The 57,671-nt window shown below is 34.9% G+C and carries 61 protein-coding genes, 1 other RNA gene, 3 pseudogenes and 1 riboswitch (1 of these 66 running past the window's edge); of the genes and pseudogenes, 48 read left to right on the top strand and 17 right to left on the bottom strand.

Annotated features, from left to right (window positions below; genetic code table 11):
- Positions 1–205 precede the first annotated feature (205 nt).
- The 4 genes from ACTYA4_RS16880 (at position 206) to ACTYA4_RS16895 (ending at position 1,779) form a co-directional block, all read left to right on the top strand.
- On the top strand, positions 206–487 hold the full coding sequence (locus ACTYA4_RS16880; RefSeq protein ID WP_445505757.1) for a hypothetical protein: 282 nt from the start codon (positions 206–208) through the stop codon (positions 485–487).
- A gap of 1 nt (position 488) precedes the next feature.
- The gene (locus ACTYA4_RS16885; protein WP_445505758.1) at positions 489–722 is read left to right on the top strand and encodes a transposase; all 234 of its coding nucleotides are present in this window, start codon (positions 489–491) and stop codon (positions 720–722) included.
- 55 nt (positions 723–777) lie between these two features.
- The gene (locus tag ACTYA4_RS16890; RefSeq protein ID WP_445505759.1) at positions 778–1,437 is read left to right on the top strand and encodes a glycoside hydrolase family protein; all 660 of its coding nucleotides are present in this window, start codon (positions 778–780) and stop codon (positions 1,435–1,437) included.
- A gap of 75 nt (positions 1,438–1,512) precedes the next feature.
- On the top strand, positions 1,513–1,779 hold the full coding sequence (locus ACTYA4_RS16895) for a hypothetical protein (RefSeq protein WP_445505760.1): 267 nt from the start codon (positions 1,513–1,515) through the stop codon (positions 1,777–1,779).
- A 110-nt stretch (positions 1,780–1,889) separates the two neighbouring features.
- On the opposite strand, the gene ACTYA4_RS16900 is transcribed toward ACTYA4_RS16895, so the two are convergent.
- On the bottom strand, positions 1,890–2,153 hold the full coding sequence (locus ACTYA4_RS16900; protein ID WP_445505761.1) for a hypothetical protein: 264 nt from the start codon (positions 2,151–2,153) through the stop codon (positions 1,890–1,892).
- 365 nt (positions 2,154–2,518) lie between these two features.
- Positions 2,519–2,893, bottom strand: coding sequence for a YhjD family protein (locus tag ACTYA4_RS16905; RefSeq protein ID WP_445505762.1), 375 nt, complete (start codon positions 2,891–2,893; stop codon positions 2,519–2,521).
- 106 nt (positions 2,894–2,999) lie between these two features.
- On the opposite strand from ACTYA4_RS16905, the gene ACTYA4_RS16910 reads away from it, so the two are divergent.
- On the top strand, positions 3,000–3,218 hold the full coding sequence (locus ACTYA4_RS16910; RefSeq protein WP_445505763.1) for a WYL domain-containing protein: 219 nt from the start codon (positions 3,000–3,002) through the stop codon (positions 3,216–3,218).
- Positions 3,219–3,313: 95 nt separating this feature from the next.
- Here ACTYA4_RS16910 and ACTYA4_RS16915 read toward each other — a convergent pair whose 3' ends face one another.
- From ACTYA4_RS16915 to ACTYA4_RS16925, 3 genes are all read right to left on the bottom strand, one after another.
- Complete coding sequence (locus tag ACTYA4_RS16915) at positions 3,314–4,090, bottom strand: VanZ family protein (RefSeq protein ID WP_445505764.1); 777 nt, start codon at positions 4,088–4,090, stop codon at positions 3,314–3,316.
- A 138-nt stretch (positions 4,091–4,228) separates the two neighbouring features.
- Entirely contained in the window at positions 4,229–4,783 is a 555-nt protein-coding gene (lepB, locus tag ACTYA4_RS16920; RefSeq protein WP_445505765.1) for a signal peptidase I, read from the bottom strand.
- A 393-nt stretch (positions 4,784–5,176) separates the two neighbouring features.
- A complete protein-coding gene (locus ACTYA4_RS16925) occupies positions 5,177–6,004 on the bottom strand; it encodes a helix-turn-helix domain-containing protein (RefSeq protein ID WP_445505766.1) in 828 nt (275 codons plus the stop codon).
- 214 nt (positions 6,005–6,218) lie between these two features.
- Here ACTYA4_RS16925 and ACTYA4_RS16930 point away from each other — a divergent pair, with 214 nt between their 5' ends.
- The 8 genes from ACTYA4_RS16930 to ACTYA4_RS16965 are packed head-to-tail and all read left to right on the top strand — an operon-like array spanning position 6,219 to position 9,770.
- Positions 6,219–6,614, top strand: coding sequence for an ATPase, T2SS/T4P/T4SS family (locus ACTYA4_RS16930; protein ID WP_445505767.1), 396 nt, complete (start codon positions 6,219–6,221; stop codon positions 6,612–6,614).
- Positions 6,580–7,632 carry a competence type IV pilus assembly protein ComGB gene (gene comGB, locus ACTYA4_RS16935; RefSeq protein WP_443480128.1) on the top strand — a complete coding sequence of 351 codons (1,053 nt, stop codon included), beginning with the start codon at positions 6,580–6,582 and terminating at the stop codon, positions 7,630–7,632. The genes ACTYA4_RS16930 and comGB overlap by 35 nt, the downstream gene beginning before the upstream one ends.
- A gap of 12 nt (positions 7,633–7,644) precedes the next feature.
- Entirely contained in the window at positions 7,645–7,956 is a 312-nt protein-coding gene (gene comGC / locus ACTYA4_RS16940; protein WP_443480127.1) for a competence type IV pilus major pilin ComGC, read from the top strand.
- Complete coding sequence (gene comGD / locus ACTYA4_RS16945) at positions 7,953–8,393, top strand: competence type IV pilus minor pilin ComGD (RefSeq protein ID WP_443480126.1); 441 nt, start codon at positions 7,953–7,955, stop codon at positions 8,391–8,393. The genes comGC and comGD overlap by 4 nt, the downstream gene beginning before the upstream one ends.
- The gene (gene comGE / locus ACTYA4_RS16950) at positions 8,377–8,697 is read left to right on the top strand and encodes a competence type IV pilus minor pilin ComGE (RefSeq protein ID WP_443480125.1); all 321 of its coding nucleotides are present in this window, start codon (positions 8,377–8,379) and stop codon (positions 8,695–8,697) included. Before comGD ends, comGE begins: the two co-directional genes overlap by 17 nt.
- Positions 8,698–8,707: 10 nt before the next feature.
- Positions 8,708–9,133: a competence type IV pilus minor pilin ComGF gene (comGF, locus tag ACTYA4_RS16955; RefSeq protein ID WP_445505772.1), complete on the top strand. Its 426-nt coding sequence runs from the start codon at positions 8,708–8,710 to the stop codon at positions 9,131–9,133.
- Entirely contained in the window at positions 9,120–9,506 is a 387-nt protein-coding gene (gene comGG / locus ACTYA4_RS16960) for a competence type IV pilus minor pilin ComGG (protein ID WP_443480123.1), read from the top strand. Before comGF ends, comGG begins: the two co-directional genes overlap by 14 nt.
- Before the next feature lie 33 nt (positions 9,507–9,539).
- A complete protein-coding gene (locus ACTYA4_RS16965; RefSeq protein WP_443480122.1) occupies positions 9,540–9,770 on the top strand; it encodes a YqzE family protein in 231 nt (76 codons plus the stop codon).
- 48 nt (positions 9,771–9,818) lie between these two features.
- On the opposite strand, the gene ACTYA4_RS16970 is transcribed toward ACTYA4_RS16965, so the two are convergent.
- From ACTYA4_RS16970 to ACTYA4_RS16985, 4 genes and pseudogenes are all read right to left on the bottom strand, one after another.
- On the bottom strand, positions 9,819–10,613 hold the full coding sequence (locus tag ACTYA4_RS16970; protein ID WP_443480121.1) for a YqhG family protein: 795 nt from the start codon (positions 10,611–10,613) through the stop codon (positions 9,819–9,821).
- Between the two features lie 163 nt (positions 10,614–10,776).
- The gene (locus tag ACTYA4_RS16975) at positions 10,777–11,814 is read right to left on the bottom strand and encodes an RNA-guided endonuclease InsQ/TnpB family protein (protein WP_443480120.1); all 1,038 of its coding nucleotides are present in this window, start codon (positions 11,812–11,814) and stop codon (positions 10,777–10,779) included.
- 4 nt (positions 11,815–11,818) lie between these two features.
- Positions 11,819–11,911: pseudogene (locus tag ACTYA4_RS16980) on the bottom strand (IS607 family transposase); the annotation flags it as partial.
- Between the two features lie 80 nt (positions 11,912–11,991).
- Complete coding sequence (locus ACTYA4_RS16985) at positions 11,992–13,668, bottom strand: DEAD/DEAH box helicase (protein WP_443480119.1); 1,677 nt, start codon at positions 13,666–13,668, stop codon at positions 11,992–11,994.
- Positions 13,669–13,998: 330 nt separating this feature from the next.
- Positions 13,999–14,090, top strand: a riboswitch (glycine riboswitch).
- 214 nt (positions 14,091–14,304) lie between these two features.
- On the opposite strand from ACTYA4_RS16985, the gene gcvT reads away from it, so the two are divergent.
- The 3 genes from gcvT to gcvPB are packed head-to-tail and all read left to right on the top strand — an operon-like array spanning position 14,305 to position 18,231.
- Positions 14,305–15,411 (top strand): glycine cleavage system aminomethyltransferase GcvT, encoded by a 1,107-nt coding sequence (gene gcvT, locus ACTYA4_RS16990; protein ID WP_443480118.1) that lies wholly within the window; start codon positions 14,305–14,307, stop codon positions 15,409–15,411.
- Between the two features lie 20 nt (positions 15,412–15,431).
- Entirely contained in the window at positions 15,432–16,778 is a 1,347-nt protein-coding gene (gcvPA, locus tag ACTYA4_RS16995; protein ID WP_445505768.1) for an aminomethyl-transferring glycine dehydrogenase subunit GcvPA, read from the top strand.
- Complete coding sequence (gene gcvPB, locus ACTYA4_RS17000) at positions 16,771–18,231, top strand: aminomethyl-transferring glycine dehydrogenase subunit GcvPB (protein WP_443480116.1); 1,461 nt, start codon at positions 16,771–16,773, stop codon at positions 18,229–18,231. Before gcvPA ends, gcvPB begins: the two co-directional genes overlap by 8 nt.
- Positions 18,232–18,326: 95 nt before the next feature.
- Here the strand turns inward: gcvPB and ACTYA4_RS17005 are convergent, their stop codons facing one another.
- Positions 18,327–18,707, bottom strand: coding sequence for a rhodanese-like domain-containing protein (locus tag ACTYA4_RS17005; RefSeq protein ID WP_443480115.1), 381 nt, complete (start codon positions 18,705–18,707; stop codon positions 18,327–18,329).
- A gap of 183 nt (positions 18,708–18,890) precedes the next feature.
- Here ACTYA4_RS17005 and lipM point away from each other — a divergent pair, with 183 nt between their 5' ends.
- The 4 genes and pseudogenes from lipM to splB all read left to right on the top strand — a co-directional run bounded on the left by lipM (position 18,891) and on the right by splB (position 24,322).
- A complete protein-coding gene (gene lipM / locus ACTYA4_RS17010) occupies positions 18,891–19,727 on the top strand; it encodes an octanoyltransferase LipM (protein WP_443480114.1) in 837 nt (278 codons plus the stop codon).
- A 466-nt stretch (positions 19,728–20,193) separates the two neighbouring features.
- A pseudogene (locus ACTYA4_RS17015) lies at positions 20,194–21,009 on the top strand (ribonucleotide reductase barrel domain-containing protein); the annotation flags it as partial.
- 342 nt (positions 21,010–21,351) lie between these two features.
- Positions 21,352–23,091: pseudogene (locus tag ACTYA4_RS17020) on the top strand (vitamin B12-dependent ribonucleotide reductase); the annotation flags it as partial.
- 205 nt (positions 23,092–23,296) lie between these two features.
- On the top strand, positions 23,297–24,322 hold the full coding sequence (splB, locus tag ACTYA4_RS17025) for a spore photoproduct lyase (RefSeq protein WP_443480113.1): 1,026 nt from the start codon (positions 23,297–23,299) through the stop codon (positions 24,320–24,322).
- A gap of 58 nt (positions 24,323–24,380) precedes the next feature.
- Here the strand turns inward: splB and ymaG are convergent, their stop codons facing one another.
- A complete protein-coding gene (ymaG, locus tag ACTYA4_RS17030; protein ID WP_443480112.1) occupies positions 24,381–24,632 on the bottom strand; it encodes an inner spore coat protein YmaG in 252 nt (83 codons plus the stop codon).
- 315 nt (positions 24,633–24,947) lie between these two features.
- Here ymaG and ACTYA4_RS17035 point away from each other — a divergent pair, with 315 nt between their 5' ends.
- Complete coding sequence (locus ACTYA4_RS17035) at positions 24,948–25,826, top strand: patatin-like phospholipase family protein (RefSeq protein ID WP_443480111.1); 879 nt, start codon at positions 24,948–24,950, stop codon at positions 25,824–25,826.
- Between the two features lie 210 nt (positions 25,827–26,036).
- Here the strand turns inward: ACTYA4_RS17035 and ACTYA4_RS17040 are convergent, their stop codons facing one another.
- Entirely contained in the window at positions 26,037–26,417 is a 381-nt protein-coding gene (locus ACTYA4_RS17040) for an SA1362 family protein (protein WP_443480110.1), read from the bottom strand.
- Positions 26,418–26,540: 123 nt separating this feature from the next.
- Positions 26,541–27,500, bottom strand: coding sequence for a DUF1385 domain-containing protein (locus ACTYA4_RS17045; RefSeq protein WP_443480109.1), 960 nt, complete (start codon positions 27,498–27,500; stop codon positions 26,541–26,543).
- Positions 27,501–27,841: 341 nt separating this feature from the next.
- Here ACTYA4_RS17045 and ACTYA4_RS17050 point away from each other — a divergent pair, with 341 nt between their 5' ends.
- The 4 genes from ACTYA4_RS17050 to ssrS all read left to right on the top strand — a co-directional run bounded on the left by ACTYA4_RS17050 (position 27,842) and on the right by ssrS (position 30,393).
- Entirely contained in the window at positions 27,842–28,381 is a 540-nt protein-coding gene (locus ACTYA4_RS17050) for a YqhR family membrane protein (protein WP_443480108.1), read from the top strand.
- Between the two features lie 108 nt (positions 28,382–28,489).
- Positions 28,490–29,551 (top strand): aminopeptidase P family protein, encoded by a 1,062-nt coding sequence (locus ACTYA4_RS17055; RefSeq protein ID WP_445505769.1) that lies wholly within the window; start codon positions 28,490–28,492, stop codon positions 29,549–29,551.
- 21 nt (positions 29,552–29,572) lie between these two features.
- Positions 29,573–30,130 carry an elongation factor P gene (efp, locus tag ACTYA4_RS17060; RefSeq protein WP_443480106.1) on the top strand — a complete coding sequence of 186 codons (558 nt, stop codon included), beginning with the start codon at positions 29,573–29,575 and terminating at the stop codon, positions 30,128–30,130.
- A 74-nt stretch (positions 30,131–30,204) separates the two neighbouring features.
- Positions 30,205–30,393, top strand: a non-coding RNA gene (ssrS, locus tag ACTYA4_RS17065) — 6S RNA.
- 522 nt (positions 30,394–30,915) lie between these two features.
- Here the strand turns inward: ssrS and ACTYA4_RS17070 are convergent.
- Together ACTYA4_RS17070 and ACTYA4_RS17075 are read right to left on the bottom strand one after the other, a co-directional pair.
- A complete protein-coding gene (locus ACTYA4_RS17070; RefSeq protein ID WP_443480105.1) occupies positions 30,916–31,365 on the bottom strand; it encodes a M23 family metallopeptidase in 450 nt (149 codons plus the stop codon).
- A 182-nt stretch (positions 31,366–31,547) separates the two neighbouring features.
- Positions 31,548–32,915: an alkaline phosphatase gene (locus ACTYA4_RS17075; protein ID WP_443480104.1), complete on the bottom strand. Its 1,368-nt coding sequence runs from the start codon at positions 32,913–32,915 to the stop codon at positions 31,548–31,550.
- A 259-nt stretch (positions 32,916–33,174) separates the two neighbouring features.
- Here ACTYA4_RS17075 and spoIIIAA point away from each other — a divergent pair, with 259 nt between their 5' ends.
- From spoIIIAA to spoIVB, 21 genes are all read left to right on the top strand, one after another.
- Positions 33,175–34,107: a stage III sporulation protein AA gene (gene spoIIIAA, locus ACTYA4_RS17080; protein WP_443480103.1), complete on the top strand. Its 933-nt coding sequence runs from the start codon at positions 33,175–33,177 to the stop codon at positions 34,105–34,107.
- Positions 34,101–34,616 carry a stage III sporulation protein SpoIIIAB gene (gene spoIIIAB, locus ACTYA4_RS17085; RefSeq protein WP_443480102.1) on the top strand — a complete coding sequence of 172 codons (516 nt, stop codon included), beginning with the start codon at positions 34,101–34,103 and terminating at the stop codon, positions 34,614–34,616. The genes spoIIIAA and spoIIIAB overlap by 7 nt, the downstream gene beginning before the upstream one ends.
- 18 nt (positions 34,617–34,634) lie before the next feature.
- The gene (gene spoIIIAC, locus ACTYA4_RS17090) at positions 34,635–34,841 is read left to right on the top strand and encodes a stage III sporulation protein AC (RefSeq protein WP_443480172.1); all 207 of its coding nucleotides are present in this window, start codon (positions 34,635–34,637) and stop codon (positions 34,839–34,841) included.
- A 14-nt stretch (positions 34,842–34,855) separates the two neighbouring features.
- Positions 34,856–35,245, top strand: a complete 390-nt coding sequence (spoIIIAD, locus tag ACTYA4_RS17095; RefSeq protein ID WP_443480171.1) for a stage III sporulation protein AD — start codon at positions 34,856–34,858, stop codon at positions 35,243–35,245.
- Between the two features lie 201 nt (positions 35,246–35,446).
- Positions 35,447–36,655 (top strand): stage III sporulation protein AE, encoded by a 1,209-nt coding sequence (spoIIIAE, locus tag ACTYA4_RS17100; protein WP_443480101.1) that lies wholly within the window; start codon positions 35,447–35,449, stop codon positions 36,653–36,655.
- A 16-nt stretch (positions 36,656–36,671) separates the two neighbouring features.
- Entirely contained in the window at positions 36,672–37,304 is a 633-nt protein-coding gene (gene spoIIIAF / locus ACTYA4_RS17105) for a stage III sporulation protein AF (RefSeq protein WP_443480100.1), read from the top strand.
- Positions 37,297–37,953, top strand: a complete 657-nt coding sequence (spoIIIAG, locus tag ACTYA4_RS17110; protein ID WP_443480099.1) for a stage III sporulation protein AG — start codon at positions 37,297–37,299, stop codon at positions 37,951–37,953. The genes spoIIIAF and spoIIIAG overlap by 8 nt, the downstream gene beginning before the upstream one ends.
- Before the next feature lie 15 nt (positions 37,954–37,968).
- A complete protein-coding gene (locus ACTYA4_RS17115; RefSeq protein WP_443480098.1) occupies positions 37,969–38,550 on the top strand; it encodes a SpoIIIAH-like family protein in 582 nt (193 codons plus the stop codon).
- A 617-nt stretch (positions 38,551–39,167) separates the two neighbouring features.
- Positions 39,168–39,638 (top strand): acetyl-CoA carboxylase biotin carboxyl carrier protein, encoded by a 471-nt coding sequence (gene accB / locus ACTYA4_RS17120; protein ID WP_443480097.1) that lies wholly within the window; start codon positions 39,168–39,170, stop codon positions 39,636–39,638.
- A gap of 18 nt (positions 39,639–39,656) precedes the next feature.
- On the top strand, positions 39,657–41,015 hold the full coding sequence (gene accC, locus ACTYA4_RS17125) for an acetyl-CoA carboxylase biotin carboxylase subunit (protein WP_443480096.1): 1,359 nt from the start codon (positions 39,657–39,659) through the stop codon (positions 41,013–41,015).
- Positions 41,016–41,030: 15 nt separating this feature from the next.
- Complete coding sequence (locus ACTYA4_RS17130; protein WP_443480170.1) at positions 41,031–41,441, top strand: Asp23/Gls24 family envelope stress response protein; 411 nt, start codon at positions 41,031–41,033, stop codon at positions 41,439–41,441.
- A 419-nt stretch (positions 41,442–41,860) separates the two neighbouring features.
- Positions 41,861–42,250: a transcription antitermination factor NusB gene (gene nusB, locus ACTYA4_RS17135; RefSeq protein WP_443480095.1), complete on the top strand. Its 390-nt coding sequence runs from the start codon at positions 41,861–41,863 to the stop codon at positions 42,248–42,250.
- Positions 42,251–42,330: 80 nt separating this feature from the next.
- A complete protein-coding gene (xseA, locus tag ACTYA4_RS17140) occupies positions 42,331–43,674 on the top strand; it encodes an exodeoxyribonuclease VII large subunit (RefSeq protein WP_443480094.1) in 1,344 nt (447 codons plus the stop codon).
- Between the two features lie 6 nt (positions 43,675–43,680).
- A complete protein-coding gene (gene xseB, locus ACTYA4_RS17145) occupies positions 43,681–43,914 on the top strand; it encodes an exodeoxyribonuclease VII small subunit (protein WP_443480093.1) in 234 nt (77 codons plus the stop codon).
- A 4-nt stretch (positions 43,915–43,918) separates the two neighbouring features.
- On the top strand, positions 43,919–44,812 hold the full coding sequence (locus tag ACTYA4_RS17150; RefSeq protein WP_443480092.1) for a polyprenyl synthetase family protein: 894 nt from the start codon (positions 43,919–43,921) through the stop codon (positions 44,810–44,812).
- A 159-nt stretch (positions 44,813–44,971) separates the two neighbouring features.
- On the top strand, positions 44,972–46,138 hold the full coding sequence (locus ACTYA4_RS17155) for an RNA-guided endonuclease InsQ/TnpB family protein (RefSeq protein ID WP_445505770.1): 1,167 nt from the start codon (positions 44,972–44,974) through the stop codon (positions 46,136–46,138).
- Between the two features lie 773 nt (positions 46,139–46,911).
- Positions 46,912–48,804: a 1-deoxy-D-xylulose-5-phosphate synthase gene (dxs, locus tag ACTYA4_RS17160; RefSeq protein ID WP_443480169.1), complete on the top strand. Its 1,893-nt coding sequence runs from the start codon at positions 46,912–46,914 to the stop codon at positions 48,802–48,804.
- 7 nt (positions 48,805–48,811) lie between these two features.
- A complete protein-coding gene (locus ACTYA4_RS17165; RefSeq protein ID WP_443480090.1) occupies positions 48,812–49,651 on the top strand; it encodes a TlyA family RNA methyltransferase in 840 nt (279 codons plus the stop codon).
- Positions 49,652–50,088: 437 nt separating this feature from the next.
- Entirely contained in the window at positions 50,089–50,538 is a 450-nt protein-coding gene (gene ahrC / locus ACTYA4_RS17170) for a transcriptional regulator AhrC/ArgR (protein WP_443480089.1), read from the top strand.
- A gap of 15 nt (positions 50,539–50,553) precedes the next feature.
- Positions 50,554–52,242: a DNA repair protein RecN gene (gene recN, locus ACTYA4_RS17175; RefSeq protein WP_443480088.1), complete on the top strand. Its 1,689-nt coding sequence runs from the start codon at positions 50,554–50,556 to the stop codon at positions 52,240–52,242.
- Between the two features lie 293 nt (positions 52,243–52,535).
- Positions 52,536–53,828, top strand: coding sequence for a SpoIVB peptidase (gene spoIVB, locus ACTYA4_RS17180; RefSeq protein WP_443480087.1), 1,293 nt, complete (start codon positions 52,536–52,538; stop codon positions 53,826–53,828).
- 231 nt (positions 53,829–54,059) lie between these two features.
- Here the strand turns inward: spoIVB and ACTYA4_RS17185 are convergent, their stop codons facing one another.
- Positions 54,060–54,971, bottom strand: coding sequence for a 1,4-dihydroxy-2-naphthoate polyprenyltransferase (locus ACTYA4_RS17185; protein ID WP_443480086.1), 912 nt, complete (start codon positions 54,969–54,971; stop codon positions 54,060–54,062).
- A 653-nt stretch (positions 54,972–55,624) separates the two neighbouring features.
- Here ACTYA4_RS17185 and spo0A point away from each other — a divergent pair.
- The gene (gene spo0A, locus ACTYA4_RS17190) at positions 55,625–56,416 is read left to right on the top strand and encodes a sporulation transcription factor Spo0A (protein WP_443480085.1); all 792 of its coding nucleotides are present in this window, start codon (positions 55,625–55,627) and stop codon (positions 56,414–56,416) included.
- A gap of 847 nt (positions 56,417–57,263) precedes the next feature.
- The gene (locus ACTYA4_RS17195) at positions 57,264–57,464 is read left to right on the top strand and encodes a cold-shock protein (RefSeq protein ID WP_443480084.1); all 201 of its coding nucleotides are present in this window, start codon (positions 57,264–57,266) and stop codon (positions 57,462–57,464) included.
- A gap of 158 nt (positions 57,465–57,622) precedes the next feature.
- Here ACTYA4_RS17195 and ACTYA4_RS17200 read toward each other — a convergent pair whose 3' ends face one another.
- A protein-coding gene (locus ACTYA4_RS17200) for a YycC family protein (protein ID WP_443480083.1) crosses the window boundary here: on the bottom strand, positions 57,623–57,671 show its final stretch. Its footprint extends 92 nt past the window's final position; 49 of the gene's 141 nt are visible here — the last part of the coding sequence; its start codon lies beyond the right edge, outside the window — the gene reads right to left on this strand; it ends in the stop codon at positions 57,623–57,625.

Consider the following 57,671-nt stretch of genomic DNA (forward strand, 5'->3'; position numbering starts at 1 on the left):
AAAAGAGTTTTTAAAATATGTAGAAGAGGCATTACCATATATAGAAAAAAAGGTAAAGAACTCGACATTATAATATGGGATCAATGTAATGGTATAACTAAATATTAATCAACGAGTCTAGGATTCTTCCCCAGTGGAGAGTCCTTTTTTAGTTCCTTTAAGGAGGTGAGTCCAGTGCATAGACAAAGAAAAGGGGGACGAGAAGATGAGCATAGAGTTTGGCGTGCTGATTGCAGTTGGAGGCTTTGTTATTAGTTATTTAGCTTATCAACTCAACCGAACGAAAGAAGTTAAATCAGATACACAACAAGACGCTCAAATTAAAGCACAGCTTGATTATATCGGTAAAGGTGTGGATGACATTAGGATTGATTTACGGGCAAACGAACGGCAAATGAAAGAGTTTGGCGAGCGTGTAACACGTGTGGAGGAAAGTAGTAAGTCTGCCCACAGAAGATTGGACAAAATGGAAAAGGAGAATGATTAAAATGGAACAATTATCAGTAGCAGTATTTATCGCAGTGATTGTAGGAGTAGTAGAATTGTTTAAAAAAAGCTTAGGATTACCAGTTAGATTTGCCCCATTAGTGTCTGTATTGTTAGGGGTATTAGTTGGTATTTTTTATCTTGGAGTGGAACTAAAAACTGGTATCGTGTATGGGTTGATTATTGGATTATCTTCTTGCGGATTATACAGCGGAGTTAAATCAACAACAAAGTAAGAGTGGCCATAACGGCTGCTCTTTTTCTATATAAAAATAAAAGGGAGAGATCCAAATGAAAACGTCAAAAAACGGAATTGACCTTATTAAGAAGTTTGAAGGCTGCAGATTGATTGCGTATAAACCTGTTCCAACTGAAAAGCATTATACAATCGGATACGGTCATTATGGACCAGACGTTAGACTTGGACAAGTTATTACTCAAGCGCAGGCTGAAAAGTTGCTGAAGGATGATTTAAAGAAGTATGAGGACGGCGTACTATCAGCAATCAAAGTTAGCTTAAATCAAAACCAATTCGACGCACTGGTCTCTTTTGCGTATAACTTAGGGGTAGGAGCTCTTAAATCATCTGATTTAGCAAAATATATTAATAAAAAAGATTTAGTCGGAGCAGGAAAAGAATTTGCTAAATGGATCCATGCCGGCGGCAATGTTCTTAGTGGACTTGTAAAAAGACGTGCTGCAGAAGCGGAACTGTTTTTCAAACCAGTACCTAAACCTAAGCCGCAGCAAAAGCCGAAACCTAAACCGAAACCAAAATCAAAACCAGCTCCAAAGCCAGCAGCTAAAAAATATTACACTGTTAAAAAAGGTGAAATATTAAGCAACATTGCTAAGAAGGAAAAGACGACTATTGCTGTCATTAAAAAGTTAAATCCAAATATCAAAGACATCAATAAAATCTATCCAAACCAAGAAATTCGAATAAAATAAATAGGATGGATATAATAGTATACTAGATATATATTCAATATTTTTTGGATAAAAAGCAAAAAAAAGGAGAATTGAATGAAGTTATTAAATTCAAACAAAAAGTTAATTATTGCTAGTATAATATTGGTATTAATTTTTTCGTTTATTAAGATGGGAATAAGAAGGGAAGACAATTACTTCTTTTTTGGTCTTCCTGCTCAATGGTTAGGGTACTTTGGTGGTGGTCAATTTAGCTTTGAAGGATTTGGATTATTATTTAACGTTCTGTTTTTTTATTTAATTTTGAGGCTGTTAAATAAATTGATCATAAACATTAAAAATAACAATAACAACAAGCAGTAATAGCATCATACTACAAAAAATCCGCATAAAATAACTCGGATGGGTATAAAATAGTTTTACAGCATGATATAGCTAAAAAAGCCCTTCTCTAATTAAGAGAGGGGTATATTTTATTTATTGAACTTTTGCTCTATATACTTAAGACCAGTCGTAAGAAATTTTTCTTTAGATAATTCCCCATCATATATAGCATGTAAATTTTCTGTGAACTCATCCCATTCACTCATTACTTCTGTTAGTATGTCATAGGTAAAATCACCAATGTCTAATGTTACTCCTAAATCTGTTAATTCTTTTTGTTTGTCGCTATATTCTTTTTCTTGCTCAATTGCTTTTAGAATCATGGCTTCAAGGGCTTTTCTTTCCCAACTCATAACATGTTCCTCCTCGATAAATTATAATTCTTTTTTACTAATAACTTTAATGGAAATAAGTGAATTTATCCATTTTAGTAAAAAGAAAAGTTTGTACATTTTGTGAACTAACAGGAATTTCAGACTATATCAAAGAATCCTCCTTATAGTAAGAAAGGAGGGTAAAACATGAATATAGTCAAATTAAAGAAAAGATTAGATTACTATAACGGTTTGATACGATGTCCAGTTTGCGAGAAGTATCTGAGTCTGAACGACGATATAAAAATGAACATCATAGCCACGTTAACACATATTAATTGCCCAGATCCAATAAGAATAAAAGACACTGGAAAGTATAAAGAAATTTTAGCGAAATACCCGGATTATTTTCCGGGCGAGGAATAATTATGTAGAAAATAATCCCTTAACAACTTCTCAGTCTTATTCCGCAAATTAGCATTAAAGTACCGATGCACTTCATGATAGCCGCGATAATAAAAATTATATTGAGTAAATACACCATCGTTTTCGCCTTTCACGACTTTCATATTGACCATTCGCATTTTGTCACGGATTATTTTCAAGTCTTTCTGGACTTTGAGCATAGTATGTTCGATAAGATCCAGATAGACTTGTTTTAGCTTAAAACCAGTAGTCTGCTCTGTAACCTTTCGGTCATACTCCAATACAGATAAAAGCAACGGCAAATAAATAGCCTGTTCAATTATTTTTCTATGTTCATCCGGAATCCTAGTCATAACGTCACCTTTTTTAGATAAAGTATATACGAACAATTGTTCTGTTTCAATCTTGTTTTAGAACGAATGTTCGTATATAATGTATGCAAAAGGGAGGTAGTTATGCATGAATCAACAACTAGAAAAAGCGTTAAGAGACAATAGACCAATTGAAATCATTTATGAAAATAAGAATGTGTTTACAAAGCGAGTCATCCTAGTAAAAGAAATTAATGAAACATACATTAAAGCTTTCTGTTTAACAAAAAGACAGCCACGGATCTTTAAGATAGATTCAATCTTGGCTGCCTCCTTTGTAGAACGAGGGGAATTATTGTATGCATAAGAAATAACTAGTATACGAAAAGATGTACTATTCGTAGATGAATTAAGGACTTTTAAACTTTATAAAATTGATTTAATCTTTCTAAAACGTATTTATTAAATTTCATCTAAAAATATTTTTTGTGTTTTTTTAAATCCATTTATACCAACTTTAAATATCCAGAAAACTAGTACACCTATAATAGCGCCTATAGTATTTAAAATAATATCATCTACATCTACGCCACGACCTTCTGCATATTGAAGACCAGATGTAATATATGAATTTATTAGTTGAAATAGTTCAATTCCTATAGAAAAAATAAATATCAAAAATATTGTCTTTGTTTTGGACTTAGAAATTCTTAAAGATAATATAAAAAAGGATAAAGGAACTATCATTAATATATTACCTATAATTTGTATAATAGGAGTTACTCTTTGTCTAGATAAATTTAAAGTGAATGATTGATTATATAAATCTTTAATGTTATCGATAGTTAAACCTTTAAGAATTGTATGAAAAGGAATCAAATTAATACGATCAAACATTATATGGTGATGTCCTATATATTTCATTATTACAAAGTGTATAAGACCTACATGTGCAACTAATGCTTGTAATAAAAAAAGATAAAGAACAAATAAAATATACAAAATAATTTGGTGTATTTTTAAAATGTTGGTTTTTTTTGTTAAAAAAATAGCGAAAATTAAAACAATTGTTAAATTAATTAAACATTCAATTATTAGTATTAAAGTATATTCTGATTTTAGAGATGTAAATAAATGATAGACTAAATAACTAATAGAAATTGCAACTAATATACAAATTTTAATAGTGTTTAATGTATTTTTTTTTATTGAAAATCTCTCCTTCCTCCTGTATAACAAAAATCGACGAAATAAATATTTTTATTGTATAGTAAATTATATCTAAATTATATAGAAAGCCCAACTCGTTTGAGAAGGACTTTCTTTTTTTGTGTGCTTTCCTTGAAAAATAACGTGTGAAATTTTATTGCGGAAAAATTATTTTATTAGTTGCAAATCTTTTATTGGCCAAAAAACAACATTCGTACTACCTACTACTTTTTTTAAGGGTATTACTCCAATACGGCGACTATCTTTACTATCTCGTCGGTTATCTCCCATTACAAATATAGTATCTTTAGGTACTCTTTCAAAACCCCAAAGTTCTTTTAATGTAAAATTTTCTGTAAGCAATATATTTTTACCAAATTGTTCTTTTATCGCTTTTTTATTTTCATCTAAATATTTTTCTTCATATGCTTTTCCATTGATATATAACACATCATTCTTATATTCAATTTTATCTCCAGGTAAACCTATTACTCTTTTTACATAATCTTCATCTTCAGTAGCATGAAAAACAATAATATCAAATCTTTTTGGTTTTCCTATTTTAGATACAATCATTCGATTTTCATTTTTTAAAGTAGGATCCATAGATTCCCCATCAACTACAATAGGAGCAAATATAAAAGAACGAACCCCGACAGTTATTAAAACTGCTATAATAATAGCTTTTCCCCATTCAAATACTTCATTTTTCTTTTTTGTCATTATTTTCATCCTTTAAAAATTATAGTATTGCTCTTTAAAGTGGTTTAATTCGATTGTCGAATCTTTAAGTAACGCTCCCTTATCCTAACCAATTATTCGTATAAGCAACTATTCCAAGTATAGCGCCAATTGCAGCTCCGAAAAATATTCTCCATTTGTTTTTTTTGTATCGCTCATAAAAAATCCCTCCTGCATAATTTGTAAATATTGTACCTTAATTGGAAAAATCGTACAATGTTTTATCGAAAACTGTTAATGTGATAGCTGTCAGTGCAGCTATAAAAATAAATAACAATTTTTTAAATTGTTTCCCCATAAAATCTTTTCAGTTTTCACCAATTATTTTACATATACTAATAAATATTTATTATACGTTTGGCAAAACTAGACAAATTATTCCATGAAGTCTAAATCGAAATATAACTTGTCCATAAGATTGTTCACGATACCGTTAAAATAACCAAATATATTCTTAATTCCCTTATTAAATTTAATCTTCATCACAAGTTCTTTTACTGATTGTAAAGCAATTTTAAGCTCTTGATCTGCATTAAATGCTCTAGTATTATTCTCAAAATTAACAACTTTGTTGTTTTGCTTAACGACCTTCCACAACTCATTAATTGTTTCAGCATCGTTATAAAAATAACTGGTCAATTTAGAAAATTGTTCTGGAACCCAATGAGCTACAAAATTAGCTTTAGTGATATTATCCACAGATTTTTCAACATTAGGTGTTAAGGTAACAGTATTACGTTTATTATTAATATTTTGTTTTAAAGAAATAGAATTAGTTTTAATGGTCGGACACTTTTCGGACTCTTTAGCAGCAGTCTTGTCGGACACTTCTTCCTCAACAGGATTAATGATAATAGTATTAGCTGTTTGCAGCATGTCTTTTTTACGCTTCATTGCAATTTGCTTAATCATACCTAGATCAACTAACTTCTTCATTAAACGCTGCACTGTTTTATATGATACTTCTAACTTTTCAGCAATGGTGTTTTTATTCATGTAGCTTACACCTATTTGCTTACAGCTGTGACGCTTTAAAACTTCCAGTAATGCAATAAGTCTAGCTTGTACATCTGCACGTTTAATAGACATACGGATAGTGTCACGGTATGCACGCACAGTTTTATTCATATCTTCGATATCTGTAAATGTAGAAAGATTGTGGAAGGAGTCCACACTTGCTATAACATCTATTCTTTTTTTCATAATTTTGTCTCCCTTGGAAACAAAAAAGCAACAGAATGCCAAATGTAAGCAAACTGTTGCTAGGATCTCTTACGTACTGTAAAATAAAGTACATAAGAGTACAGCAAGTGTTTGCCTATCGAGAGTAGGCGGACGGTATAAGGGTGTTGGTAGCACCACTTATACACGCTGTGCTTTTTTGTTTTTATGTAAATAATTAGAGTTGTAATATAATGTGTCTATCATATTAACAGGACATCTTGTCATCACAACGATGCATACACGAGATGCAAAAGGGGCGGTTCATCGTTTACTGGAATTTGGTGTGAATAAGCTGGAAATAGAACAAACATTGATTGCAGTAACAGCACAAAGATTAGTAGAACTAGTTTGTCCATATTGCAGCGGCGATTGTTCTACCTATTGTTTTAGCTTAAAAGACCGGGTGAAAAGGGCAAGTGTTTTTGAGATTATAACAGGAAAAACGATTCTCCCCATTCTCCATAATAATGTTTACAAGGAAACAAGCAAGTACAAAACATTAGCTCAAAATATTAATAAAGGAATAGCTTTAGGTTTTATTAAAGAAGATGAATATGAACGTTGGGTATATGATGAAGAAACAAAATAAATGGTCACTTACAGAGCAAGCATTGTTATTAAAAAGTATTGGGGAGCTATTAGAAAGAGGTTATTCACTAGCAGAAGCAGCACATTCTACTCTTTATTATTTGTCCGATCAAAAGCAGGAAGATATACGGGCATGCATTGGTGCCTTACAAGGAGGTGAATCGTTTTATGAAAACTTAAAAAAAATGCAATTTAATGAACAGTTGATCAGCTATGTATTTTTTGCTGAGAAACATGGCGGCTTTGCAGCAGCCTTTCAAGATGGCAGCAAAATGATATTAACTAGACAAGAAACGGTTGCAAAATTGAAAAAACTCCTCTACTATCCACTTTTTTTAATTAGTTTTACATGCATCCTATTCTTTTTTGTACAACAGATTCTACTCCCAAAATTCACAAGTCTTTTTGTATCCATGGATTTAAAGAAAAATATATTTATGGTTTTTGTTATTGGGGCTGGAAAAGTAATCCCCATTATTTCCATGCTGCTTGTCATATGTATCCTCCTATTGATTCTTTATTATCATCTTTATTTTAAAAAACAAGATATGATTACAAGATGTACTATGTTTGTTCAACTGCCTCTGATTGGTAGATACTTCTCTCTTTATTATACCCACATCATTACACTTCAATTAAGTTATTTAGTGTCAAGCGGATTTTCGATTTATGAAAGTCTACAATTTTTCCAACAAAATAAACAGCAGCGTTTATATGCTGAGGTAGGATTAATAGTCATGGAACATTTGCGAAAGGGAGAACGATTAGAACAAGCTTTTAGCGTCATTCCTTTTTTTGAAAAAGAATTACGGAGAATACTGCAGCATGGGCAAGAAAATGGAAGATTAGATCAAGAACTTCACTATTTTAGCAGTTTTTGTATAAATACGTTTCAGGAAGGAGCGAACAAAACAATAAAAATAATTCAGCCAAGTTTGTATGCATTGGTTGGTTTGCTCATTATTAGTTTGTATTTAGCTGTATTATTACCGATGTTTCAGTTGTTAGACGGTTTTTGAAAGGAGAAAAGAATGAAAAATGAAAAAGGGTTTACGTTAATTGAAATGATGATAGTTCTTCTCGTTATTTCGATATTGCTTCTTATTACGATTCCAAATGTTACAAAACATAATTCTAAAATTAATAAAACAGGTTGTGATGCATTTGTAAAAATGGCTCAAGCAGAAGTCCAGTCCTATTATATGGATAATCAAAAATATCCAACAGATATGGAAGCTCTTGCAGATGCTGGTTATGTCCAAGAAGGTCAAACAACCTGTCCAAATGGAAAGGCAGTTGTCATTAGTAGTAGTGGCGAGGTGTCGGTTGCAAGTACACCATGATAAATAATCAAAAAGGCTTTACATTAATTGAAATGTTGGTTTCACTTTCCGTTTTTATGATTCTCCTTTCCATATCATTTCTACTATTTAGACCGCAGCATGTTATGGTTAAAGAAAAGTTGTTTTTTTCAACTTTACAGTCGGATTTGTATTACGCCCAAAGCTATGCTTTATCTCATCAAATGAAGATGTATGTGTATTTTTATCCTAAACATAAGCGGTATTATATTAGTGGGGATATGCAGACTGGCTACATTGTTGATCGTTATTATGATGAAAGTATAAAAATCAATCAAGATTTAACCCCAATTTCTTTCTCCATCGTTCGAAATGGCAATGTGTCGGAATTTGCCACTTATTACATTTCTATAGAAGATAAAAATTACAAATTTACTGTTCAAATAGGACAAGGAAGATTTTATGTTGCAAAATTGTAAAGGTTTTTCCTTACTAGAAATGTTTTTAGCTTTAACTATTTGGTCTCTTTTAACCCTTTTCTTTATTCCTGCTTATACCCATTTGTTAAAACAGTATCAGCAATTAGATCAGGAGTTAACATCTACTCAACTTTTATACGAATATTTGATGCAGTTTCGTGTAGAAGAAAAAGAAAAAAAGGGAATGGAAGTAGAAAAGAATGGGACACGATATTCTATAAAGTGGATAAGGGAGGAGGAAGTATGTTTATATTATGAGAATGTTTTCCAGAAAAAACAGCAAATTTGTGAAAATGTTCAATGATAAGGGATTTATGTTATTGGACATGCTGTTTTCGTTATTCCTTTTTTTGTTAATCATTGCCTTCCTCCCTCCCATTTTACACATAATTATAGAAAAACAAATGGTCGCTGTTCAATTAAAAGAGATGGAATGGCAAGTTTTTGTCGGTCAATTAAAAAAAGAAGTGAGAATGTCTGAATCCATTCATGTCGAAAACAATAAGCTGTTGTTATATGTGGACGGGGAGAATATTATGTATGAATTATATTTAACGAAAATAAGAAGGAGAGTTAATGCAACTGGACATGAAGTAACTTTACAAGGTGTAGCTTCTGTACAATTTTCTGAAATTCACAATGGTGTAAAAGTGGAAGTGAAAAATGTTTATAACCAGCAAAAAGAAGTAAATATTTTGTCGTATGTACAGCTTGAAGGGAGTAATAATGATTCGAAATGAAAAAGGGGTTATTTATCCAATTACTTTTTGTATTTTTATCTTATTTATTCTCTTCTTTCTAGTAATGATTCAGCTTTATGTCAATAAAAAACACATTTTTCAAGAAACGAAAGCTATGTACAGGCAAGAATATTATTTCATGAGTACGGTAAAAGACTTAGAAAAAAAGCTGTCAAATGGAGAAGAAATTCCAGAAACGGGTCAATACAATTACTTCAATACAACGATTGATTACACGATAACCAAGGATTCTCCTACAGTTGAAAAAGTAGAATATTCCCTTCTTGCACCTCCAAATTACCGACTTTGGGCGTTGAGTTATTATGATAAAGAAAAGAAAAAAATGACCAAATGGGTCGAGGTAAATAAATAGCATCTTCATTTACTTGAATAAATAGGAGAGGAGTTGGTCATCCTATTAATAAAAAGCTGTGGTGATAAGATGAACACGAATGATTATGTAAAATATTTAACGCAAACATTTGTGCAATATATGGATCAGCCTAAAGATCAGCGAAAAAAATTAAAAGCGGAACGTAAAGGTAACAAAGAACCCTTTATGCTGCGTTGGTTTGGCATATTGCCTTATGTAATTGCTGCAAGTGTCAAAAATAGAAGAACTAAAATAAAAAGATAACATAAAAAGGCTGCTTGTAGGGATGATAACTCCGAACAAGCAGCCTTTTTATATAGCTTCTGAAGCTATATAAAAAAAGCCGCCGTTAATAATCGAAATATTTATTTTTGGTTCGTATTGTTCCTTTAATGCCAACTTTTCATTCTGTAAGCTTTCTGATGGTTCCTCTATATCTTCATAAAAATGTTCTAATAATTGTAAATCCTTTGTCCATCGTTGTTTCGCTTCTTCTGCCCAAGTATGATCTTCTTGCGTTAATGATTGTTGAATTGTATTTTCAATTCTTATCATCCCGCTCTTTGGCATAATTAATGGCGATAAGGTAAAAGCATAATCGGGGATTTTCGCAGATAAAGATAGTTTTTGCATTTTTGTTTGAAAATCATCGACTATTTGTCCATTTATTAACTGAAGACCGATAGAACGATACACATCCTTTTTGCGATCGCATTGATAAGATATTTTCATATTGATATTTAACCAAGGTTTTAATGCCGTATGCTGCTGGGTTTGTCCTACTACATTTTCGTATAAACGAATATACCGAGATAGTTTTTTTGCACAAGCAAATAATTGATGAAGCCGTGGTGAACCGAAATGAATTAATTCGCCCTTTATCTCGTTGGGGGCAATGTTCGGATCCGTTATTAATGTCAACTTTGCTGGATTTGGGGTGCCGCCAGTTTTTTCGAGATAATGCCAATAAAATGGGCGGTTCATCAGCTCTTTATCCAAATCAATTGTTAATTGCACAATCAAATAGCCTTTATTATTTTCGATTATCTCGCAATCCGTTGCTTGGAAAAATTTTTCAAGAAATTGATGAATTTCCTGCTGCTTCATATGGTTCATCCGTTGTCAAAACCTCATAAAAATCTATAAAGCTTGTTTATTTCCCTGTTCTTCGTGTCCGATTTTGCCGAAGCTACTTTCGTTTGATATGACACTCCGAGGGCGTAAATTCGGATACAACGAATCCTACATATTAGCAATAACGTTTAAGGTGTTAATTTGCTAATTGATAATGTGATAAGTTGATAGAAGCGTTCAAATCTCTATCTATTACAAGACCACAATCACATTGATATATTCGGTCAGATAGCTTTAGATTCTTTTTAACCGTTCCACAACATGAACACATTTTAGAAGATGGATACCATTTATCAGCCTCCACAAATTCAATCCCATGCTTCTTATACTGGATTTGCTGTTTGAATTCGTATAATCCTTGTTTGGCAATCGCTTCTGATAAATGCTTATTCTTCATCATTCCTTTGATGTTTAAGCTTTCCATTACAATTCGATATGGTTTGGTTTTCACAATATCGTTTGTCGTTTGATGAAGATAATTGGTTCTGATATTCGATAATCTTCTATATAGGTTCCGCACTTTCCTTTCGATTTTTATAATGTTGCTGGTTTTGACGAAACGGTCTCCCTCCTTGTTCATTTGATATTTTCGAGAAACTTGACGCTGCAACCTGCGAAGGCGTTTTTCTGCCTTTTTTACTACATTTGTTTTGTTTATGTTTTTAAACTTTCTACCATCTGAACATATTGCTAATTCTTTCACACCAACATCAATTCCAAGTGAAACATTTGTTAATTCCGTTGATTGTATTCCTTCTTCCATTCCAACAGACAAATACCAGTACTTACCATTAAAACTGATTCTTGGGTTGAAGTACTTTACACCTATTGGCAAAAGTTCAGACGTTTTAATCCAACCAACTTTTTCAATCAAGACTTCATCCTTTTTAACTTTGAGTTTGACGTTATCATTATAAAAAGACGGTTTTGATTTCTTCCTGCTTTTAAAACGTGGTTTCTCTGCTTGTTTTTTAAAGAATTTCTTATACGCATCACAAGCATCTTTGATCACTTGTTTTGTGATATTATTTGATACATCATACAACCAAGCATATTCTTCCGTTTGTTTTAAAACAGTCAATTCTTTACGCAGGGTTTCATCAGATAAAAATTTACTACTGTTCTTATAGTTTTCTTCTTGTTTTGAACTAATTGTACAATCCCCTTCAATCACATGATGGTTTGAAAGTATTTTGTTTATCCCATTTACTTAATGTTTGTGTTGTTTTTCCTATCCATTTAGTAAATTCATCTATTGAATAGTATCTCATTTATATCACCTCTTAGTTTTATTATAAAAATAAAGATTATAATAAAATAAGAAGTTTTTATGAACTTTTACAAAATATTTTTAACTGTTATTCACCTCCTTAAGAGTCTGTGCAAATTCAATCATACTCGTTAAATTATCCATTTTTATTTTCATTTCTCCTTCTGAGCGGGAATTAGAAAAAATGTCCACCATGTAATCATCCATATTGCCAAAATCTAATTTTGTTAAAATATCATCCAATTCGCCAATTACTTTCTCAAATAAATGAATTTTTTCATATAATAATGTTAAAATATGGTCCTCGACTGTATGTTTCACAGCAAAATTATAAATCATGACATTTTTCTTCTGGCCAAAACGGTGAATCCTGCCAATCCGTTGTTCGAGGCGCATAGGATTCCATGGCAAATCAAAGTTAATAATATGGTTGCAAAATTGCAGATTAATTCCCTCGCCGCCAGCTTCCGTTGCGATCAATACTTGAGCGTGGTTTTGAAATAAATCCCTCATCCAATCTTTTTTTCCTCTTTTAAAGCCGCCTCGAAATGGTACAGAAGTGATTCCATGCTGTTTTAAAAACCACTGCAGATACAGCTGAGTAGCACGGTATTCGGTAAAAATAATGACTTTATCATTAATTTTTTGGATGAGTTCTAACGCTTTTTCTGCTTTTGAGTTCGAAGTAACAGCTTCCACTTTCTTCAACAGTAAATGAATATTATTGGTTAATTGAGCAGATGGATTTTCTGATTTTTTTAACATATTTTGCAAGGTGTAGTAAACAGCTTCTCTGCTGCTGCACGCTTCCCGCTGCAATGTAATCATCGAGAATGGATTTCTGCCATTTGCTTCGTTTTGATGGCTGCTTTTTAATTGTTCAATCGTATCATAAAGATCTTTTTCCTCTTTAGAAAAATCAATGGTTACCGCTTCCACAACCCGTTTTGTCCATTCAATTCCCGTATTATGTCTGCGATTCCGTATCATGACTTTATTTACAAGTTCTTTTAAATGTTCATCGTCATTAATAGAACGAGAGTCTTTTTTATATTTTTCATAAAAAGTAGATTCATTACCTAAGTGGCCAGGTTTAAGCAAGGAAACAAGATTAAAGATTTCACTGATGCGATTTTGAATAGGTGTTGCCGTTAACAGAAGGCAAAATTTCTTTTTTAGGTTTTGTACAAATTCATAGTTTTTTGTTTTATTATTTTTTAATTTATGTGCTTCATCGATAATAACTAAATCATAATCTTGATCGTAAATAATCTTCCGATGTGGTTCTCTTTTTGCTGTATCAATGGATGATACGACAATATCACATTGCTCCCACACATAGCTTTTTCTTTGAATAACAGCCGGAATATAAAATTTTACATTAAGCTCAGTTGCCCATTGTGTGACAAGAGAAGCTGGCACTAAGATCAGCACTTTTTTTACTAGTCCGCGAATCATATATTCTTTTAATATAAGACCTGCTTCAATTGTTTTGCCTAGACCAACTTCATCTGCTAAAATCGCTTTACCGTTCATATCTTCAATTACTTTTTTTGCTACTTCCAATTGATGAGGAAGGGGTGTTAAATCCGATAAATGATTTGGTGCCTGAAGTCCTTCGAATTCACGAATAATCGTATGCTGTTCTACCTCAAGGGAGAGTTTAAATAGTTCCCAATTAGCCCATGGACCATCCTCAGTCATTCTTTTTAATAATTCATCATTCCATGAATGATCTAAGTTGATTTCAATCGTCATTCGTAGTCGTCCTTTCTCATTCTGTAAGGCATAAATTTGTCGTAAAAACAAGTGAAGGGTTTAGTGAATAGATGAAAAAATGTTATATAAAAATAATAATTTCGTGTATTGATAAATAAAATATTTTTTTATTAGAAAATAATTATTGCCTGAATTTCATCATGATGTTAGGATTAATGTGTAAAAGTTTTGAATTTTGTCACAAAATATCGATTTTTTTATAAAAAGTGAACAAAAACTACATAAGTATTTATTATTAATCGTCTTTTTCGAGACGATAATTATATTTAGTAATAGTATGACCAATAGATATAATTTTATAATACGCGGATGAGAAATAGGGGAGAGACTACATTTGTAGCGCCGAAGGAGCAAACAATTCTTATTGTGAATCTCTCAGGCAAAAGAACTCTATTTTGACGCAGCTCTGGAGAGCGCTGTATAAAAGACAGCCACCAAAGGGGACAGCCGATATCGGTAAACTTTCAGGTGCCAGGACAGAGACCTTTCTTCATTTAAATGGGAGGTTTCTGTCCTTTTTTTGTAGGGATTTTTCAGAATAGCTAGAAACTTCTCGTTAAATATAGTAATTAATTCACATAATAAAAAAATTGAAAATAAGAGGAGCTGAAGAAAATGACGACACTAAAGCGTACACCTTTATTTGAGTGCTATAAAGAATATGGAGCAAAAACAATTGATTTTGGTGGATGGGATTTGCCTGTTCAATTTTCCAGTATAAAAGAAGAACATGAAGCAGTTCGTACAAAAGCAGGCTTATTTGATGTTTCCCACATGGGAGAAATTGAAGTAAAGGGAGCAGAGAGCTTAGCTTTTTTACAAAAAGTATTAACGAATGATGTGTCAAAAATAAAGGTTGGCGGTGCTCAATATTCTGCTATGTGTTATGAAAATGGCGGAACAGTAGACGATTTACTAACCTATAAATTAGCGGAAAACCACTATTTATTAATAGTGAATGCATCTAATATTGCAAAAGATTACGATTGGTTATGTAAATATGCCGATGGGCAAGTGGAATTAACTAATTTATCAGAAGATTATGCGCAATTAGCTCTTCAAGGTCCATTGGCTGAAACTATCATTAATAAAATGAATCCAAATATTGATACTGCTTCTATCGGTTATTTTCAATTTCAGCAAAAACAGATGCTTGCTGGGAAAGAAGTACTGTTGTCACGTACAGGATATACAGGAGAAGATGGATTTGAAATTTATTGCGACAGCAAAGATGCTCCTTTATTATGGAGCGAAATATTAGCAGCCGGGAAAGAAGAAGGTGTGCTGCCATGTGGTTTAGGCGCAAGAGACACGTTGCGTTTTGAAGCAACGCTTGCTCTTTATGGTCAAGAATTATCAGCTGATATTTCTCCTTTAGAGGTTGGAATTGGCTTTGCTGTAAAATTAAATAAAGAGGACAACTTCATAGGCAAAGCCGCATTAATGGAACAAAAAGAACAGGGTGTTTCCCGTAAATTAGTAGGCATTGAAATGGTAGATAGAGGCATTCCAAGACATGGCTACAAAGTATATGCAAATGGAGAATTAATAGGGGAAGTAACAACTGGAACACAATCTCCTACATTAAAGAAAAATATCGGGCTTGCATTATTACAAAAAGAATTTGCCGTGCTTGCTCAAGAAGTAGATGTGGAAATTAGAGGGAAATATATGAGAGCGAAAGTTGTTGCAACCCCATTTTATAAAAGGAATCAAGCTTAAATTAGGAGGAGTTAAACAGGATGAAACATCGCTACTTACCAATGACACAAGAAGATCAACAAGCTATGTTAAAGAGTACCGGAGTAGACTCTGTGGATGAACTTTTTACAGATATTCCAGAAAAGATTCGTTTTCAAGGAGAATACAAGATTAAGCCTGCTAAAAGTGAATCTGCATTATTAAAGGAATTAAACAAACTTGCTCAAAAAAATATGGACGCTAAATCAAATGTTTCTTTTTTAGGCGCAGGTGTATATGATCATTACACGCCTGTCATTGTCGACCATGTCATTTCTCGTTCCGAATTTTATACCGCTTATACGCCTTATCAACCAGAAATTTCACAAGGGGAATTACAAGCAATTTTTGAATTTCAAACAATGATTTGTGAATTAACGGGTATGGATGTAGCGAACTCTTCTATGTACGATGGAGCTACAGCGCTCGCTGAAGCAGGAATGCTTAGCGCTGGTTTTACAAGAAGAAAAAAGATTCTTATCTCAAGCGCAGTTCACCCGGAAGCAAAAGAAGTGGTCAAAACATATGCAAAAGGGCAATACATCGAAGTAGTAGAAGTGCCTCATAAAGATGGGATCACAGATATCGATCAATTAAAAGAATTAATAGATGAGAATGTGGCATCTGTTATGATACAATATCCTAACTTTTTTGGGAGAATAGAGCCATTAAAAGAATTGGAAGAACTTATTCATTCTAATAAAGCGATGTTTGTTATTTCGAGCAATCCACTTGCTTTAGGAGTGTTAACTCCTCCAGGAAAATTTAATGCAGATATCGTCGTTGGGGATGCACAACCATTTGGAATTCCAGCGGCATTTGGAGGTCCTCATTGTGGATATTTTGCGGTAACCTCTAAACTAATGCGTAAGGTGCCTGGAAGATTGGTTGGACAAACGGTTGATGAAGAGGGGAAAAGAGGATTTGTTCTTACGCTGCAGGCTAGGGAACAGCATATTCGTCGCGATAAGGCAACATCCAATATTTGTTCCAATCAAGCACTTAATGCACTAGCAGCATCAGTAGCTATGACAGCACTTGGGAAAAATGGTGTGAAAGAAATGGCTGTCGCTAATTTGCAAAAAGCTCATTATGCGAAAACGAAATTAAAAGAAGCAGGCTTTCAAATAGAGTTTGATGGACATTCATTTAATGAATTTGTTATAAAATGCAAAGCTCCTGTCTCTAATATCAACAAGTCTCTGCTTCAAAAAGGGATAATTGGCGGATACGATTTAGGCAGAGATTTTGATGGATTAGATCATCATATGCTAGTTGCCGTAACAGAGCTTAGAACAAAAGAGGAAATAGATGAATTTGTGAATGAATTGGAGGATTACCATGCATAATCAACATCAAGCACTTATATTTGAAAGCAGTACACCTGGACGAATCGGTTATAGTCTGCCGGAAATGGACGTTCCGGAAGCAGCATTATCTGATCTTTTGCCAAACGATTATGTACGGGAGGCCAGCCCTGAACTGCCTGAAGTTTCCGAATTAGATATTATGCGTCATTATACTGCCTTATCGAAAAGAAACCATGGTTTAGATTCTGGTTTTTATCCTTTAGGTTCTTGTACAATGAAGTATAATCCAAAAATTAATGAAAATGTGGCACGTTTTAATGGGTTTGCTCATATTCATCCACTACAAGATGAAAGCTCTGTACAAGGTGCTTTGGAACTTATGTATGACTTGCAGCAGCATTTAACGGAGATTACAGGAATGGATGAAGTTACCCTTCAGCCTGCTGCGGGAGCACATGGGGAATGGACTGGATTAATGATGATTCGTGCATACCATGAAGCGAATGGTGACACGAATCGTACAAAAGTGATTGTCCCAGATTCTGCTCACGGTACAAATCCAGCGTCTGCAACAGTTGCCGGATTTGAAACGATCACCGTTAAGTCAAATGAAAATGGATTAGTAGATTTAGAGGATTTAAAACGAGTGGTTGGAGATGACACTGCTGCTCTTATGTTAACAAATCCGAATACACTAGGATTATTTGAAGAAGATATTCTTGAAATGGCGGAGATTGTTCATAATGCGGGTGGAAAATTATATTATGATGGTGCTAATTTAAATGCCGTATTATCGAAAGCAAGACCTGGAGATATGGGATTTGATGTTGTTCATTTGAATTTGCATAAAACCTTTACAGGACCGCATGGCGGTGGTGGACCAGGATCAGGTCCAGTTGGCGTAAAAGCTGATTTAATTCCATTTTTGCCTAAACCGGTTATTACAAAGATCGGGGAAGAGTATGTCTATGATTATAACCGTCCACAGTCAATTGGCAGAGTAAAACCTTTCTACGGAAACTTTGGAATTAATGTCCGTGCATACACTTATATCCGTTCTATGGGGCCAGACGGATTAAAAGCAGTAACGGAAAATGCAGTTTTAAATGCAAATTATATGATGAGACGATTAGCAGAATATTATGACTTGCCATTTGATCGTCATTGTAAGCATGAGTTTGTACTAAGCGGAAAAAGGCAGAAAAAGCTTGGTGTTCGTACGCTGGATATTGCGAAAAGGCTGCTGGACTTCGGGTATCATCCGCCAACCATTTATTTCCCGCTTAATGTAGAAGAGTGTATTATGATTGAACCGACAGAAACGGAATCAAAAGAAACATTAGATCAATTTATTGATGCGATGATACAAATTGCAAAAGAAGCAGAAGAAACACCGGAAGTGGTGCAAGAAGCACCTCATACAACGGTTATTGGCAGATTAGATGAGACGCTTGCTGCCCGGAAACCTGTTTTACGGTACGTGAAAAGTTAATAAGTCCGTAAATATAAAAAAATAGAGGGATTATCCTTGATGGAATTCCCTCTATTTCTGTTTCTATATCGTATAACCACTTTAACTGGCTATTATTATTTCGCTTTTATTTTTCCAGACCATTTTTTAAAGCCGCCTTGTAACTGGGTAAGCTGTCTATAGCCTTTGCGATGCAGGAATTCAGCTGCTCTGCCGCTGCGCAACCCGTTTTGGCAATATAAATACACTGGTTTATCAGGTCGTAATTCTCCTTTTCTCATTTTTAATTGAGACAATGGAATATTTCTTGCACCGAGAATATGACCTGCTTCGAATTCATTAGGCTCTCTTACATCGATTAATTGTGCCTTTCTGTATCCTTCGCGAAATTCTTCTTCTGTTACTGTTTTTACTATTCTCCGTTGATAAAGCCATTTAGATACCGAATAAACGATAACTGCTGCGACTATCACTAGAAGTGTATAAATCGATTGCAATGCTCATTTCTCCTTTCATAACTTGCACTCTTTCTATTATATAAGTGAACCATTCTAGTAGTAAAGAGAATACTTTTATTCACCATTGAAAAAGAAGTCGACATGCTTTTCTTCTTTCCTGCTTTTTGATAGACTTAAACATTGACCTAAACAAACTTATATTACAGTAAAGAAGGGATCTAGATGACACGAGAAACTTGGAGGTTTATAGATACAGGAAATTGCTCGCCTGCATTTAATATGGCATTAGATGAAGCGTTATTAGAATGGCATTCTACCGGCGATTTTCCACCAATCATCCGTTTTTATGGATGGAATCCTGCAACATTATCCATCGGATATTTTCAAAAAGTAGAAAAAGAAATTAATATGGATGCAGTGAAAGAGTTGAACCTTGGATTTGTAAGGAGACCAACAGGAGGAAGAGGCGTTCTTCATGAACATGAATTAACATATAGTGTGATTGTTTCAGAGGATCATCCTGAAATGCCGCAAACTGTTACGGAAGCCTATCGTGTGATTTCAGAAGGCATTCTGAAAGGTTTTCATTTGCTAGGACTCGAAGCATACTTTGCTGTACCAAAAACAGAGGAACAAAAAAATAGTTTAAAAAATCCTCGGTCAGCCGTTTGTTTTGATGCCCCAAGCTGGTATGAATTAGTTGTTGAAGGCAGAAAAGTAGCAGGAAGCGCACAAACGAGGCAAAAAGGAGTTATTTTGCAGCATGGCTCGATTTTATTAGATTTAGACGAAGATAAACTATTTCAGTTATTTAAGTATCCAAATGAGCGTGTGAAAGAAAGAATGCAAAAAGCATTTAAAGAAAAAGCGGTAGCCATTAATAACTTAACAACTAAAAATATTACGATTGATATGGCGAAAACTGCTTTTAAACAAGGATTTGAAGAAGGGCTTCAAATCAATTTAGAACCTTATGAATTAACTGAAGAACAGTTGAACTATGTTGAAAGATTAGCAAAAGAAAAATATGAAAGCGATGAATGGAATTTTCGCAGGTAATAGGGAATGTTTTCTATTATAAAAAAAGAATGAATAGATCAAAAGAGTGCTCTAGCAGCGCTCTTTTTCGCTTTGATTACACATAATGAAGTAAGAAGTACTACTAAAAAAATGAACTGAAAGTCTTGTCGAAAAATATTTTCACTTCAGGTCTTTAGCAAGAATCCAGTTGTATCAATCATTATCCATAACAAAAAAGTGCAAGTATGAAGAATGTCGAATTTTTGTCCTTTATGCTGAAATATCTTTTTTATTCTCTGTTTTTCTTCGATATCTATTTTTTTTCTAGTTTGACAAAATGAAATTCGACAGATTGAAACACTATATGTTGTTGTTATTTTTCTACGTAAGTACTATATGTTGATTTTGGTGGGTTGGTATGATACTTTAATTGTACATATTATTTAAATAGGAGTGATGCTAGTTACTTTTAATCAATAGGATAAAAAATGAAGGAGCTGTGTGCATGTCCGTTATGCTTAGACAAGATGTAAAAATAAATATTGAAAAATTAAATGAAGATATTAAATTATTTCCGGAGGTTCATCCGATCACTCCAGATATGAACACTGGCTTTAAAGGAGTTTCCCGACTTGTCATGCTTGACCGCTATACCTTTAAAGATACAGAAAAGGTTACGCTTGCATCAGGGGATTTTGTTGTATTGACAATTAAAGAAGATCCAAAGTTTCCTGCCAGAGGGCTTGGGATTGTTCAAGAAATAAACACGGATACCAAAATGGCAAGTGTACTTGTTGATGAAGAGTTTAGAGGTGTGTTGGAAGGAGAGGAAGGAGAAACTGGCATTATTCTTCGTTCATTGGATGTTATTGAAAAACCATTGGAAATTTTCTATGAGCAAATTGCTAAAAGAAATGCGACAGGACTTGCTTCTGTTGAAAAAACAGAAGCAAAAAGAAAAGAATGGTTTGAAAAATTTTATCAAGAATTAGTTAATTTGAATTTTATTCCAGCAGGAAGAGTGCTGTACGGTGCAGGTGCTGGAACAGACGTTACGTATTTCAATTGCTACGTGATGCCATTTGTTCAAGATTCCAGAGAAGGAATTTCAGAACACCGCAAGCAAGTCATGGAAATTATGAGCCGCGGCGGCGGAGTTGGTACAAATGGATCGACATTACGACCTCGAAATACGTTAGCTAAAGGGGTAAATGGCAAGTCTTCTGGTTCTGTATCTTGGCTGGATGATATTGCAAAATTGACACATCTAGTTGAGCAAGGAGGTTCGCGCAGGGGTGCACAAATGATAATGTTGGCGGATTAAAAAATATTTTTGTATATGTTAGTCCGCGTTGTTCAGAAATGAATGACAAGAAAATTGGGTGAATTGCGAGGAACTCCTTAGAGTCAATCAAGCTACAACGTGACTGGAAACGGTGGGCGTGAATGCTTAAAAATTGATTGAATTGGACAATTCGCAGCCAAGCGCCGTTTATAGGTGAAGGTTCAACGACTATCGAAAATTTGCACTTTGCAAAGAAGTAGAGTAGGGAAGAATTCCCGAAGTGCCCAACCCCTAACAGATGATGCTGAGGGTGAAGATATAGTCTAGTCCGTCTGTTATTAACAGAGTTAAAGTATCCTGAAAAGGACGGTAGTAACGTGGCATCCTGATATTATCGAGTTTATTATTTCTAAAATGCAAAATCCTCGTATTTTACGATTTTTAATAGAAAATACAAATGATGAAGCAATTAAAAAGTATGCGAAAGAAAAATTGAAATTCACTCCGTTGACAGAATCGGAAAAAGCAATGTACCAAGGTATCATCCGTTACAAAGAAATTCCTGGACAAGGCGGTTTTAACGAACAAATTATTAAAGAAGCAGAGGGGAAATTAGCAGCTGGCGGAAATTATTCTGTTCATCAGTCAGAATTTTTAACAGGAGCAAATATTTCTGTTTGTTTAACGAAGGAATTTATGGATGCAGTCGAAAATGATGGAGAATATGAACTTCGTTTTCCGGATGTAGAAAGCTATAGCCCAGAGGAAATGACGTATTATAATGAAGAATGGCATAAGATTGGCGATGTTCGAGAGTGGGAAGCGAAGGGGTATGCGATAAGAGTTTATCGTAAAATAAAAGCAAAAGAATTATGGAATCTAGTCAATATATGTGCAACATATTCTGCTGAACCGGGAGTTTTCTTTCTCGATAATGCCAATGACATGACCAATGCAAAAAGCTACGGGCAAAAGGTAGTTGCGACCAACCCTTGCGGCGAGCAGCCGCTTGCACCGTTTAGTGTATGTAACCTTGCAGCAGTTAACCTCGCAGAAATGGCAGATAAAAAAACGAAAACAGTTGATTTTGAAAAGTTAAAACAAACGGTTGAAGTGGGCGTACGGATGCAAGATAATGTCATAGATGCAACACCTTACTTCCTTGCTGAAAATAAAAAGCAGGCACTTGGTGAACGCCGTGTTGGTTTAGGTGTTATGGGTCTCCATGATTTACTTATTTATTGTGAAACAGAGTACGGCTCTGAAGAAGGAAATAACCTTGTAGATAAAGTGTTTGAAACGATTGCAACTACAGCTTATAGAGCATCTGTGGAGCTAGCGAAAGAAAAAGGAAGCTTCCCGTTTTTAACTGCAGAATCAGAAGAAGCAGAAAACAACCTTCGTCAAGCATTTATTGACACAGGCTTTATGAAAAAAATGCCGGAAGATATTCGTCAAGCAATTTTGCAGTACGGAATTCGCAATTCTCACTTATTAACAGTTGCACCAACAGGAAGCACAGGCACTATGGTCGGGGTATCAACTGGTCTAGAACCATATTTCTCTTTTTCTTATTTTAGAAGCGGGAGACTTGGCAAATTTATCGAGGTAAAAGCAGACATTGTACAAGAATATTTAGATGAAAATCCGGATGCTGACCCAAATAACCTTCCAGATTGGTTTATTGCAGCAATGGATCTAGCTCCAGAAGCACATGCTGATGTACAATGTATTATTCAAAGATGGATTGACAGCTCCATAAGTAAAACGGTGAATGCGCCAAAGGGCTATAGTGTGGAGCAAGTGCAGAAAGTGTATGAAAGATTATACCGTGGCGGAGCAAAAGGTGGAACGGTATATGTAGACGGCTCTCGTGATAGCCAAGTATTAACATTAAAAGCAGAAGAAAATACGTTTGATGAAGTGAAAAGTGAAGAGGTGGCACAAAAACCTCAAGTGGTATTAGTTGATACAATCCAAGAATTAACTTCCACTAAAGTAACAATTGGTTCAGAAATTGGAGATACTTGCCCTGTTTGTCGAAAAGGGGTTGTAGAAGAAATTGGCGGCTGCAATACATGTACGAATTGTAATACGCAATTAAAATGTGGATTATAGAGGATGTTCAAAAAGGCACCCAACTAAAGGTTCGAATATTTTCGTTGGCTTGCTTCTAATTTGTCACCTTTTTGAACACGTGTTTATAATAAACGAGGATGGGGAAATTTCCCTGTCTTCTTTTTTTAATTTTAGCTAACAATAATCATACATAGTTGTTTTCAGAGGTCAAATTAGTATAGAAGAAAGGGGCAGCAATTCTTAGATGAAACCATTTGTACCCCAATTAGTTTATATAGAACCAAAAGCTTTAGAGTATCCTTTAGGAATAGAATTAAAAGACAAATTTGAAAAAATGGATTTGGAGATTAGAGAAACAACTTCCCATAATCAAGTACGGGGGATACCTGGGGATAATGAGCTGCAGCAATATCGAAATGCAAAATCAACATTAGTAGTTGGAGTACGAAAAACGTTAAAATTTGATACATCCAAGCCTTCAGCTGAATATGCCATCCCTTTAGCAACCGGCTGTATGGGCCATTGTCATTATTGCTATTTGCAAACAACGTTGGGAAGCAAGCCATATATTCGGACATATGTAAATTTAGAAGAAATATTTACGCAAGCGGATTTGTACATGAAAGAACGAGGAAATCAAATTACACGCTTTGAAGCTGCCTGTACATCTGATATCGTTGGTATAGATCACTTGACCCATTCGTTAAAAAAAGCAATTGAGCATTTTGGAAAATCAGAAACAGGACGCTTGCGTTTTGTAACAAAGTATCATCATGTAGATCATTTATTAGATGCGGATCATAATGGAAAGACGAGGTTTCGGTTTAGTGTGAATTCACGATATGTGATTAAAAATTTTGAGCCAGGCACTTCTACTTTTGACGAGAGGTTAGAAGCGGCAAGAAAAGTGGCAGATGCAGGATATCCTTTAGGTTTTATTGTAGCGCCTATTTATATGCATGACGGATGGAGGGAAGGATATTACGAACTATTCGAACGTTTGGTTGATAGTTTAAAATATGCAAGAATAAACGACTTGACGTTTGAGCTAATCCAACATCGTTTTACAAATCCTGCAAAAAAGGTAATTACAAAGCGTTACCCTAAAACAAAATTAGAAATGAATGAAGAAAGAAGAAAATATAAATGGGGAAGATATGGAATTGGAAAATATATTTATCCAGAGGAAGAGGCGAAAGATTTAGAAACCACCATTCGTCAGTATATAAAGGATTTTTTTCCGCAAGCAGAAGTTTCGTATTTTACTTAATAAGAAAGACAGAAGAAAAATATATCTTCTGTCTATTTTTTATTTCAATAAACTTATTTTAATAAGGGTATGGATAGTAAGGATATGGATAGTAAGGATAAGGGTAATAAGGATAGTAAGGATAATAAGGATAATAAGGGCGTGGAGCTAAAAGAGCCCCAGCAGCTAATCCTCCAAGAAATCCTAACCCAAATCCAGGACGACCAAATCCAAATCCAGGTCTACCAAAACCGAACCCAGGACGACCAATACCAAATCCAGGTCTGCCAATAATTCTTATATCTTCTTGATAATTTAACGGTTGGGTCATGTTATAAGCCTCCTCTTGTTTTATTGAAAGATAAAGCATAAAATTTTTGAACTTAGATGAATGTCTAGCTCCAGCGCCTAGCCCCTGTGAAAAATAACCCCATGCCTCTAAAAGTAAAAAGCACTTTTTGAGTCATGTGAACATTTTTCTTCGGGGCTGAGCAAGGCGCTTCCGCTTTTCTTATTCATCGTAGTATATGTACGAATACCTAAATTGGATTGGGGAAAACGTCTAGAAAAAAGTAGGATAAATCTGTACTATTTTGTAGTCCTTCTGCTTAAAGTGTATCAATGCACGATAAAGGGGAGTGACTAAATGTACATAGACGGTGTGTTTTCGGGTGGTGGAATTAAAGGGCTGGCATTAATCGGTGCATATGAAGTGGTGGAACAAAAAGGTTTACAGTTTGCAAGACTTGCAGGTACAAGTGCGGGAAGCATCATTTCAGCTCTAATTGCTGCAAAATATTCAAGTGAAGAAATAACGGAATTATTAGAAGATTTAGATTTAACGAAGTTTATGGATGAAAGAAAACTGCTTCTCCCATTTCCTTTAGCAAAATGGTTATTTATCTATTGGAAATTAGGTTTATATAAAGGAAATGAATTAGAAAAATGGTTAGAGGGAAAATTGGCGATAAAAGGGTTGAGAACATTTGCTGATTTACCTCCGCAGACATTAAGGTTTATTGCATCCGATTTAACAAATGGAGAAATGGTAGTATTACCGGATGATCTTCCTAAATATGGGATTGAGCCGCGTTCTTTTTCTATTGCAAAGGCGATCCGCATGAGCTGCAGTTTACCGTATTTTTTTGAACCAGTTAAATTAGGAGCTAGCAAAAGCGTTATTGTGGATGGCGGCGTATTAAGCAACTTTCCGATGTGGCTGTTTGATCAAGACAATGACAAAAAAACGAGACCAGTTTTAGGAATAAAACTAAGCCCTCATTTGGCTGAGCATCCACAGCATGTGATAAAAAATGCGGTCCAATTATTTGGAGCAATGTTTGAAACAATGAAAGATGCCCATGATTCTCGTTATATATCAAGAAAACACGAAAAAAATATTATCTTTATTCCAACAGAAGGAATTGCTGCTACTGAATTTACGTTAACAAAAGAAAAAAAAGAGGAATTGATTCAATTAGGAAGAAAATGTGCCATTGCATTTTTTAAACAGTGGACGTATTAAATTTACATGCATAAAAAAAAGAGCTTCTTAAAAAGAAGCTCTGAGAGTGTCGAAAAAGTAAGACTACAAACTTTCAGGCTGATTGAAAACGTTTGTCTATCGAGGAACGACCCTTTTTGAGGAGCGGAGTTACCGTTTTTGGGTAATGAGCACCGCAAAAAACGGGGAGTGACGAAGAGAGCGAACGTTTTTCAACAGCCTGGGAGCTTCTTAAAAAGAAGCTCGATTCTTTTTTTTGCCCTTTTTTCCTTCAATAACCGTTAAATGAGCGGCGCTCGTACTCCGTTTATGTTTTTTTGCTTTTAACGTAGGAGTATTTTTTCCGTTTACTTGTTTATGAGAGGATTTATCTTTGTTCTGCAATCTTTTTTTTGATTTTTTTGCAGCTTTTAAAAATGCCCGCTGTTCTTTCTTTTCAGGATTAACTTTATAGAAACTTCGAATAATGAGCCAAATAGCCAACCCGACTACTAAAAATACAGCTAGGTTTTTTAACAATCCAACAGGATCCATCACAATCCTTGATATTAACCCATATAAAGCAAATAACATCACAATACTGATGACTAATAATGAAATTCGATTCTTCAAAAAGCCACCTCCCTAAGAGCATGATGAGCATTTTTTTTAACTTTTAAACGATTGATTACAAAAAGTTTATGCAATATTAAACGAATTTGTAACCATCCATTAGAATGGAAACAAAGAATATAATTATATTTGACCTTTTGTTTCAAAATGATTTACGGTAGAAAGTGCTTCTGTTTCTTGTTCCCGTCTTAACAGTTCATTAAAGGAAAGAATCGCTACTTCTACTTGATCATCATTCGGTTCTTTTGTTGTTAATAACTGGAGCCATAACCCTGGCAAACCTAAATATTTTAATACTGGTATATCTCTTAGCTTATTTGTCCATTGCAAGACTTCAAAAGCTATACCTAATACAACCGGAATTAATGCAATTCTGCTTAGCATTCGTTCCAAGAGAGAATCTGTTGGAAATAATAAATATAAAAATAGACCGACAAAAACAGTAAATAAGATAAAACTGCTGCCACATCGATAATGCAGACGCGACGCTGCTTGAACATTTTTAACCGTTAATTCGTGACCATTTTCAAAACAATTAATTACTTTATGTTCCGCTCCATGATACTGAAATACCCGTTTTATAAGAGGGGTTAACGAAACAAAATAAATATAGCCGATAAGCAGAATTAATTTAAAAAAGGTTTCTAATAATATTTGTGCAAAATGCCCACTGATAACAGGCTGCAGAAGTGCAGCTAGAAATGCAGGGACTAATGTAAAAATAAATTTCCCGAATAAGAAGGAAAGAATCCCGATTGTCGCAACTCCGAGTATCATCGAGAATTTTGTTGGTTCTTGTGCTTCTATTTTATAATCCTCTCCAGGATCTACATCATATCGCTCGGTTGAGAAATTTAAATGCTTGGTTCCATTACCACTTGCCTCAAGAATTGCAACAATACCTCTTAAAAAAGGGATTTTTTTTAATTTTGCCAGTTTTGCATTTTGTTTTCGTGGAAGGTGAAAATAATCGATTGATTGATCTTTGCGCCTAATAGCGGTTACATAATGATGTTTTCCTCCAAACATTACGCCCTCTACTACAGCTTGCCCTCCATAAATGGATTTTTGCTCATTTGCCATGAATACGTACACCAACCTCAGCTAAAATTAGGTCGAAACAGCGATATTATTTCAAGAATCTTTTTTTTAAATCTTATGAATAAAAAAGAAGTTGTTTACTATTGCTGTAAATTACCCTATTTCTATATTACTAAAAATTTCGCGAAACAACTAGCATAACACATTAACTGCCATACATTGTTCCTGTTTGGATTTTAGGAATGAAGATTAGGATATCGGTGATACTAAAACTATTGTTCCATTCTAAACAAATCATACATAAAGTCTCTTGTTTTTTTAGTTTATTCGAAGCAAATAAATAAATGACTAGGGACATAATATTTTATGGAGGTGTCAAATAAATGAGTAAGGAAAATCCAAATCAAGATTGTGAATCAATTGAAAGTAAACATACAAAACCAATGTCTTTTATTGCACTTGTTATATGGACTGGGTTGTTTGGAGGGATCTTTTGGTCATCAGTTGGTTTTGCAGCATACTATTTAAATTTTACGGATATTAGACCAAATGTCATTTTAGAACCATGGGCACTTGGAGATTGGAAAAGAAGCGGATTAGGAACGCTTATTAGTATAATTATCATTGGCATCTTTTCAACTGGAGCTGCGTTTATATATTATTTAATCCTAAGAAAATGTAAAAATATGTGGGGTGGAATAGGTTTTGGCATTGCTTTATTTGTGATTGTTTTTATACTATTCAATCCAATTTTCCCGAGTATGGATCCATTTTTAAAATTGAAAAGAGACACCCTCATTACATCTGTTTGTCTGTATGTACTATATGGGGTGTTTGTTGGATATACCATTTCATATGAAGAGAATGAAATACAAATAAAGCAAAAGAAATCCACTTCAGATATTTCGGGTAGTGAAGGATAATTTTATTTATGATAGAATATTTTTAATGGCTAAGTATTTGAAATAAATGGTTTTTCTTGACATAATTATATAAAAAAGAAATAAATAGAATCTCAGGGAGAGGTTAGTATGGAGAAATTAAAAAAATTAAGAAATGCATTAATAGAAGCTAATGTGGATGGAATAGTCATTACTAGCAAATTCAACCGCCGCTACATAAGTAACTTTACTGGTTCCACTGGTGTCGTATTAATTAGTGGAGAAGATGCGAAATTCATTACAGATTTCCGATATATGGAACAGGCAGCAAATCAGTGTGAAGGCTTTGATATCGTTCAACATACAGGACCAATTTATAAAGAAGTAGCAGAACAAGCGAAAAAATTAGGTATAAAAAAGCTGGCATTCGAGCAAGACCATATGACGTATACAGAATATAAAATTTATGAAAATACGGTAAAGGCTGAATTGGTTCCTGTTTCGGGTATTATTGAAAAGTTACGCTTGATTAAGAGTGCAGCAGAGATTAAGATATTAAAGGAAGCTGCTGAAATTGCCGATGCAGCCTTTACACATATTCTTGACTTTATTAGAGTTGGGAAAACAGAATTAGAAGTATCGAATGAATTAGAGTTTTTTATGAGAAAAGCAGGTGCAACTTCATCTTCCTTTGATACCATTGTGGCATCAGGAAAAAGATCCGCATTACCTCATGGTGTTGCAACAGACAAAGTGATTGAAACAGGCGATTTTGTCACATTGGACTACGGCGCTTATTATAAAGGATATGTTTCTGATATTACTAGAACAATTGCTGTAGGCAATCCTGATGATAAGTTAAAAGAAATATATAATGTTGTTCTAAATGCACAGCTGAAGGGAATGGAAGGAATAAAACCAGGCCTTACTGGGATTCAGGCAGATGCTCTAACGAGAGATTACATCAGTGCAAAAGGGTATGGGGCGTATTTTGGTCATTCAACCGGTCATGGCATTGGGTTAGAAATACATGAAGGTCCAGGTCTTTCTTATAGATCAGAAACGGTTTTAGAACCTGGCATGGTGGTGACAGTAGAGCCAGGTATTTATATTCCAGGTCTTGGTGGAGTTCGTATTGAAGATGATATAATCATAACAGATGATCATAATGAAGCTTTAACACATTCAACAAAAGAATTGCTTATTTTATAGGATATATAGGAGGATTATTGGATGATTTCAGTAAATGATTTTAAAACAGGTTTAACGATTGAAGTGGATAATGGGATCTGGCGTGTTTTAGATTTCCAACATGTTAAGCCTGGAAAAGGAGCTGCGTTTGTTCGCTCTAAATTAAAAAATCTTCGTACAGGTGCTGTGCAGGAAAAAACATTTAGAGCTGGTGAAAAAGTAGCAAAAGCTCAAATTGACAACCGTAAAATGCAATATTTATATGCTAGCGGCGATCAACATGTATTCATGGATAGTGAATCATATGATCAAATTGAACTTGCTTCAAGTGCAATTGAATATGAATTGAAATTCTTACAAGAAAATATGGAAGTTCAAATTATCATGTACCAATCAGAAACACTTGGAGTGGAGCTTCCAAACACAGTGGTATTAGAAGTGGCAGAAACTGAACCGGGTATTAAAGGGGATACTGCTTCTGGTGGTACAAAACCAGCTACATTAGAAACTGGTTTAATCGTACAAGTTCCTTTCTTCATTAACCAAGGTGATAAGTTAATTATTAATACAACAGAAGCTAGTTATGTTTCTCGTGCATAATTAATTATTGTGAAAAAATATTTACAGGTTTTTTCTATTTGCGTTTAACGGTCTTTTCCTGTATTATATAAATATAAACGCTGCGTTGTACGTTATCGTATGAAGTTTCAACCTTTATCGATAATTAGGGAGTTCTATATGAAAGACGGATCAGCAGGCTTTATGAATCTCATAAAGACATATGAAGAAATCTTTTGCGAACACCCACCTGGTGGAGCAGGTTTTGAAACTCCATACACTAAAGCGGCAAATGCGGCTGAAAAAAGGTAACCATTAGGTTACCTTTTTTTGTGCACTTATAAATCGGTATTTTTTTTGGTTATTACATATTTAAAGGTAAGAAAGTATAAGTTTTCTGAAGTTAGACTGGCGCCTAGCCCCTGTGAAAGATAACCTCTTGTCTATAAAAGTAAGGCAGTTTTCTCAAAGTTTGTTGTTTTTTACGTAAAAAAATGGGAAAAGAAGTACTCAGCAGGTTGAATACACGTAGACTGCTGTGGGAATGCGAGAAAGACGAGACCCTATGCGACGAGGAGGCTCGACGCTCGCTAACGGACGAAGAGTATTCAGGCTGCGAGTTTAAAAGCAACAATCTATACGAAAACAGCCAAAAGAACATTTTTCTTCGGGGCTGAGCAAGGCGCCTGCGCTTTTCTTCTATTATTTTACTCTTAGACGTTGGCCAGGATATATTTTATTTGGATTTTTTAAACCGTTCCATTTTGTTATTTCTGCAACAGTTGTGTTATATTTTTGACTGATTTTTGTTACCGTATCGCCGGCTTTCACCGTATAGATAACTTGATTGGAAGAACCAGGAGTTGGTGTGTAGTTTTACCATTTATATAGTTCATGGGGTTAACAGCATTTGATTTAGATCCATTCCATCTTCCTTTATGAAGTTCAAAATGTAAATGTTGTCCAGTTGAATCTCCTGTACTTCCCATGATTCCTATTACTTGACCTTGCTTCACTTTTTGGCCTGTGTTTACCTTCCGCGTACCTTTTCGTAAATGAGCGTACACTGTTTCATAAACTTGTCCATTAATATTGTGTAGGATCATAATGCATTCTCCGTAGCTGTTCGAATAAAAAGATTGAGATACCGTACCATCAGCGCTTGCATAAATATTGTTTGTTCCGTTTTGGGCGAAGTCAATGCCATAATGTTTATGTGTGCCTGTTATTTGAAATGGATTACTGATGGTAGTTGCAGTTGTTGGCATAATAAACATATATAAATCACCTCCATACAGTATATGCAAATGGTAAATGGAGGCTTGGATATTTCCCTATCAATACGAAATTTTGTATATTTTTCCGCAAGAGTCGGAGCAAAACGACGAAACGGCTCGATGCCCGCCCGCGGAAAGCGTAGTGTATTCACGCTGCGGAACTTCTTTTCAGGGCAGTCTTGCTAAAAAGAATAGCCCATTAAATGAACAAGCATTTTGGGAATATCTGTATTATCGATAACGCCATGAAAATTCTCCGCTCCTGTTCCATAGGCGAAAACAGGGATCATATTGCTTGTATGTCCACCTGTACTGCTGAGCTCTTCTGTAGAGCGATCTAATATTCCTGCATGATAATGTTTTGCAATGATATTGCCAATTTCCCATGCTACATGCTGTTCTGGATATACTTGTCCAGTTGAAGGAATTGTCTGGGAATTAAAGGACGCAACATCCTTGTTCGTTAACGTAATATGGGCATATTTTTGAAAAACATGTTTAATGCTATCATTCGTAAACCCGTTACCTGTTGGATTTTTTTGTAATTGACTGGCCATATAATGTGGGGTAACGGTAATTTTCTTTAACTCTGTCACATCCATTGGTTCCGTTGCCGATACACCCATTGTTTCATGGTCAGCTGCAACGACAACTAATGTATCTGGGTGGTTTTTTGCCCACTTCACACAATATTTTACTGCTTCATCAAATTCGATTGTTTCTTTCCATATACTTGTAATATCACCAGCGTGGGATGCTTGATCGATCCTTGCTCCTTCTATCATCGTAAAAAAGCCTTTATTGTCTTTTGAAAGCGTTTCTAAGGCTTTAGCGGCCATTTCGGATAAAGAAGGTTCTTGGCTTTTTACATCATCTCGATCGAGTTTAAAGTTTAAGTGTTTTGGTCCAAATAGACCTATTAGTTTTCCGCTGTTTGCATTTTGAAGTTCCTTGGCCGTTGTAACGTATTCATATCCGGCCTGTTTGTATTGATCAAGAAGTTTTGTTCCATGTGTATTGGTAGTGGTGAAATATTTTTGCCCACCTCCAAGGATGACATCAACCTTGTTTCTCAATTGCTGTTTGGCAATCTCCTTTTGTCCTGTCCATCTATTTTTTACGCTTGCTGTAAAACTGGCAGGAGTAGCATCCGTCACTGAATTGGTTGTTACAATTCCTGTTTTTAAACCATTTTTTTTAAAAACGTCCAAAATGCTGGGTGATGTTTTTCCATCAGCTGTGACACCGATCATGCCATTATTTGTTTTTTTTCCAATAGCAAGCGCTGTTCCGCCTGCTGCAGAGTCTGTTACTTTGTTATTGGCAGAATAAGTATGAGCGAGTGCGGTATATGGCAAGCTTTCTAGAAATAAATTTCCTTCCTTCCCATATTCAAAGGTTCTGGCAATTTCGATTTGCCCTAATCCCATTCCGTCTCCAATTAAAAAAATAATATTTTTCGGCTTGATCCTTTGTTCCGCTGCTGTTGCAAGATTAAATGGAATAAAAAAAAGCTCAATAAATAAAAAACTGATGATTATTTTTTTCATGATCATTTCCTCCGTTTTACTAGTTGTACTTTTTTTATTAGTTTTTGAAAGAGTTCCTCCTTTTACACCTCCAATTTTAAATGACCAATAATTTGGTAAAGCGGGTGGAATAAATCGTTTTTCTATGCATACATTCTAATAGAGGTTGTCAAAATGTGACCAAATGATAAGCGGAGGTTCTCTTCGTTGGCTTGCTCTTTGAACATCCAATTAACGTAATGATGTTGGACAACCATCTAATTATAAGGAGGAAAAGTTTGTGAATTCCATCTATTCATTTTTGCCTAAAACAATTTCCGACCAAGTTCTCACAATCCCTCCATCCGAAAGAGAGAACATGGAAGAAATAAGAATTCGTATGGAACGTCCATTAGAAGTATGTATAAATGGCAATCCTTATTTTTTTTCACGGATTGTAACTAGAGAAGATTGTATTCATTTATTAAACAAGATTAGTCAATATTCTGTTTATACGATGGAAGAAGAATTAAAACGGGGTTATATCACAATCGAAGGTGGACACCGGGTTGGACTTGCAGGAAAAGTTGTCTTAGAAGGCAGTAAAGTAAAAGCGATAAGTGATGTAGCTTCCTTTAATATTCGAATCGCAAAAGAAAAAATTGGCCTTGCAGAATCCTTTATTCCATTTTTGCATGATAAAAATAAATGGTTTCATACGATGATAATCGGTCCGCCGCAAACGGGAAAAACGACTCTTTTACGTGATATTGCTCGGTTTATCTCAACAGGGGATAAAAAAAATAATATAAAAGCAATGAAGGTTGGCATTGTCGATGAAAGATCCGAAATAGCCGGATGTATAAACGGCGTTCCACAAATGACATTTGGACCTCGGTTAGATGTTCTGGATGCATGTCCAAAAGCGGAAGGCATGATGATGATGATTCGTTCTATGAGCCCTGATGTCTTGATCGTTGATGAAATTGGACGAACAGAGGATGAAGATGCGATTTTGGAAGCAGTAAATGCAGGAATCCAGTTAATCATGACAACACATGGAAGAACAGTAGAAGAAATTCAAAATAGACCAACATTAAAGCAAATAATGAAAATGGGGCTGTTTGAACGTTTTATTGAATTAAACAGACTGCATGGTCCTGGAACAGTCAGCGCCATAAAAAATAATCTCGGGAAAGTAATCGTGCGGGAAATGAAGGTGACATCTTGTTAAAAATACTAGGTGCAATCATCATTTTTGCCAGCACAAGTTGGGCTGGAATGGAGCTATCTAAAGCGTTAAGTGAACGACCAAAACAATTAAGACAGTTGAAATCAGCGCTGCAGTCTTTAGAAGCAGAAATTATGTATGGACATACCCCTTTACATGAGGCTTCGAGAAGGTTGGCTGAACAATTAGGCAATCCATTATCGGTTTTTTTTGCTCATTTTGCTCATAAATTAACGTATGAGGAAACAACGGTAAAAAACGCTTGGACAACCAGTTTGGAAGATATATGGAAAAAAACAGCGATGAAGCAGCCTGAGTTAGAAATTATGAAGCAATTCGGTGAAACATTGGGTCGACATGATCGTTTTTCTCAACAAAAACAAATTATGTTAACACTTTCCCATCTAGAAAGAGAAGAAGTTGAAGCAAGAGATATACAAACAAAATATGAAAAAATGTTAAAAAGCTTAGGCATCCTTTCGGGCTTATTAATCATTATTTTATTGATGTAGTTTTAGGAGGAGACAATGATGGGTTTAGAGGTCGATATTATTTTCAAAATAGCGGGTGTAGGAATCGTTGTCGCTTTTTTACACACTATTCTCGATCAAGTCGGCAAAAAAGAATATGCACAATGGGTTACGCTATTTGGGTTTATATATATTTTATTTCTAGTGGCAAATATTGTCGATGATTTGTTTCAAAAAATTAAATCTGTGTTTTTATTTCAAGGGTAAAGGAGGATAACGTCATTGAAATTCTTCAAATTGTAGGAATAGCCCTAATCTCAACATTTCTAGCTCTAGTTATCAAAGAACAAAAGCCAAATATCGCTTTTTTACTCGTTGTCTTTGTAGGATGTACCATTTTTCTTTTTTTAGTAGATCAAATTGCTTCTATTATTCATATGATTGAAAAAATCGCTTTAAATGCAAAAGTGAATACGGTTTATGTAGAAACCATTTTAAAAATAATCGGCATTGCTTATATTGCAGAATTTGCTGTTCAAATAACAAAAGACGCTGGACAAGGTGCCATTGCCTCTAAAATTGAACTCGCAGGGAAAATATTGATCCTTGCCATGGCGGTCCCTATCTTAACCGTATTGGTAGAAACGATTATTAATATGATTCCGAATTAGATAAAATGCACAGGCGCCTGCGCATTTCTTAAAAGATAAGAAAGTATAAAATTTCAAATCTAGTTTAGTGTCTAGCTCCAGCGCCTAGCCCCTGTGAAAGATAACCTCTTGCCTCTAAAAGTAAAAAACACTTTTTGAGTTAAGAGAACATTTTTCTTCGGCGCTGAGCAAGGCGCTGCGCATTTCTTATGAGGTGAAAAAATGAAAATGAAACTTAAAGTCGTCCTACTATTTATGGCAGTGATCTTTTTTTTGTTTATTCCAACTGTACAAGCATCGCCTCAAGAGGAAGAAGCAAGTTCGAACAACAAACTATTAGATCCACAGGAAATGGTGGATTCTCAAGTGGAGAATTTAAATTTAGATGATTTAAAAGGCTTTTGGCAAGACATCTTACAAGAATATGGCGGTTTTTTACCAGAAAGCCAAAAAGGCAGTTTATATGATTTTATTAAAGGAGAAAAATCCATTGATTTACAAGGGATTTTTTCCGGGATGGTAAAATTTGCATTTCATGAGATTATTGTAAACGGCAAATTGTTAGGGTCGCTTATTTTGTTAACGACTTTTAGTATGTTTTTACAAACATTGCAAAATTCTTTTGAGAAAAGCTCCATAAGCAAAGTTGCTTATTCGATTGTGTTTATGGTGTTAATTATTATTGCGTTAAACAGTTTTCACGTCAGCATTACATTTGCCAGCGACGCAATATCGACGATGACAGGATTTATTATAGCCCTCGTACCATTGCTGTTGGCATTGATGGCTGCATCAGGTGGTGTTGTGTCGGCAGCTTTTTTTCATCCGGTTATCATTTTTTTAATGAACACAAGCGGAATGTTGATTGAATATATTGTCCTTCCCTTATTGTTTTTATCGACATTGCTCCATATTGTCAGCAGTTTGTCAGAACAATATAAAGTGACGCAGCTAGCTAATTTATTACGAAATATTAGCATTGGAATTTTAGGTTTGTTTTTAACCGTGTTTCTTGGTGTTTTATCCGTTCAAGGAGCATCAACGGCGATAACCGATGGCATTACCCTCAAAACCGCAAAGTTTGTGACAGGGAATTTTATCCCTGTAATTGGGAGAATGTTTACCGATGCGGCAGATACGGTGATTAATGCTAGTTTGCTTTTGAAAAATTCAGTCGGCATTGCCGGTGTTGCGATATTGCTTTTCATTGTAGCATTTCCTGCAGTCAAAATATTAATGATTGCCTTTATTTATAAATTTGCAGCAGCGTTATTACAGCCGTTAGGAGGAGGCCCTGTTATCACATGCCTGGATATTATTAGTAAAAGTATAATGTACGTTTTTGCAGCCCTTGCGATTGTTTCGCTCATGTTTTTCTTAAGTATAACGGTTATTATTGCAGCTGGAAATTTAACGATGATGGTGAAGTAGGAAAGGTGGCAAGCAAATGAGTTTTATTACCGAATGGGTAACCAATATTATCTTATTTGTTTTATTGGCTACAGTTGTTGATATGCTTTTGCCAAATTCGACTTTTCAAAAATATGCAAAAATGGTTGCAGGATTATTGCTGATTAGTGTGATCTTAACGCCAGTATTTAAGCTATTCACAAGTGATTTTGACAAGGTGATGGCAACTGCCGCCTGGAAAACACCTGAACAAAAAAATATAAAAAATTCAATGGAATTTCAGAAAAAAGAAATACAAGCTTCATTAGATGAATATACATTAAATAAAATGGCTGTCCAATTGAAAGAGGATGCGAATAAGGAGTTGATAGAAAAGTACGGAGTAGAGATTGATAAAGTCCATATAGCTGTTGATAAAAATAATCCGAAAAGCTTTCCTGATAATTTAGATAAGCTTGTTATTTCATTAAAAAAACAGGAAGAAACAGAAAGCGCTGTGGAAGTGATTGAACAAGTAGACATTAATACCCAAAACCCTCTTCCATCAAATAATGAATCAATACAAGTTGATACAAAAGATATTACATCCTTTTTAGCAAAGAAATGGGATGTTGCGAGCAGTAATATCAACATCCTTATTGAAGGAGGGGAGGATGCTGCAAATGGATAATGATAAAGGTCCAATTAGCTGGTTGAAGAAATGGATGACAAAAGATGGAGCAGAGGGAAAGAAACAAGGAAAAATGCAATATTTAATCATTATTGTATTGTTCGGGGCAGCAATTATGCTGTTAAGCAATATGTTTGGAAAAGACAACTCACGAACTGATGTTCAAGCATTCAGCAATGCAAGTGAAGCATCAGGTAATGCGGCGGAAGAAACATTTGGACAAAAATCTGGTGGAAACAACAGTGGCATTACCAATTATGAAGAAGCATACAAAGCGCAAATAAAAGAAGCAATTAATCATATCGTTGGGGTAAAAGATGCAACTGTATATGTCAATGTCGATGCTACTGAAAAAAAAGTATATGAAAAAAATACAAACTCTCAAACACAAACAACGGAAGAAACCGATCCACAAGGTGGAAAAAGACAAGTAGAAGATTCTTCTACAGAACAACAGCTCGTTGTTGTCCAAAATGGCGATAAACAAGTGCCAGTAGTGGTAGAAACGAAAAAACCAACGATAAGGGGTGTTCTCATCGTGGCAAAAGGTGCAGAAAATATAAAAATTAAAAGCATGATTATTGAAGCGGTGACAAGAGCTTTGGATGTTCCAAGCCATCGAGTTTCTGTTATGCCAAAACAAAATTAAGGGGGATATATTCTCATGCTATTAAAAAAACAAACTGTCTGGTTATTAACGATGTTAAGTTTAGTAGTTGTGTTATCGGTGTATTATATTACCTCACCTGAACAAACGAATGAATTCGCTGCAGTTGAAGAAGGAAAAACAACGGAAAATGTAAAGGATAACGCGAAGGTAACAAAAACAGACAATAAAGAAAACGCGAAGGCAGAAGCAAAAGATGGAAGTACGGTTTCTACAGTCGATTCGGATGAAGTATTTGAGTCAATGCGGTTAGATTTGCAAGATAAAAGAAGTGCTGACGAAGAAAAGCTTACAGATGTAATGGGTTCAGCTGAATCTACGGCAGAAGAAAAAAGTGCAGCCCAAGATAAAATTGAAAAATTAAGAGATTTAGCGGATAAGGAAAAAGTGTTGGAAACGATGATAAAAGCAGAAAATTATGATGATGTACTAGTTCGATCAGTAGATGGTGTCGTTAATGTTACGGTTAAAGCAGATAAACTTTCACCAGAAGCAGCAAACGATATTATACAATTAGTTCGCAAAAATTTAGAACAGCCAGGAGCTTATGTAGCAGTTAAATTCGATCCAAGTAAATAAAACAGTTTAGATGGCAGAAAAGAAGTGGTTTCTTCTTTCTGCCATATTTTTTATCGAGTAAAAAATAGTAGAAAACTTAAAAGCGGGCAATATTAAGAAAAAACAAAAAAATGTATAAACTTTTTGAAATTAGACTGGTGTCTACCTCCAGCGCCTAGCCCCTTTGAAAGATAACCTCTTGTCTCTAAAAGTAAAAGACACTTTTTGAGCCAAGAAAAACTTTTTCTTCGGGGCTGGTCAAGGCGCTTGCGCTTCTCTTATAAGATAAGAAAGTATAAAATTTCGAACCTAGTTTAGTGTCTAGCTCCAGCGCCTAGCTCTTGTGAAAAATAACCCCATGCCTCTAAAAGTAAAAAACACTTTTTGAGTCAAGAGAACATTTTTCTTCGGGGCTGAGCAAGACGCCTGCGCTTTTCTTATAAGCAACAGTTAGTTATTTTAAAGGGAAAATGGTATGATAGAAGGGCAGACATAAAAGATACGATACATAACCAGAAAAGTCAGAAAAAAAGGAATACGCCTATTCGTGCAAGAAGAATGTTGAACTGTAATAAGGTCTTATCGTATGATATTAGTATCTAGTCATAAATGAAATGATTTAAGGAGTGTTTTTGATAATGTTTAAAATACAAGACATAAAAGAATTAATAAAAGTGATAGATGAATCTACAATTAATGATTTTTCGTATGAGCAAGGTGGAATGAAGATTGAAATTAAAAAAAATAATGGGCAAGTGGTAATGGCTGCACCAGTACAAAGTACTAGCACACAAACGCAAGCACCAAGTCCACAAGCAGTGGAGACTGCACCAGCATCCACAGAAAAAGCTGCTGCACCATCTGATGAAAACTTACATAAAATCACATCTCCGATGGTAGGGACTTTTTATCAGTCTTCTTCGCCTGATACCGATGCATATGTAAAAGTAGGCGATAAAGTCAATAAAGATTCTGTTGTATGTATAGTGGAAGCGATGAAATTATTTAATGAAATCACTGCAGAAGTTGACGGTGAAATTGTCGAAATTCTTGTTAAAGATGGGGAACTTGTTGAGTATGGAGAACCATTATTTTTAGTAAAGGCTTAATAAAGAGAGGATTAACCAATGATTAAAAAACTGTTAATTGCAAACAGAGGGGAAATTGCTGTTCGTATTATAAGAGCATGTCGTGAACTAAATATAGAAACCGTCGCTGTCTACTCACAAGCTGATAAAGAATCACTGCATGTCCAAATTGCAGATGAAGCATACTGTATTGGACCTACTGCATCGAAAGACAGCTATTTGAATTTTACTAACATAATAAGCGTAGCAACGTTAACAGGCAGTGATGCTATACATCCAGGTTACGGATTTTTGGCAGAAAATGCTGACTTTGCTGAATTATGCAGAGACTGTAATATTACATTTGTTGGTCCAAGTCCAGAAGCAATCAATAAAATGGGAACAAAAGATATTGCTAGAGAAACGATGAGAGAAGCGGGCGTGCCAATTGTACCTGGATCACAAGGAATTATTCAAGATATAGAAGAAGGAATGGCATTAGCGCAAAAAATTGGCTATCCTGTTATCATTAAAGCAACTGCTGGGGGCGGCGGAAAAGGAATCCGTGTGGCAAAAACAGAAGAAGAGCTTGTTAAAGGGATTAAAATAACACAACAAGAAGCGCTTACTGCATTTGGAAATGCAGGTGTTTATCTAGAGAAATTTATTGAAGATTTTCGTCATGTCGAAGTGCAAGTTCTTGCAGATAACTATGGCCATGTTATACATTTAGGTGAGAGAGATTGCTCTATTCAAAGAAGGCTGCAAAAGTTATTAGAAGAAACGCCATCACCTGTTATTACTGAAGAAATGCGTAGTAAAATGGGAGAAGCTGCAGTAAAAGCTGCGGCAGCGGTTAATTACACTGGTGCAGGTACAGTAGAATTTATTTATGATTATCGTCAGCAAGAATTCTATTTTATGGAAATGAATACGCGGATTCAAGTAGAACACCCAGTTACAGAGATGGTTACTGGTATTGATTTGATAAAACAACAAATACTAGTTGCATCAGGAAAACCAATGGAAATAACACAAAAGGATGTTACATTTACTGGTTGGGCAATTGAATGTCGAATAAATGCGGAAAATCCTGCGAAAAACTTTATGCCTTCACCAGGAAAAATCAATATGTATCTTCCACCAGGAGGTTTAGGGGTTCGAATCGATTCGGCAGCATATCCAGGTTATTCTATTCCTCCATACTATGATAGTATGATCGCAAAGGTTATCACGTATGGAAGTACAAGAGAAGAAGCTATATCTCGTATGAAACGGGCTCTTAGTGAATTTGTAATTGAAGGTGTTCACACAACCATTCCATTTCATTTGAAGCTCCTTAATCATGAAAAGTTTGTGGAAGGTAATTTCAACACAAAATTTTTAGAGATGTATGATTTGATGAAATCAGAGGAATAGAAGGAGGAATTTATGATGACAGAAACGACTATTCTAGAAATGAATCAAGAACATGATGGTTTGGGCAAAGTAGAAATTGCACCAGAAGTAATTGAAGTAATAGCAGGAATTGCTGCATCAGAAGTAGAAGGCGTTGCGCAAATGCGAGGCAATTTTGCAGCTGGTGTGGTAGAGAAATTAGGAAAAAAACTTCATAACAAAGGTGTGAAAGTAGAATTAACAGAAGAAGGCATTAAAGTGGATGTGTACTGCGTATTGAATTTTGGTGTATCCATTCCACAAGTTGCCCAACAAATTCAAGATAATATTCGTCAAACACTCATTAATATGACAGCTTTAGTTGCGGAAGAAGTAAATATTCATGTTGTCGGAATTCAGTTTGAAACAGCAAAAGCAACTGAATCAGAATATGATCAGGAAATTTAATAAATTTATTGAAAAGACTGCTCGGGGATAGGCATATGTTTCACCAAACAGCATATTAGCTGTTTGGTGAAACACAAAGGAGCCTTTTTTCCATGAGTCAGTCTTTTGTTTTTTTGAACATTATCTGCCTTCTTTTTCATAGGAAAAAGGAAAGAGAGTACATAGAAGTTTCTTCTTATTTATGCTATTATTTTTTTATAAAGGATGTATTCTAAAAGTTTGTTGTTTTTGAATAAAATAATAAACATGGCTGAAGCACTGGTTAAATAACAACAATCTATACGAAAAGAGCGTTTATAAAAGCAAATGACATAGCTAGAGATTTCTTTGTGAAATGTATAGAAAAGCAGTTTACAGACTTCCTGCTGTATGATAGTTATTATAAACTGTGAAGATTTTAAAGGAGCTTAAGACAATAAATGAAAAGAAGAACGGCAAGAGAAAAAGCATTACAAGCATTATTTCAAATCGACCTTAGTAAAACAGAAAAAGAAGAAGCCATTCAACATGTTTTAGAAGGGGAAAAAAGAGATGCTTACTTAGTAAAACTTGTAGATGGCGTTATCGAGCACCAGCATAAAATCGATGAAACAATAAAAAAATATTTAGAAAATTGGACGATAGAAAGAATCGCAAATGTAGATAGAAATATATTAAGATTAGCGACTTTTGAACTATTATATAATGCAGAGGATGTCCCGGCAAACGTCGTAATTGATGAAGCAATAGAAATTGCCAAGCTGTACGGAGACGATAAATCCAGCAAATTTATTAATGGCGTATTATCCAAAATGAAACAAAATCAATAGTTTTTCGGTCTGGTTTAGAGAAGGGAATAATGGGGCTATCCATTGTTCCTTTCTAATCCTGAACAAGGAGTAGTATTACGATGGAGTCAAAGTATTTATCTGTACAAGCTTTAACGAAATACATAAAAAGAAAATTTGATGCAGATCCTCATTTGCATCATGTATATGTAAAAGGAGAACTATCCAACTTTAAACAACATAGCAGTGGGCATATGTACTTTACATTAAAAGACGATAAAGCAAGAATATTGGCTATTATGTTTGCGCGAAATAACCAAGCGATGAAATTTATGCCGGAAAACGGCATGAAAGTATTAATAAAGGCAAGTGTTACCGTTTATGAGCCTAGTGGGCAATATCAAATGTATGTAGAAGAAATGAAACCAGATGGTATTGGTGATTTATATTTAGCATATGAACAACTTAAAGCAAAATTAGAACAAGAAGGTTTATTTTCACCAGACTACAAGAAATCCATTCCTAAATACCCAAAAACAATTGGTGTGATTACGTCACCAACCGGCGCAGCTATTCGTGATATTCTCACCACAATTAAAAGAAGGTATCCGATAGCAAAAGTCATTCTATTCCCTGCCCTCGTACAAGGAGATACAGCAGCCCCTTCCATCGTAAATGCCATTACAAAAGCAAATTTAATGCAAGAACCGTCTATTGATGTATTAATTGTTGGTAGAGGTGGCGGCTCGATTGAGGAACTTTGGGCTTTTAATGAAGAAGCGGTTGCAAGAGAGATTTATACTTCTGCCATTCCCATTATTTCAGCAGTTGGTCATGAAACAGATTTTACGATTGCAGATTTTGTCGCAGATTTACGTGCTCCAACACCAACGGGTGCTGCAGAATTAGCTGTACCTAATTTAGAAGATGTGCTAGAACGAATTATGATAAGAAAAACAAGATTAATACGGGCAATGAAAGAAAAAATAGAACATCGACGAATACGATTAAATCGTTTGAAAAAATCTTATGCATTTCGATATCCAAAAGTGTTGTTTGAACAAAAGATGGAGCAGTTAGATAAGCAAAAGGAGCAGCTGTTGCGTCATATAAACAAATTATCCGAGTCAAAAACAGACAAATTAAATCAGTTGACAAAACAGTTGGAGCGAAATCATCCACATGAATTAGTAAATAAAGCGGAAAAAGACTTAGCCTTATTAGAAAAGAATCTAAAAAGAAATATCGCGCTTATTTATCAGCAAAAACAACAAGCATTTCAGTCCATGATTGGAACGATGGATGCGTTAAGCCCTTTGAAAATTATGGAAAGGGGATATAATGTCGCTTATTTAAAAGGTGGGACATTAATTAGTAGCGTTCACCAAGTAAAGGAAAATGATACGATAGAAGTAAAGCTAGCGGATGGTTCGGTAGATGCAAAGGTTATATCTATAAAGGAGTGATTAATAGTGGCAGAAAAAACAACGCTTTCGTTTGAAGAAGCAATGGATGAATTAGAAAAAATAGTAGATAAACTAGAAGAAGGAGATGTACCATTAGAGGAAGCAATAAATACATATAAAAAAGGGATGGAACTTTCAAAATTTTGTCACGATAAACTGAAAAATGTAGAAGAACAGCTTGCTGAAATTATGCTGGAAAACGGACAAAAAGAGATTTTTTCCATGTCAGAGGAGGAATAATATTTTGCAGCCTATTTCCTTGGACTCTTTTGCAGCAAAATATAAAACATTGTTAGAAAAACTGTTAAAAGAAAGTGTAGATAAACTTTCAGCACCATCTATTATAAAAGAATCCATGCATTATTCACTTAGTGCTGGTGGAAAGCGCATTCGTCCATTATTATTATTCGCCACCATGAATGCTTTTGGAGAAAATCCTGAAAAAGGAATTTTTCCTGCTGCAGCGTTAGAAATGATTCATACGTATTCCCTTATCCATGATGATTTGCCAAGTATGGATGATGATGATTTACGAAGAGGGATGCCGACAAATCATAAAGTATTTGGAGAAGCAATGGCTATCTTATCTGGAGATGCGCTTTTAACTTATAGCTTTCAATTAATAGCGCAAATGCAAGATGACTCTATTTCTGCAGATGTTAAATTAAAGGTGATAGAGGTTATTTCAAAAGCTGCCGGTCCTGAAGGTATGGTTGGCGGACAAGTGGCAGACATGGAAGGCGAAGAGAAAAAGCTTAACCAACAAGAATTAGAATATATTCATATACATAAAACAGGAAAATTATTGATCGCAAGCGTCATAACAGGTGCGATTCTTTGTAAAGCGGATAATAAGCAAATAGAGAAGTTAACTGATTTTGCTCACCATCTAGGGTTGGCTTTTCAAATAAGAGATGATATTTTAGATCTTGAAGGCGATGAAGAACTTATCGGTAAACCTGTTGGCAGTGATGAAAATAATCAAAAAAGTACGTATCCTGCGTTATTAACGTTGACAGGGGCAAAAAAAGAGCTGGAAATCCATATTGAGAAAGCGAAAAATATTTTAAAAGAGCTTACGCTGGAAACAGACTTGTTAGATGCGATTACTGATTTAGTTGCACGTCGTAATAATTAATTATTTATCATAGTTGAGCGAGAAGACTCCTTCCTCAAGGAACGAAGAGAGTAGGTGGGAGATGAATCGCCTTCTTTTTTTTGTTTAAAAGAAGATATAACTGGAACGCTTGTTCTTGTTTTGGTAAAATATTCTTATCAAAAGAAGGAGGTGAAACAAATGCCAACCATTACGATTAAACTGCCCTTGTTTCAACCAACAAAAGTGAAAGAAAAGATGTATGAAATGATGCGACAAAACTTTTCGGAAGCTTGTAATATAGCTATTCAATACAAAAAAGAAAATCCTGCAGTAACAAAGTCGGAATTAGATAAAAGATTAGCTCCTATTGAACTTCCTTCTACCCTCATTCAAGAAGCTAGAAAACTGGCACTTAGTCGATACGAAGACTGGAAAAAGAATAAGAAAACGAAAGGCTTTCCTTCTTTTCGCAGAAGAATATCCATTCTATTTAATAACCAGAATTGGAGGTTAAGACAGGATAATGGTTATCTTAAGTTGGGAATTCCTACAATGGAGAAGGGAAATCTTACAATAGATAAATACGTTCCTTTAAAGACCAATGCGTATACTCTTTTTTGGATTGGTTTTCTTTTGACGGGAGAAATGGACAAAAACTCTTCATTCTTTCAAACATCCTATGATAATATCTCCAAATTAAAAAAGGGAAACGGACAATTGTTCAATAAGAAAGGAAAATGGTATTTTTCTTTTGCACTTTCGTTTGAATTAGAGAAAAAGTCTACAGGTACAAAATCTATTGGGGTTGATAGAGGACTAAAATATATTGCGGTAGCCGGAGATAGGGAAACAAGTCAGTATATTCATTTTAACGGAAAACAGGTTGGTCATATTCGTACGAAGTTTTTTAAACTTCGCAGAAAATTACAAAAAGCGAAAAATACGAAAGCGTTGAAACGATTAGAAAATAAAGAACAACGTATCATTCAATACTGGAATCATGTCATCTCAAAGAAAATAGTTCAGTTTGCTAAAGATTGTGGTGCTTCTATCATTAAAATCGAAGACCTCTCTTCTATTCGTTCTATGAAAAAATATTGGAAAAAAAGCGACAGAAATATTCATTCCTGGGCATTCTTTGACTTAGAAACAAAACTTATCTACAAAGCACAATTAGCCGAGCTGGAAGTGCAAAAAGTAGATCCGTACAAAACGAGTCAAGAATGCTCCATATGTGGACATACACAAAAAAAGAACCGTCGAGGCTCTTTGTATACATGTTCGTGTGGACATAAACAAAATGCAGATGTCAATGCAAGTTTTGTTATTTCTACACGACCATCAAAAGATATAACTGCGGCTTAAAACCGCTGTAAAGGATTTAATGTCCTTTACAAGGCTCCTGACTGAGCTGTACACCTAACTGATGATTCCCTACCGTTCTTTGTTGTTGGAAACAACGTGCGGAATGGGAGGAAGTAACGGTAACACCAAAGGCACTGACGGTTTGTAACGCAGTGAAATCCCTTTGGAATCCCCTTCCTCAAAAAACGTTAAGATTTTAGGTGGGGGAGGATGTCAAATCATATATACAGATACAAGGAAAAAATCTCTCCACAAAAAGCGATTCATTCGTTTGTTTGCGGAGAGATTTTTGTAAAGAAGCAATAGTGTTGAACAACTAAGCTGATCATCTTTTTTTGTAGGCGTTATATTTTCTTCATATATCTGTTTAAAAACAACTAAAATAAAGAATAGTACATTACTGTACACAGAGTGTCGAAAAAATATAAATAGAACATTCCAGCCTGAGTACGTTCCAGTTCCTTTCTTTTTCTTTTGATTCATAGGAAATGACTTACTGTTAGGTGAATACAATGGTATAATACATATTTAGTGTAGTAAAATTAGGATTCAAGTTAAAAATGCGGTATTGTTAAAGGACGAATAATTAATTGAAATAACAAAAGGGAAGTTATTAATAAATAGATCCTGTATAAGAGGATATTCAAAAAGGCACCAAATGATAAGTGGCGAAACTCTTTGTTGGCGTACTGTTAATTTGTTACCTTTTTGAAGACGTACTATGAACATGATATATGGACGCTTTATTACAAGAGGAAAGTGAGTTGTTAAAAATGGATTTATTGTCTATAAAGAATCCATCTTTTTTAAAAACATTATCGATTGAGGAGCTGGAAGAACTAAGTGAAGATATTCGTCATTTTTTAATCAATCAGCTGTCAGAGACTGGAGGACATATTGGTCCAAATCTGGGCGTTGTTGAACTGACGATTGCTTTGCATAAATGTTTTGATAGTCCAAAAGATAAAATGATTTGGGATGTAGGCCATCAATCTTATGTGCATAAAATATTAACTGGACGTGCAAAAGATTTTAATACGCTGCGACAATATAAAGGCTTATCTGGATTCCCTAAAATGAATGAAAGTGAACATGATGTATGGGAAACTGGCCATAGCTCTACTTCCTTATCTGCTGCAATGGGCATGGCAGTTGCCAGAGATTTAAAAAAAGAAGATTCTTATATTATTCCAATTATTGGGGATGGTGCGTTAACAGGTGGAATGGCACTAGAAGCATTGAACCATATTGGCGATGAAAAAAAGAATATGATTGTCATCTTAAATGATAATGAAATGTCGATTGCTCCAAATGTAGGAGCACTGCATCAAGTTTTAGGCAGATTAAGAACAGCTGGCAAATACCAATGGGTAAAAGATGAATTAGAAATGCTTATGAAAAAAATACCGGCTGTCGGCGGCAAGCTTGCAGCAACAGCAGAAAGAATAAAAGACAGTTTAAAGTATTTACTTGTTTCAGGTGTGTTTTTTGAAGAATTAGGTTTTACGTATTTGGGGCCAGTAGATGGACATAATTATGAAGACTTAATTGAACAATTAAATTATGCGAAAAAAACAGAAGGACCGGTATTATTGCATGTTCTTACCAAAAAAGGAAAAGGTTTTTCTCCTGCTGAAAAAGATAAAATTGGTACATGGCATGGAACAGGGCCTTATAAAATTGAAACAGGTGATTTAATTAAACCGATTAATCCACCGATAGCTTGGAGTAAGTTGGTAAGTGATACTGTATTGCGATTAGCGCGTAAAGATGAAAGAATTGTTGCGATAACACCTGCTATGCCTGTCGGGTCAAAATTAGAAAGCTTTGCGAAAGAGTTCCCAGACCGTATGTTGGATGTCGGAATTGCCGAACAGCATGCTGTAACTTTGGCTGCCGGTCTTGCAACACAGAAAATGAAGCCGTTTTTGGCGATTTATTCTACTTTCCTTCAAAGAGCTTATGATCAAGTGCTTCATGATGTTTGTCGCCAAAAATTAAATGTGTTTATTGGCATTGATCGAGCTGGTTTAGTCGGCGCTGATGGAGAAACACATCAAGGTGTTTATGATATTGCCTTTTTACGTCATATGCCTAATTTAGTGTTGATGATGCCAAAGGATGAAAACGAAGGTCAGCATATGGTTCATACCGCTATTCAATATAATGATGGTCCCATTGCGATGCGTTTTCCTCGAGGCAACGGGTTAGGTGTTAAAATGGATAAAACATTAAAAACCATTCCAATCGGATCATGGGAAGTAGTAAAAGAGGGAACAGATGCAGCTATTTTAACATTCGGCACAACCATTGAAATGGCCTTGCAGGCGAGCAGCATGTTAGAAAAGCAAGGGGTATCTGTAAAAATAATCAATGCAAGATTTATTAAACCGTTGGATGAAAAAATGCTGTTTGAATTATTAAACATGCAAATGCCAATCTTAACGATTGAAGAAGCGGTTCTTCAAGGTGGATTTGGAAGTTATGTATTAGAATTTGCACATGAGCAAGGATTTGTTTCTAGTGTGATTGATCGAATGGGAATTCCAGATGAATTTATTGAACATGGAGATGTAACTTCCCTTTTAAATGAAATCAACTTTAATACAGAAGAAGTAGTAAAAAGAATTGCAACTATTGCAAGAAAAAAACAAAAAAGGGCATAAAAACAGGATGAAGAAAGAACGTGTAGATGTTTTATTAGTAGAACAAGGATTATTTGAAACAAGGGAAAAAGCAAAAAGAGCGATTATGGCTGGCATTGTTTATTGTCAAGAAACAAGATTAGATAAGCCAGGGGAAAAAATCAGCAGTGATGTAACCTTAACAGTAAAAGGAAAAGCGTTAAAATATGTTAGCCGAGGCGGATTAAAACTAGAAAAAGCACTTCAAGTATTTGATGTAAATATGGAAAATAAAGTACTGCTTGATATCGGTTCTTCCACAGGTGGATTCACCGATTGCGCCTTGCAAAATGGAGCGAAAATGTCTTATGCGGTTGATGTCGGCTATAACCAGCTTGCATGGAAGTTAAGACAGGATGAACGGGTTCATGTAATGGAAAGAACAAACTTCAGATATGTTACACCTGCCGACTTAGCAGGAGAAATGCCAAATATTGCGTCCATTGATGTTTCCTTTATTTCATTAAAATTAATACTGCCCGTATTAAAGACACTTCTAGTGCCTAAAAGTGATGTCATTGCCCTTGTAAAACCACAGTTTGAGGCTGGCCGTGAACAAGTTGGCAAAAAAGGCATTGTGAGAGACCGTAAAGTACATGAAGCAGTATTAGAAAAAATAATTGATTTTGCAGTAAATGAAGGATATGAAGTGAAAAATATGTCATTTTCTCCTATAACAGGCGGAGATGGAAATATTGAGTTTTTGCTTCATTTGCATTGGGATGCCGAGCAGTCGATGGCCGTACAGGAAAAGACATACCCTATTAAAGAAACGGTTGATCAAGCGCATGAAGAATTGAAATCTAAAAAGGAAAAAGAAGAAGAATAAGCTTTATTGACACTCTGAGGAATAAGCTTTTACTTATTCCTCAGGCTGTTGAAAAACGTTCGCTCTCTTTGTCACTCCCCGTTTTTTGCGGTGCTCATTACCCGGTAAAAGAGGATGAACGACTAAATTCGCAACGTCCTGTTGCAACGTCGTTCTGACCAACATCCTGTTAGCCGCCGCTCCTCAAAAAGGGTCGTTCCTCGATAGACAAACGTTTTCAATCAGCCTGAAAGTTTGTAGTCTTACTTTTTCGACACTCTGAGGAATAAGCTTTTACTTATTCCTTTTTGCAATACATAAAATTAAATGAAAAAACATGTATAATATTCATTAATAAATATACAATGAAAAGAATAAAGAGGATTTTTGTCAAAAAACAGCGAAATAAAGGTAGAGCAAAAAACAACAGTGCAATTATTATTTAAAGGGTGAAAAGAATGAATAAAGGCCAGAGGCATATAAAAATACGTGAAATCATAACAAATAATGAAATAGAAACACAAGATGAATTAGTGGATGAGTTAAAGAATGCAGGCTTTAATGTAACACAAGCGACCGTATCCAGGGATATTAAAGAATTACATTTAGTAAAAGTCCCGTTGATAGATGGAAGATACAAATACAGTTTGCCTGCAGATCAACGATTTAATCCGCTGCAAAAGCTGAAAAGAATCATGGTGGACTCTTTTGTAAAAATAGATTCAGCAGAAAATTTATTAGTATTAAAGTCCCTTCCAGGAAATGCACAAGCTATTGGGGCTTTAATTGATAATTTAGACTGGGATGAAATTTTAGGGACGATTTGTGGAGATGATACATGTTTAATCATTTGCAGAACGACAGAGGACGGAAAAACGATAACAAATCGTTTTCTTGATATGCTTTAAAAGAGGTGACATCTTTTGTTAAGTGAATTATCCATTAAAAATTTTGCAATAATTGAAAGTCTGGCTATTTCTTTTACTAAAGGATTAACGGTGCTAACAGGAGAAACTGGTGCAGGAAAATCGATTATCATCGATGCCATTAATCTTTTAGTAGGAGGAAGAGGTTCTTATGAATTTGTTCGTCATGGAGAAGATAAAGCAGAGATTGAAGGGTTATTTTATATCGATGAGGGACATCCCTGTTTTCGCAAGCTGCAGGAATGTGGAATTGATATTGAAGAAGGTACTATTATATTAAGAAGAGATATTTCTATATCCGGAAAAAGTGTTTGTAGAATTAATGGGAAGCTGATTACTATATCCATATTACGGGAAATCGGCTCAAGCTTAATTGATATTCATGGTCAGCATGAACATCAAGAACTGATGGATGAAACAAAGCATCTAGCGCTATTAGATACATTTGCAATGGAAGTTATATCACCAGTGTTTAAAAAGTATGAACATATATATCGTTCTTATAATCAAACAAATAAAAAGCTGTTGAATTTAACGGAAAATGAACAGCAAATGGCTCAACGATTGGATTTATTGCAATTTCAACATAGTGAGATTATAAATGCGAATTTGCAAAAAAATGAAGATGAAGAACTACTGGAAGAAAGAAAAAGGCTGTTAAACTTTGAACGTATTTTTGATAGCATTCAAACGGGCTACACTGCGTTAAAAGGAGATCAAAAAGGATTAGACTGGATTGGCGAAGTAATGGGGCACTTAGAAGAAGCTGCTAGTTTAGATACAGAATATAAAGAGATGGCTGAATCGGTGTCTAACAGCTATTATCTGTTAGAAGATGTTGCCAGTAAACTCCGCAGCAGCTTAGATTTTCTAGAATATGATCCAGAGCGTTTAAATCAAATAGAAACCCGTTTAAATGAAATAAACATGCTAAAGCGAAAATATGGAAAAACGGTAGACGAGATTGTGCAATATGCGGCAAAAATAGAAGAAGAGCTAGAGACATTACAAAATAAAGAAACACATATAGAGAAACTAGAAAAAGAACTAGCAAGCATCCATAAAGATTTAATCGTGCAAGCAAATGAGTTAACCTCATTGCGAAAACAAGCAGCAGAGCGGTTGACAGATGATATTCATAAAGAATTAAAAGAGCTATATATGGAAAAAACTGTTTTTGAAGTAAGGTTTATATCAGCTGAAGACAATATAACAAAAAATGGTGTAGATGAAGTAGAATTTTATATTTCCACAAACCCAGGTGAACCATTAAAACCTTTATCAAAAATTGTATCAGGCGGAGAATTATCGAGAATGATGCTCGCGTTAAAAAGCATTTTTTCCAAGCACCAAGGCATTACATCGATAATTTTTGATGAAGTGGATACAGGGGTAAGCGGTAGAGTGGCTCAAGCGATTGCTGAAAAAATTGCGAATGTTTCTTTCGATTCACAAGTACTTTGCATCTCGCATTTGCCCCAAGTAGCTGCAATAGCTGATACGCATTTATTTATTGCAAAAAACATTCAGGATGGCAGAACCTCGACAACTGTTTGTCCATTATCAAAACATGATAAAGTGAAAGAAATTGCACGGATGATTTCGGGAGCAGAAATAACGGAATTAACAAAAAAGCATGCAAAAGAGCTGTTAAAATTAGCGCAAAAAGCTAAGAATAAAGAATAAATAATAAAAACCTCTGTAAATCAGAGGTTTTTATTATTTATTTTTGATGTATTTCATTTTTATTTTGAATCAATTTTTATGTTTTATTCATTTTTTGGAAATAATGAATTGGTATAAATAAACAAACTTTGGTTTGAAGATGTTTCAGATATATCCCATTTAAAAAATTTCTATTACTATCCAAAGTGGGTAGGTTTTTTATAGTTTTTCAAGTAATAATTGATCTTCATGAAGGCAAAGTTATATATGTAGCCAATAATCATGGTGAACAAGAAGCGAGGAGAGTGAGTGGTTTGAAAAAAGACTTCCTTAGAAAAATAATTGGTGGAATTCTCCTTGTTTCATTAATTTCTTTATGTTTTAGTAATTCCTTTCGAGCATATCTTCATATACCAAAAAGCATCACTCTTTTTGAAGGGCAGAATGCAGAAATCTCTATGTCTGCAATTCCTGCTACAGCGCAGTTAACAGATGACAATTCTGTTATAGCTTTAAGTCAGGATGAACATATCTTTTCTTTACATGGTGAAGAAAATGGCAAAAATGAAATGGTATTAGAGCTTGCAGGCATTCCGATAAAAAAAGTGGATGTGAATGTATTAAAAGATTTTAAAGTAATCCCTGGTGGACAGTCCATCGGTGTAAAACTAAATACAGTTGGCGTATTAGTTGTAGGTCATCATCAAGTGAATACAGAAGAAGGCAAAGAATCCCCAGGAGATAAAGCAGGGATTAAAGTAGGCGATTTGATTACTGAAATCAATGGAAAAGAAATCGAAAAAATGTCAGATGTTGCTCCATTTGTACAAAGTGCAGGAAATTCAGGAGATGCATTAAATTTAACGATTATTAGAGATAATAAACAAATAAAAACAAAACTTTTACCTTTAAAAGAAAAAGGTGAAAATTCCTATAAATTAGGATTATATATTCGGGATTCAGCTGCAGGTATTGGAACTATGACGTTTTATCATCCAGAAACAAAAAAATATGGAGCTTTAGGACATGTTATTTCCGATATGGATACGAAAAAACCAATTGTAGTAGATGACGGAGAGATTGTACGTTCTACTGTAACAAGCATTGAAAAAGGAAGCAGTGGAAACCCAGGTGAAAAATTAGCCCGTTTTTCCTCAGATAAAGAAGTGATTGGGAATATTACGACAAATAGTCCTTTCGGGATTTTTGGCGAACTAAATAAAGAAATGTCTAATGGCATAATGGATACTCCAATGCCGATTACTTTAGCAGATCAGGTGAAAGAAGGTCCAGCACAAATATTAACTGTAGTGGATAATGATCAAGTAAAGTTATTTGATATTGAAGTAGTTAGTTCTATTCCGCAGAAATTCCCTGCAACAAAAGGATTAGTTATTAAAGTAACTGATAAAGAATTATTGAAAAAAACTGGCGGAATCGTGCAAGGAATGAGTGGAAGTCCGATCATTCAAGACGGCAAAGTAATTGGAGCTGTTACACATGTATTTGTTAATGATCCAACGAGTGGATATGGCGTTCATATTGAATGGATGTTAAATGAAGCAGGCATTAATATTTACGAAAATGGAAAGCAGAAAGCCTCTTAAATCATGGCTGTGTTAAACTTGCCTGTTGATTGCAGCGAGAGGCATTGGCAGTCCGGGAGCCTCCTCGGCGCTGTGCGCTTGTGGGCTCTCCCTTTGACTCGCTTTTCCCGCAGGAGTCTCACGCTTTCCGCTCCAATCAACAAAGTATCAAAATCAACAATTAGCTTTAACACAATAAAAAAGGTAAAAAATGCTGAATACCAGCACTTTTTACCTTTTTTAATACCGTTTTTATAAAGTCAAGTATTGGAGTATCAACCCGATGGATAGAAAAAAACCAAATAATGTGTTCGTTAATGCAGTGGATTTCATTGCAACAGGTGTTTGACTGCGGTCTCCTTTAAAACCGATAATAGCTTGAATTGGCTTTTTAATGCTGCATAACACAATCAGTACCCAAGGACTAAAGAGACCAAATAAAATTAGGGCAATAATCCAAATATAGGATAAGGCAAAAAGGACAGCTAATAAAGTGACTGCTTTGTCATAACCAATCAAAATGGCAATTGTTTTGCGTCCACCTAAAATATCTTCATCGATATCTCGAATGTTATTAGCTAAGTTTATGGAACCAACTAAAAACGCAATCGGTACAGAAATAAGCATACTTTGTATATTAATCATATTTGTTTGAATATAAAATGATACTAAAACAAATATAGATCCCATACAAACACCTGAAAATAATTCACCAAAAGGGGTATAGGCAATTGGCAGCGGCCCTCCTGTATATAAATAACCGATAGCCATTCCGAAAAGTCCAACGAGGGCAATCCACCAGCTGCTGCTTATACATATATAAATGCCAAGCAATAAGGAGACACCATATAACATCAGTGCATATTGTAATACGGTTCTGGGCTTCATCCCATGGCGAACAATCGCTCCACCAATACCTACTGAATCAACTGTATCTAAACCCCTGATAAAATCATAATATTCATTAAACAAGTTTGTGGCGATTTGAATAAACAAACAAGCAAATAACATAGCTAGAAATATGCTTATATTAATCGGTTCATATTGCATAGCTAATACGGTTCCAATTAAAACAGGAATAAAGGAAGCGGTTAAAGTATGGGGCCTTGTCAGCTGCCACAGCACTTTACGTCTAGGCTGAAGTTCTCTTGTAACATTTTCCATAAAAAAATCCTTTCTATATAAGTAAAAAATAATTATTTAAAACAAAAATAGTGATTAAAGTCCAACTCTTATAATAACGTAAGAATCTATTTTTCAACAAGAAATTATTCATCATTTCGCCATAATTTTTTTATGACAATATATTTTATAAGTTATTGTTGTATTTTATTCGCATATTGTATAGAAATAAAGTATAAAAATATACTCGTAAAGATTATTCGACAAAAACGATTATGAAGAAAGATGAAATGATCGAATGAGGTCGAAAACAATAGAAAATAAGGGAAAAATAATGATTTTCTAAATTTTTCAAGAAATTTTAATAAACGCAAAGGAATTTTAGTTACTTTGTCGAAATTGTCAATTAGAATAAAGAAAAGCACAGACGCCTTAATCAGCCCCGAGGAAAAATGTTCTCTTGCCTCAAAAAGTGTTTTTAACTCTTAGAGGCAAGAGGTTATCTTTCAAAGGGGCTAGGCGCCGGCCGGCTAAATACCCACAGAGGAAAATCGACTAAGTACGCCACGTCCTGTGGCAACGCCGGCACTTGTACGTCCTGTACGTCGTAGCTAAACACTCATCTAAATTGAAAAATTTTATACTATCTTACCTTTTAAAAAAAAGTGACGATGGACTGAGGGAGGAAATTATAATTGAAAAAAATAAAAGTATGTGTTGTTGATGATAATAGAGAATTAGTTGGATTATTAGAAGAATATATAGATTCTCAAGACGACATGGAAGTTGTAGGAGTTGCGCACAATGGCCAGGAATGCTTAGAGTTGATTGAACAGATTGAACCAGATGTGATGGTTTTGGATATTATTATGCCTCATCTTGACGGGTTAGCAGTATTGGAAAGAATGAGAGAGATGAAATTAGCCAGTATTCCGAATGTTATTATGTTAACAGCATTTGGCCAAGAAGACGTAACGAAAAAAGCGGTTGAGCTTGGTGCATCCTATTTTATTCTAAAACCATTTGATATGGATTATTTAGCAAGTCATATCCGTCAAGTAAGCGGAAAATCAAACGGATTTATAAGAAAAAGTCAACCATCTTACAGACCGCAGCAGCAAGAATCAAAACCGCGAAATCTTGATGCAAGCATTACAAGCATTATTCATGAAATAGGAGTGCCTGCTCATATTAAAGGTTATTTATATTTAAGAGAAGCTATTTCCATGGTATATAATGATATTGAATTATTAGGATCGATCACGAAAGTATTGTATCCGGATATCGCTAAAAAATACAATACAACAGCAAGCCGTGTCGAACGTGCCATCCGCCATGCCATTGAAGTTGCTTGGAGTCGCGGCAATATCGACAGCATCTCTTCTTTGTTTGGCTATACAGTATCTATGTCAAAAGCAAAACCTACAAATAGTGAATTCATTGCAATGGTTGCAGATAAATTAAGGCTGGAACATAAGGCTAGTTGAGAGGGTTAGTGGCGCAATGTCATCAAGTTAAGTTTCAAAAAACAGGAAAATAAGTAGCTAATTAGGAAGTAAGGGTTTCCGTTCTGTTCTCCGAGGCTTACCGCTCGCTTTCCACGGGGCGAGCGCCGAGCCTCCTCGTCGCTATGCTCCTGTGGGGTCTCGTCTTTCTCGCTAATCCCGTAGGAGTCGAGCGGATGCCTCTCCAAACAAATGGGGTATTTCTTTGACATAAAGGATATCCAATAAATAGGATATTAAAAAAGGCAATAGGATGCCCGGGCTTTTAAAGACGTATTTACCTATAAAACGATGGGTATACCTTTATAACGGTAATTTTTAAGCTTGTGATTCTGCGCGGACAACCTCTCACTAGAGAGATGTGAACATTCCAATGGAAGGATTGCTGCGTAGGGGATCACAGGTAGCCCTGGTAACTCCAGCCCTATGGTGAGCTCCTCTAGAGACCGAAAGACATAGGTGTCGTGCTAGATCCTTGCCAGCGAAGGGTCGGATAGATCTTTTCAATGTTTCTAAAAGGAGTTATCCTTTACCTCGAGAAATTTACGATAAATAATACTTTGGTATGATTTGTTATGGTTTAGAGGGAGCTGGTATAAAATCCCCACCTGATTTCCTGATGTTTCAAATTGATGAAATGAGTTCGATTCACTAGTTCTATAAAAATGTTTTACAAAACAATGACTGTTAAAATTTGCTTTCCATACTTTAAACTGTTATGATTAGATTGTATTATTTTTGTTCCATTATAAGAGAAGGTTTCTTTTCTACATAAGAACAAGGATAGTGTTATTATATTGTGTGTGAAACACATAGGAGGAAAATAAACATGGCTACAGGTAAAGTTAAATGGTTTAATGCAGAAAAAGGTTTCGGATTTATCGAATCTTCTGAAGGAAACGATGTATTTGTACATTTCAGCGCTATTCAAACTGATGGATTTAAAACATTAGAAGAAGGTCAAGAAGTATCTTTTGATATAGAAGAAGGTCAACGTGGCCCTCAAGCTGCTAACGTTGTTAAAGCTTAATTTACTGATCTGAACAAAAAAACAGACGCTATCCATTGGTTAGTGTCTGTTTTTTTTTGTCTTTGCTCTTTTAAATGATAATAATGTTTAAGGGAGTGGATTCCCTGACCTTTTGAAAATCAACAATGGAATTTAACAGATCCTTTGTTTTAAATGATTTATTTATTTTCATCCTTTTGCAGCAGCATAAGTTTTTGAACAAGTATA

This window comes from Niallia yueguangensis (genome assembly GCF_052663115.1).

Excerpts from the sequence above, each read along its gene's own strand:
- ACTYA4_RS16880 (WP_445505757.1), top strand. The coding sequence starts at position 206 with ATGAGCATAGAGTTTGGCGTGCTGATTGCAGTTGGAGGCTTTGTTATT.
- ACTYA4_RS16885 (WP_445505758.1), top strand. The coding sequence starts at position 489 with ATGGAACAATTATCAGTAGCAGTATTTATCGCAGTGATTGTAGGAGTA.
- ACTYA4_RS16890 (WP_445505759.1), top strand. The coding sequence starts at position 778 with ATGAAAACGTCAAAAAACGGAATTGACCTTATTAAGAAGTTTGAAGGC.
- ACTYA4_RS16895 (WP_445505760.1), top strand. The coding sequence starts at position 1,513 with ATGAAGTTATTAAATTCAAACAAAAAGTTAATTATTGCTAGTATAATA.
- ACTYA4_RS16900 (WP_445505761.1), bottom strand. The coding sequence starts at position 2,153 with ATGAGTTGGGAAAGAAAAGCCCTTGAAGCCATGATTCTAAAAGCAATT.
- ACTYA4_RS16905 (WP_445505762.1), bottom strand. The coding sequence starts at position 2,893 with ATGACTAGGATTCCGGATGAACATAGAAAAATAATTGAACAGGCTATT.
- ACTYA4_RS16910 (WP_445505763.1), top strand. The coding sequence starts at position 3,000 with ATGAATCAACAACTAGAAAAAGCGTTAAGAGACAATAGACCAATTGAA.
- lepB (WP_445505765.1), bottom strand. The coding sequence starts at position 4,783 with ATGACAAAAAAGAAAAATGAAGTATTTGAATGGGGAAAAGCTATTATT.
- ACTYA4_RS16925 (WP_445505766.1), bottom strand. The coding sequence starts at position 6,004 with ATGAAAAAAAGAATAGATGTTATAGCAAGTGTGGACTCCTTCCACAAT.
- comGB (WP_443480128.1), top strand. The coding sequence starts at position 6,580 with ATGAACGTTGGGTATATGATGAAGAAACAAAATAAATGGTCACTTACA.
- comGC (WP_443480127.1), top strand. The coding sequence starts at position 7,645 with ATGAAAAATGAAAAAGGGTTTACGTTAATTGAAATGATGATAGTTCTT.
- comGD (WP_443480126.1), top strand. The coding sequence starts at position 7,953 with ATGATAAATAATCAAAAAGGCTTTACATTAATTGAAATGTTGGTTTCA.
- comGE (WP_443480125.1), top strand. The coding sequence starts at position 8,377 with ATGTTGCAAAATTGTAAAGGTTTTTCCTTACTAGAAATGTTTTTAGCT.
- comGF (WP_445505772.1), top strand. The coding sequence starts at position 8,708 with ATGTTATTGGACATGCTGTTTTCGTTATTCCTTTTTTTGTTAATCATT.
- comGG (WP_443480123.1), top strand. The coding sequence starts at position 9,120 with ATGATTCGAAATGAAAAAGGGGTTATTTATCCAATTACTTTTTGTATT.
- ACTYA4_RS16970 (WP_443480121.1), bottom strand. The coding sequence starts at position 10,613 with ATGAAGCAGCAGGAAATTCATCAATTTCTTGAAAAATTTTTCCAAGCA.
- ACTYA4_RS16985 (WP_443480119.1), bottom strand. The coding sequence starts at position 13,668 with ATGACGATTGAAATCAACTTAGATCATTCATGGAATGATGAATTATTA.
- gcvT (WP_443480118.1), top strand. The coding sequence starts at position 14,305 with ATGACGACACTAAAGCGTACACCTTTATTTGAGTGCTATAAAGAATAT.
- gcvPA (WP_445505768.1), top strand. The coding sequence starts at position 15,432 with ATGAAACATCGCTACTTACCAATGACACAAGAAGATCAACAAGCTATG.
- gcvPB (WP_443480116.1), top strand. The coding sequence starts at position 16,771 with ATGCATAATCAACATCAAGCACTTATATTTGAAAGCAGTACACCTGGA.
- lipM (WP_443480114.1), top strand. The coding sequence starts at position 18,891 with ATGACACGAGAAACTTGGAGGTTTATAGATACAGGAAATTGCTCGCCT.
- splB (WP_443480113.1), top strand. The coding sequence starts at position 23,297 with ATGAAACCATTTGTACCCCAATTAGTTTATATAGAACCAAAAGCTTTA.
- ymaG (WP_443480112.1), bottom strand. The coding sequence starts at position 24,632 with ATGACCCAACCGTTAAATTATCAAGAAGATATAAGAATTATTGGCAGA.
- ACTYA4_RS17035 (WP_443480111.1), top strand. The coding sequence starts at position 24,948 with ATGTACATAGACGGTGTGTTTTCGGGTGGTGGAATTAAAGGGCTGGCA.
- ACTYA4_RS17045 (WP_443480109.1), bottom strand. The coding sequence starts at position 27,500 with ATGGCAAATGAGCAAAAATCCATTTATGGAGGGCAAGCTGTAGTAGAG.
- ACTYA4_RS17050 (WP_443480108.1), top strand. The coding sequence starts at position 27,842 with ATGAGTAAGGAAAATCCAAATCAAGATTGTGAATCAATTGAAAGTAAA.
- ACTYA4_RS17055 (WP_445505769.1), top strand. The coding sequence starts at position 28,490 with ATGGAGAAATTAAAAAAATTAAGAAATGCATTAATAGAAGCTAATGTG.
- efp (WP_443480106.1), top strand. The coding sequence starts at position 29,573 with ATGATTTCAGTAAATGATTTTAAAACAGGTTTAACGATTGAAGTGGAT.
- ACTYA4_RS17070 (WP_443480105.1), bottom strand. The coding sequence starts at position 31,365 with ATGTTTATTATGCCAACAACTGCAACTACCATCAGTAATCCATTTCAA.
- ACTYA4_RS17075 (WP_443480104.1), bottom strand. The coding sequence starts at position 32,915 with ATGAAAAAAATAATCATCAGTTTTTTATTTATTGAGCTTTTTTTTATT.
- spoIIIAC (WP_443480172.1), top strand. The coding sequence starts at position 34,635 with ATGGGTTTAGAGGTCGATATTATTTTCAAAATAGCGGGTGTAGGAATC.
- spoIIIAE (WP_443480101.1), top strand. The coding sequence starts at position 35,447 with ATGAAAATGAAACTTAAAGTCGTCCTACTATTTATGGCAGTGATCTTT.
- spoIIIAF (WP_443480100.1), top strand. The coding sequence starts at position 36,672 with ATGAGTTTTATTACCGAATGGGTAACCAATATTATCTTATTTGTTTTA.
- spoIIIAG (WP_443480099.1), top strand. The coding sequence starts at position 37,297 with ATGGATAATGATAAAGGTCCAATTAGCTGGTTGAAGAAATGGATGACA.
- ACTYA4_RS17115 (WP_443480098.1), top strand. The coding sequence starts at position 37,969 with ATGCTATTAAAAAAACAAACTGTCTGGTTATTAACGATGTTAAGTTTA.
- accB (WP_443480097.1), top strand. The coding sequence starts at position 39,168 with ATGTTTAAAATACAAGACATAAAAGAATTAATAAAAGTGATAGATGAA.
- accC (WP_443480096.1), top strand. The coding sequence starts at position 39,657 with ATGATTAAAAAACTGTTAATTGCAAACAGAGGGGAAATTGCTGTTCGT.
- ACTYA4_RS17130 (WP_443480170.1), top strand. The coding sequence starts at position 41,031 with ATGACAGAAACGACTATTCTAGAAATGAATCAAGAACATGATGGTTTG.
- nusB (WP_443480095.1), top strand. The coding sequence starts at position 41,861 with ATGAAAAGAAGAACGGCAAGAGAAAAAGCATTACAAGCATTATTTCAA.
- xseA (WP_443480094.1), top strand. The coding sequence starts at position 42,331 with ATGGAGTCAAAGTATTTATCTGTACAAGCTTTAACGAAATACATAAAA.
- ACTYA4_RS17155 (WP_445505770.1), top strand. The coding sequence starts at position 44,972 with ATGCCAACCATTACGATTAAACTGCCCTTGTTTCAACCAACAAAAGTG.
- dxs (WP_443480169.1), top strand. The coding sequence starts at position 46,912 with ATGGATTTATTGTCTATAAAGAATCCATCTTTTTTAAAAACATTATCG.
- ACTYA4_RS17165 (WP_443480090.1), top strand. The coding sequence starts at position 48,812 with ATGAAGAAAGAACGTGTAGATGTTTTATTAGTAGAACAAGGATTATTT.
- ahrC (WP_443480089.1), top strand. The coding sequence starts at position 50,089 with ATGAATAAAGGCCAGAGGCATATAAAAATACGTGAAATCATAACAAAT.
- ACTYA4_RS17185 (WP_443480086.1), bottom strand. The coding sequence starts at position 54,971 with ATGGAAAATGTTACAAGAGAACTTCAGCCTAGACGTAAAGTGCTGTGG.
- ACTYA4_RS17195 (WP_443480084.1), top strand. The coding sequence starts at position 57,264 with ATGGCTACAGGTAAAGTTAAATGGTTTAATGCAGAAAAAGGTTTCGGA.